Below are 44969 nucleotides of genomic sequence, written 5' to 3' on the forward strand. Positions count from 1 at the left end.
TGTCGGGCGAGGTCAGCATCTCGGAGTTCGCCAACTGGCGCGACTTGTCCTTCATGATGGCGATACCCTGCTTGGCGCAGATGTCGAGCGAGCTGTCATCGACGTCGCCACGGATAGGGATAGACCCCTTGCGTTCACTGAAGGCCACTTGCGCCGCTGGCGACGTCATGGTGGTGGCCAGCAGTTTCTGCGCCTTGATCACGTCGGCATTCGTCGATTTCGGGAACACGAAAGCGTCACCGGCGACGATGTACGGCGACTTCGGACCGAAGCCCGGGAAGCAGCCGAACTCCTTGCCAGCCGTCTGCTTCGCGGCCGAGAATTCACCCTTGGCCCAGTCGCCCATGATTTGCACGCCAGCCTTGCCGGTGATGACCATGGCGGTGGCGTCATTCCAGTTGCGGCCAGGCGCGCCCGGATCGATGAAGCCGCGCAGTTTCTTGAAGGCGACCAGCACCTGCTTGAAGGCGTCGGACTTGACGGCTGCCTGGTCGCGGTCGCGGTAGACTTTCAGGTACAGCTCGGAGCCGCCCACCATCGCGAAGATGGCGTCGAAGGTGATTTTTTCCTGCCATACCTGGCCGCCGAAGGCCAGCGGCACCACGCCGGCCGCTTTCAGCTTGGCCAGGTCGGCCAGGAATTCATCCCAGGTCTTCGGTTCGTCGGCGATGCCGGCTTTCTTGAAGGCGGCCTTGGAATAGAAGAACCAGGCCGGCATGTGGATGCTGACGGGCGCCGCATAAAAATGGCCCTTGACCTTGATGGCGTTGATGATGGATGGCGGCATGATCTGTTCCCAGTTGCCCTTGATCGCCACGTCATCGATATTATTGAGCAAACCCTGGTCGACGATGTCGCGGAACTGCTGCGAGGTATTGAACTGCGCCGCCACGGGCGCGTTGCCGCCCACGATGCGGTTGATGGTGGTGGCGCGCGACTGGTCGGCGCCGGCGATGGCCTGGTCGATCCACTGGCCACCGGCCTTGTTATAGGCATCGGCAAACTGGCGGATGGCCGCCGATTCACCGCCCGAGGTCCACCAGTGGATCACGGTGGCTTTCAGGGGCGCGGGATTTTGCGCCAGTGCCGGCGCCATGAGAGCAGCCTGGGCTGCCAGGGCCAGCGCGATTGCGCCGGCAGTTTTATTGGTTTTATTCATGTTGTCTCCTGTGAGCGTCCAGCGCTCTTTTTATGGGAATGAATCGGCTATGCCTATACCTAAAACTTTACCAGATGAAACGTCCTTCAAACATCAACGATACTCACACTCTTCAAGGCTGTGCATTACGGCGGGCAAGGAAATCACGCACCAGAAAGGCGCTCTGCTTCCAGGTACGCTTTTGCGTCGCATAATCAATATGAATGATGCCGAAACGGCGCTCGTAACCGAAAGCCCATTCGAAGTTATCCAGCAGCGACCAGATGAAATAACCGCGGATGTCCACGCCTGCCTTGACCGCTGCGTCTACCCCTGCCAGGTGGCGGTTCAAAAAGGAGATGCGGCGCGGGTCAGCCACCTTGCCATCGACCACTTCATCGTCGGCTGCCGTACCGTTTTCCGTGATGTAGATCGGTGGCAGGTTGGCGTATTCGTGATGGAAACCGACCAGCAAGTCGTACAAGCCTTGCGGATAGACTTCCCAGCCCATCTGCGTGCGCTCCACGCCTTCCAGATCCACTTCCAGATAACCATGCGCGCCATCGCTGACCACATTCGTGCGGAAATAGTAGTTGATGCCGAGGAAGTCCATCGGTGCACCGATGATGTCCATGTCGCCTTCCAGTATCAGCGGCTTGGCGCCCGGCCACAAGCTCCACAAGGCTTCCGGATAACTTTTCTTGAGCAGCGGATCGAAAATCCAGTTGTTGTGCTGCAGCTCGAACAGCTCGGCCGCACGCTTGTCGGCGGCGCTGCTGCCGGTGGTCGTGCCACGGCCCACGTTGGCTACCAGGCCCACTTGCGCACCCGGATCGTTGCGGCGCAGATGTACCAGCGCCAGGCCGTGGCCCAGCAACAGATGGTGCATGGCTTGCGTAGCGTAGCGCACGTCTGCCCTGCCCGGCGCATGGTGGCCACCGCCGTAACCGTGGAAAGCCGAGCACCATGGTTCGTTCAAGGTGGCCCAGGCATCAACCAGGCCGGACAGTTCGCGGCTCATCAGGTCTGCATAGTCGGCAAAACGGTAAGCCGTTTCACGGTTGAGCCAGCCGCCACGGTCTTCCAGGTGTTGCGGCAAGTCCCAGTGATACAGGGTGACAAAGGTCTTCAAGCCTTTTTGCTTGAGGCGCTGCAACAGTTTCTTGTAGAAGGCGATGCCGACCGCGTTCGGCTGGCCTTGCTCATACATCACGCGGGGCCAGGCGATCGACAGGCGGTAGCCGTCGACATTCAGGGCGACGATGTTCTCGACATCCTCTTCCCAGCGGTGATAGTGGTCGCAGGCGAACTCGCCCGTGTCACCGGCCAGCACCTTGCCTGGGGTGGCAGAGAAAGTATCCCAGATCGATGGCAAACGGCCATCTTCATGCACGGCGCCTTCGATCTGGTAAGCCGCGGTGGCGACGCCCAGCAAAAAGTCTTTCTTCCACAACACCGAATCGGCCGGTGGCGAAAATTCTGTTTCCAGTGCGGCGGATACGGGCGGGATAACGGATACGGCAGCTTGATTCACACAATCTCCTTCACTTCGGATGGGAGTGGAAGCGCTTCCACAATGTGTAGTAATACTACCAGTGAAGAATTTTCAATGTCAACGCAATTTTTTGCGTAAATTGACGAAGGATGGCCCGGAAAGCCGCTTGTGCTGCGGTGCGGCAAAAAAAACGGCACAGGGGAAAGCTCCGCTGTGCCGCGCCATGGGCTTGCTTGCAAGCCCCATATTTGCTGGTATTTACTTCTTGTCCGTCGGCGGTACTGGCGGCACGAATGGGAAGGTGCCGAACAGATTCTTGCTCTGGCTCTGCATTTGTTCTTGCATCTGCACAAACAGACTTTTGCTCTGGTCGATGTAGTTATTCATCATGCCCTGCATCATCGGACCTTGCACGTTCATGAATTGTGTCCACATTTCAGGGCTAAAAGGCTTGCCGTCGAAACTACCGGCCGAGGTGCCCGTGAATTTATGCTGGATATCGGTGAACGCCTGCACGTTCTTTTCCAGGTAAGAACCCATCATGCCCTGCATGGCGTGGCCATAGTAGCGGATGATTTGCGACAGCACGCTGCTGGAGAACATTGGCGCGCCGTTGGCCTCTTCTTCCAGGATGATCTGCAGCAAAATACTGCGCGTCAGGTCTTCGCTGGACTTGGCATCGACGACCGTGAATTCTTCATTGTCCAACACCAGCTGCTTGACGTCCGTCAAGGTGATGTAGGAACTGGTTTGGGTATCGTACAAACGACGGTTAGGGTATTTTTTAATCAGGCGGTCTATACTTTTTTTAGCACTACTCATCACAAAGTCCCACTTATTGCGCCGCAACGCATACTGAGTTAATCCGAAAAAAAAGCGAACGTGGGGTCCGCTTTCGCACCTGCCTACTTTTTGCATTATAGAGTGGAAAACGGCCACTTTGCACATTCGTGGCAAAGATTCCCACATTTATTGCAACGCAACTAGAAGTAGATTCCTGACAAGACCAGAGATTACCCTGATCTTGCCTTGCAACACACTTACAACACCCAACAAAACCGTAGCGAGCGGAAGTAAGTTGTGGCTGAGAAGCGGAGCTGTGCGCATGCACAGTGAGCATCGCAGGCCGCAAATCACGACGCGCAGTAGGTTTTGTTAGGTGTCCTTAATCTGCCCTGACTTTAACATACCTCCCGGGTGCCGCTTCGATCGCCTTGTAGCGCTTGCCACCAGGTTTGGCTGGCGCCTTGATTTCAGCGCCGCCATGTTCGGCCAGGAAGGCGGCCCACTCTGGCCACCAGCTGCCTGCATGCTCGGTCGCGCCGTCCATCCACTGCTCTGCGCTCAAGGGTTTGGCCTTGGCCGCACGCGGCTGATCGTTGCTCCAGTAGCTGCGCTTTTTCTTCGAGGCCGGATTGATCACGCCGGCGATATGGCCCGAGGCGCCGAGGATAAACCGGTTGGCTTTCGGCTTCTTGGGATTGAGCAGCGCCGTCGACGCATAGGCCGAACCCCAGGGCACGATATGGTCTTCGCGCGAGCCGTAAATAAAGGCCGGTGCATCGATGCTGCTCAAATCGATTTTTTCACCGGCCACCGTCAGCTTGCCCGGCACTTTCAGGCTGTTTTCCAGATAGGTGTGGCGCAGATACCAGCAAAACATGGGGCCCGGCAAACTGGTGCCATCGCCGTTCCAGTACAGCAGATCGAAGGCGACCGGCTCCTTGCCCTTCAGATAATTCGACTGCACATAGTTCCACACCAGGTCGTTCGGCCGCAGGCTGGAAAAAGTACTGCCCAGGTCGCGCCCCGACATCAGCCCGCCCTTGGCCAGGGCCTGCTCGCGCAGCGCCACTTGCGGCTCGTCGATGAAGACCTCGAGCGCGCCCGTATCGCAAAAGTCGAGGAAGGTGGTCAGCAGGGTCAGGCTGGATGCGGGATTCTGTCCACGCGCCTTCAGCACGGCCAGCGCGGTCGAGACGATGGTGCCGCCCACGCAAAAGCCGAACAGATTCAATTTATCCTGCCCCGAAATCTCTTGCGTGACGCGGATCGCTTCGATCACGCCCTGTTCCACGTAATCGTCCCAGGTGACGTGCTGCATGCTCATGTCCGGATTGCGCCACGAGACCAGGAACACGCTATTGCCCTGCTCTACCGCATAGCGCACCAGCGAGTTTTCAGGCTGCAAGTCGAGGATGTAGAATTTATTGATGCACGGCGGCACCATCAGCAGCGGCCGCGCATGCACGGTGGCCGTGCTTGGCGTGTACTGAATCAGCTGGAACAAGGCGTTTTCAAACACCACCGTGCCCGGCGTGGTGGCCACGTTGCGGCCCACTTCGAAGGCAGATTCGTCGGACTGCGAAATGCGGCCCTTCTGCATATCGGTCAGCATATTCGTCAAGCCCTTGGCCAGGCTCTCGCCCTTGGTCTCGATCAGGGTTTGCTGGGCGTCGGGATTGGTTGCCAGAAAATTGGCCGGCGACATGGCGTCGACAATTTGCTGCACCGCAAAGCGGATTTTTTGTTTCTGGTGTGGCGATGCTTCCACCGCTTCGGCCATGGCGGCCAGGAATTCGGCGTTCAACAGATATGCAGCCGCATTAAAAGCCGACAAGGGACTGGCATGCCAGGCTGGCGCGGCAAAGCGGCGGTCTTTCAATTCAGGCGTCTTGCCGCCCATGAAATCGCCCCACAAGCCCGTCAGCTTGGCCATGTAGTCATTTTTCAATTGCTCGATGACTTCCGGCTTGATGCTGGCGCCGGTGTCTTGCAAGATACCGGCAATCGGATTAGCCGCCGGTTGCGGTACCATGTTGAACCAGGTCTTCCATTGGTTCGGATCGCTGATCTGCGCCATCCACTCCTGGGTCATGACTTGGGGATCGGGCATATTCATTGTGTAAATCCATTCCATTAAAGAATTAAGATGTCGTCACTCTCTACTGTATCCAGCCTGGACTGGCCTGGCTAAAACCTATGATGCTGATCGTTGCTATTGCATGGATTTACGTGGTGGGGCTGATGGCCCTCACCGAACCGTCCTTTGTTGCCGGACTGATGACGTTCCTCCTCTACTGTCTTATTCCTTTGTCTATCCTATTCTATCTGACAGGCTCAAAAAGACGCAAACGGCGAGCCGAACGGCGAGCCGAACGCAAAGCCACCGCAGCTTCTGCAGACGATAAAGCAAAAACGGCAGACACATAAGCGTCTGCCGTCAAGATTATTTGCGCCAGATCAAACTGGCCTGTCGTCCGGTGACGCCATCGCGCCGGTAGGAATAAAACTGCGCCGCATCGCTGACAGTGCAATATTCACCGCCCGCCACCTGGCTCACACCATCGCGCCGCAGCATGTGGCGCGCCAGCGTATAGATGTCCGCCAGGTATTTGCCCGGCTTGCCAGCGATGGCGGCAAAGGCGTCCGACAAGGCCTGCCTTTCCTCTTCATCGTGCGCGCCATCGCGAAACGCCTGCAACACATCAGCTCCCACTTCAAACGCACCGGGACCGATGGCCGGCCCCAGCCAGGCCAGGATTTCGCTGGCGCCACGCGCGCGCATGTCTTGCACCGTGCGCTGCAAGACGCCATTGGCCAGGCCGCGCCAGCCCGCGTGCGACGCGCCCACCACCAGGCCATCATGCGAACAGAACAGCACAGGCAGGCAATCGGCCGTCATGACCGTGCACACCACGCCAGGCTGGGTGGCCACGCTGGCGTCGGCGTCCGGCACGCAGCCAGCCAAGGCAGCCGCATCGGCCACGGCCACGCCGTGCACTTGCGACAGCCAGGCTGGCTCCGATGGCAATATGGACGCCAGCCGTGCGCGGTTTTGCGCCACATGCAACGGATCGTCGCCCACATGGATACCCAGATTCAAGCCGCCAGCGCCCTGCCCGTCACCATACGCCCCCAGGCTGACACCGCCAGCGCGCACGGTCGACAATGCGCCCACGCTCGCTGGCAGGCCCGGCCAGTCGGGAAGCAAGTAAGGCAAAGCCACGGCGGCGTTCATCAGGCCAGTTCCGGCTCGGGAATGCCGGCCTGGGCGATCAGTTCGGCAAAGTCGTCAGCCAGCGGCACCAGCCATTCGCAGTTCTCGCGCGTGCCCGGATGCACCAGGCCCAGGCGGCGCGCCTGCAGCGCCTGGCGTGGGAAGACGGACACCAGGTGCGGCTTGCCATACACGTAGTCACCCACCAGCGCAAACCCCAGGTGCTGCATGTGCACGCGGATCTGGTGCGTGCGGCCTGTTTCCAGGCGGCATTGCATCAGGCTCACGGGACGACGGTCGAGTTCACCGCTGCCTATCAATTCATAATGCGTGATGGCCGGCTTGGCCGTGAAGTTTTCCGACACGGCCATCTTCACGCGGTCACGCGGGTGGCGCGCGATGGAAGCATCGATAGTGCCCGCCACTTTGGGCGTACCCCATACCAGCGCGAAATATTCACGCTTGACGGTACGCGCCTGCAACTGGCGCACCAGGTCTGTTTGCGAGGCCAGCGTCTTGCCGACTACCATCAGGCCGCTGGTGTCTTTATCCAGGCGGTGCACGATGCCGGCGCGCGGCACGCCAGCCAGCTGCGGGCAGTGGTGCAGCAGGCCGTTGAGCAGGGTTCCGGACCAGTTGCCGGGACCCGGATGCACGACCAGGCCGGCCGGTTTATTGATCACGATGATGTGTTCATCTTCGTGCACGATGTTCAATTCCATCGCTTCCGGTTTAAAAGCCTCGTCTTCCGGCGCACTTTGCGGCAGAATGACGATCTTTTCATCGCCATAGGCGGTCATATTGCGTTTCGCAACTTTACCGTCCACGGTGACGAAACCGGCTTCCAGCCACAATTGCAAGCGGCTGCGCGAATACTGCGGCACCAGCTTGGAAATGACCTTGTCGAGGCGATGGCCACAGGCGTCCGGGGCCAGTTCCAGGTGTATCGGCGCCAGGTCATCGAACAGCTCGTCGCCGTCAAATGCCTCGTCGGCATCGTGTGCATCTGTGTGCACAACGACGTCGTTGAGGTCGGAGTCAGATAGGGGGGCAGCCAAATTCGGCTTAGAAGTTAATATCACAGCATTCCCATCGGCTATAATCAGCCTATTGTAAAATCTTGGTTAAAACCTTCTTGCAAAACGTCATGCAAAAAAAATTATCGTTGGTAGTCGCTTCAGTCGTTCTGCTCGGCATGTCCGCTTGCAGCTTGTTGCCAGAAAAAGTGGATGAGACCAAAAACTGGTCCGTTACGAAATTATACTCGGAGGCCCGTGAAGAAATGAGCGGGCAGCACTATGAGACTGCCATTGGCCTGTTTCAGAAGCTGGAGGCTAACTATCCTTTCGGCAACTATGCCTTGCAGGCACAGATGGAGATCGCTTACGCGTATTATAAGTCGGGAGACCAGGCTCAGGCACTGGCTGCTGTCGAACGCTTCATCAAGTTGCACCCGAACCACGCCAATGTCGACTATATGTACTACCTGCGGGGCTTGATCAGCTTTAACGATCAACTGAGCTTCCTGAACTTCCTGTACGAACAAGATCCGACCGAACGCGATCCGAAGGCCACGCGCGAAGCGTTTGCTGCTTTCAAGCAACTGGTGGATAAGTTCCCGAACAGCAAGTACACGCCCGATGCACTGGCGCGCATGCACTATCTGGTCGATGCGATGGCGAAATATGAAGTCCATGTGGCGCGCTACTACTACCGCCGTGGCGCCTACCTGGCTGCGGCCAACCGCGCACAAGGCACTATCAGCGACTTCGCCGCCTCGCCGGCCATCGAAGAAGCGCTGTTCATCATGTACCGCTCGTACGACAAGCTGGGCATGACCGACCTGCGCGACGACGCCCTGCGCGTGCTGACCAAGAACTACCCGCAAACCGCCTTCCTCAGCCCTGAAGGGGTGAACAAGGAACGCCGCTGGTGGAAATTCTGGCAATAAAATAAAAAACCGGAGCTTGCTCCGGTTTTTTACTTATTTGAGCACTTAATCAGCCACTTTGCGCCGGAACACCCAGCTCTTGTCATTCGACGCTTCCGGCACGAAACCATAACCATCGACATCGAACTGTTTCAATTGTTCGGGGTCGCGGAGGGCGTTGACGGTGGCGTAGCGGGCCAGCATGCCGCGCGCACGCTTGGCGTAGAACGAGATGATCTTGTACTTGCCGTTCTTCCAGTCTTCGAACACGGGAGAAATGACAGGCATATCGAGCTGGCGCGGCTTGACGGATTTGAAATATTCTTCCGAGGCCAGGTTGACCAGCACCTTGGCGCCCTGCTCCTGCGCCGTGCGGTTCAGGGCATGGGTGATGGTGTCGCCCCAGAAGGCATACAAATCCTTGCCGCGCGCGGTGGACAGACGCGTACCCATTTCCAGCCGGTGCGGGTGGATCAGGTCCAGCGGGCGCAGCAAGCCGTACAGGCCAGACAGGATGCGCACGCGCGATTGCGCGTAATCAAGTTGCGTTGGCTGCAAGCTGCGCGCCTCGAAACCGGCGTACACATCGCCATTGAAAGCCATGATGGCCTGGCGCGCATCGGACGGCTGCGGCGTCCAGGACGCGTAGCGGGCCACATTGAGGGCGGACAAGGCATCGGAAATGCCCATCAGGCTGCCGACCTCGGCTGGTGAAAACTGGCGCATGCGCTCGATCAGTTGCGCAGAATGGTCGAGAAAATCGGGGGTGCTGTGCAACTGGGTTGTTGGCGGCGTCTCCAGGTCGAGACTCTTGGCGGGCGAAAGCACGATCAACATAAATTATCACTACAGAATAGAATTGCCCACATGATACCTGCTCCACAAAAACTCGTGCTCGACACCAACGTTTGCCTAGACCTGTTCGTCTTCCAGGACCCGCGCTGGGCCGGCTTGCTGGCCGCCATGGAAAACGGGACCGTGCAAGCCATCACGCGCGAAGATTGCCGCGCCGAATACCTGGTGGTATTGCATTACAAACACTTACCGCTCGATGAAGCCAGCCGCGCCGTCGCTGCCGCCCGCTTTGACGCCCTGATCACGGTGGTGGCGCCGGCCGTCTCCGGCGTGCGCCTGCCCGTCTGTACCGACAAGGATGACCAGAAATTCCTGGAACTGGCGCGCGACGCCAACGCCGACATCCTGATCACCAAGGATAAAGCCTTGCTGAAACTGGCCCGCAGGACGGCTAAGGCCGGCATGTTCCAGATCATGCTGCCAGAGAAGTGGATACCTGCCGCGCCACCCGAAACCGTTGCGCCTGCGCTAGAATAAAGCCACAACTTACACCATCGCCTGATTGCCCATGAATAGCACGCCTTACTCCAGCCCGACCCCTGCCCTGCAAACGCGCTTGCCCGCCGTGGGCACCACCGTGTTTACGCGCATGTCGGCCCTGGCGGCCCAGCACGGCGCCGTCAACCTGGGCCAGGGCTTTCCTGATTTCGGCTGCGCGCCAGCGCTGATCGAACGGGTGAGCGAGGCCATGCATGCCGGCCATAACCAGTATCCACCGATGACGGGCGTCGCGCCCCTGCGCGAGGCTATCGCGGCCAAGATCGCCAGCCTGTACGGCCATCAATATGATGCCGCCACGGAAATCACCGTCACGGCCGGCGCCACGCAGGCGCTGACCACGGCGATTCTGTGCTGCGTCCACCCTGGCGATGAAGTGATCGTGATCGAACCGGCTTACGACAGCTATTTGCCGGCAATAACGTTGGCAGGCGGCCTGCCGGTGCTGGTGGCGATGGAAGTGGACGAACTCGGCTATAGCGTGCCGTGGCACAAGCTGGCCGCTGCCGTCACGCCAAAAACGCGTTTGATCATCATCAATACGCCGCACAACCCGACCGGCACCATCCTGCGCGCCTCCGACGTGGCGGCGCTGGCCGACATCGTGCGCGGCACGCAGATATTGATCTTGTCGGACGAAGTCTATGAACACATGGTGTATGACGGCCAGCAGCACGCATCGCTGAGCCGCCACCCGGAACTGGCGGCGCGCAGCTTCATCGTTTCCAGCTTCGGCAAAACTTATCATGTGACGGGCTGGAAAGTCGGTTATGTGGCCGCGCCCGCCAGCTTGTCGGCAGAATTTCGCAAGGTGCACCAGTACAATGTGTTCACCGTCAACACGCCGATGCAGCATGGTCTAGCGGCATATATGGCCGAGCCGCAGCCGTATCTGGAGCTGCCCGCCTTTTACCAGCGCAAGCGCGACCTGTTCCGCGACGGCCTGGCGGGCAGCCGCTTTACCTTGCTGCCGGCAGATGGCACGTATTTCCAGTGCGTGCGTTATGACGCCATTTCACAGCAGAGCGAAGCGCAGTTCGCCGAATGGCTGACCAGCGAGATCAAGGTGGCGGCGATACCGGTGTCGGCATTTTATGCGCAGGGCAAGGAGTCGGGCATCGTGCGCTTCTGCTTTGCCAAACAGGATGAGACCCTGCGCCTGGCGCTATCACGCCTGGCAGCAATATAAAGCTTTCCGCAGCTAGCTGCAGGACAGCAGATGGAGACTAGCATGGCACAACGTCGTATCGGCTTGGCCGACCTGGTTCCGGGCGAACCCCTGGCCTGGGATTTGTATCTGGCGGACCACAGCGCCGGCCCGCAATTGCGCAAGGGACAGATCATCAGCGATGGTGCGCAACTGGCGCGCTTGCTGCAGATGGGCTTGTACACGGGCGCGCCCGAGCAAGCTTCCGTGTTACACCTGCTCAATGAAAGCGCGCAGCGGCTGGACCGTTTGCTGCAAGACTTGCGCAAAGAGGGGAACGCCGAGCGCGACGTGCGCGCCATCGCCCGCGAGCTGCTGCGTGCGCTGAGCCTCGATGCCGATATCGCCCTGGCCAGTATCTTGCTGAACCAGATCGCCGGCCGCTATTGCGTGCGCCACTGCATCGAAACGGCGCTGCTGGCCATGCTGGTGGGCCAGGCCATGGGCAAGCCAAACGACGAATTGCTGCGCATAGGCGCCGCCGCGCTGACCATGAACGTGGGCATGTTGTACCACCATGACAGTTTCCAGGACAAGCGCGGCCCTTTGACCGACGATGAAATGCGCATCGTGCGCCTGCACCCCGTAGAAAGCGCGGAACTGCTGCGCTGTGCCGGTGTCGAAGATGAAGAGTGGCTCAGTTGCGTGCTCTTGCACCACGAAAACGACGACGGCAGCGGTTATCCGCTAGGACGCAGCGGCGATGAAATCTTGCAGAACGCCAAGCTGATCGGCCTGGCCGACCGCTATTGCGCGCGCGTCTCGGCCCGCAATTACCGGCGTTCCATCCTGCCCGACCAGGCGCTGCAGCAGTTATTCCTCGACCAGGACCTGGCCATCGATCCTGTGCTGGCAGAGCAATTCGTGAGCATCCTGGGCAAATATCCGCCCGGCACCCTGGTGCGCCTGCGCAATGGCGAACTGGGAGTGGTCACGCAAAGAGGCGCCGCCTACGTCCACCCGCTGAGCAACCAGCAAGGCGCTCCCCTGCCCGCCGCCGAACTGCCGCTGATACTACCGCGCAATACCGGCGACAGTCAGTACGCCATCATCGCCTCGCTGCACGAAGACGACGCCCACATGCACTTCAGCATGCGCCATGTGTGGGGGGATGAGGCACGGCTGTAGACGCTTTTACACACACCAGGCTTTCATTGTTGAGCAACCTCCTGGCATGTTGATCCGCAAAATCGAGCAAGGCATCTCCCGCGATACGGTAACGCACCCATTCATCTTGCGCGCTGGCGCCGATGCTGCGATAAAACTGGATCGCAGGCTCGTTCCAGTCGAGTACGCTCCACTCAAAGCGGCCGCAAGCGGTATCGCGCGCCAGGCAAGCCAGATGACCGAGCATGCATTTCCCTGCACCGGCACCGCGATATTCAGGCGAAATATACAAGTCTTCCAGGTATAGGCCCTTGCGGCCCAGCCAGGTTGAATAGCTGAAGAAATACACGGCATAGCCGACTGTTTTGTCACCGATGCTGCAAATGAGCGCACGGGCAGTGGCGTCGGCGGCAAACAGGCTGTCTTCGATATCGGCCAGGGTCGCCACGACTTCGTGCTCGGCCTTCTCGAAAATGGCCAGTTCTGTGATGAAGCCCAAGATAAGCGCTGCGTCCGCTCGTACCGCATCGCGGATTTGAATAGTCACGATAAAACTCCTGATGATGAATTGTCGACACGCCAGAGGTAGCGTGACGAGAAGCATGATAAAGGCAGACAGGTGCTGCATCCAGTGCATTTATTTCACGATATAATGCACACTATGCATCCCGACCTGCGCCGCCTTGATCTGAACCTCTTGCCTGTCTTTGACGCGCTTTACCGGCTGCGCTCGGTCACTGCCGCGTCCCATGAACTGTCCATGAGTGCGTCCGCCTTCAGTCACGCACTTGCCCGCTTGCGTGTTTCACTGAACGATGAATTATTCGTGCGCCAGGGCCAGCGCATGCAGGCGACCGTGCGTGCGGAACAACTGGCAGCGCCGGTGGCCGGCGCCCTGAAAGTGCTGCAAGACAGTCTCAGCGCAAACCACGGCTTTGCGCCTGCATCGAGCCACCGGACTTTCGTTTTCTCTGCTACCGATTACACCATCCTTGCCGTGCTGCCCAAACTTATTGCACGTCTGCAAGTCATCGCGCCATATGTGCATGTCCGGCTGGTCTATTCCAATAGAAAAGTGTCCATCGAGGAACTGGCGGCTGGCCGCATCGACTTTGCATTGGGCTATACCGAAGAACGCGACGCCTTGCCGGAAGGCGTGGAGGATTTCGACTGGTTCACAGACGACTATGTGGTCATCGCCAGCCGGCATCATCCGCGCATACGCGGGCAGCTGACACTGGACAATTACCTGCAGGAACGCCATGCCGTCGTCACGCCATGGAATGAAACGCGCGGCATGATCGATCATGTGCTCGATGGGCTGTCGCTCAAACGCGAGGTCAGCGTGCACCTGCCGACCGTGCTGGCCGCGCCCTTCATCATTGCTGAAAGCGAACTGATTTTAACGATGCCGCGCCGGGCTGCTGAAATATTGCGCGCAGCGGCCCCATTCAGCATGTACGAGGCGCCGTTTGCCATCCCGCGCTACGCTGTCAAAGTGTATTGCCACAAAAATTATCTGCGCACCGATGCACATGCATGGATGCGCCAGGAACTGCTGGCGATCTTGCAGCCAGGAACTGTGTAAGCCTTGTAGCAGTCTCTCGGTGGCTATCATCCCATGGCTCCATGGATGGGCTAATAAACGGCATCTGATGCCCTGTTGCTGGCGTTCATGCCTGGGTCGCGTGATGATATGTCCGCCAAATCAAGCATGATGCGAAACTGGTTTTTCCCCAAGTCCACGGCATCTAAGGCATAAGCTTCCGCAACTTTTTGGCTTGCAGCGCACCGCTTATGGAAGTCAGAAATAACAATAATTTATTGAAGGTTACTTAGTATCTGCAACAAAGTTTTGACTTTTTTGGTCTGCCGCACTTTCGTGGCATGGAAGCAAGGCCAAGAAAAAGCACAGTCGGATAGTGAGATTCTTCATTGATCAACTGCAGGCGATAAGAGCTATCCGGTACGCGCTTTTCTCGACGCCCTTGGCAGTGAGGAAAGCGCGCCATGATGCAGGCTGTTTCCTGCGCGGCCAGGCACTGCAAACAATATTCCTTGAGAGGGCCTGGCTCGCTTCGCGGCCCGAAGATGCTACGCAGTGGACTTCAGCATATGGTGATAATGCGCAATTGCAGGCAGCCTGCCCCATTCAATTTCTTAGGCCATCATTGCTGAGGTAGAGGGACGATACTGACGCCATTCGGTGGCGAGGCAAGCTCACTGATGGCCACATCTACGGGATGAGTCACTGTCATCTCGCCATTTTTTCTAATGCTGATGCTATCGCGAAAGCCTGTCGGCATAGCAAGATCGATCAGCTTTACTCCTCGCAAGAAAATATTGATGCTATCCATGGGGCAGTTAAATCCCACTTGGACCAGCACCTCTGGATCGAGCAGACGCAGTCCGACTGTCGTCTTGCTCAGGTCCAGGTCTGGCTGTTTAGTCCTGTTCAAGAAAACCGTTTTTTGGGCAGGTGTAACGATGAGCTGGTACTGGCCCGCTTCACAACTGGCCGTGTAAATAGTGGCAGCCCCCGTAGCCTGCGGCAGATGGGATGCAGTAACAAGACGCAGACGCTGCGACTGTGCAGATGCCGGAGAGGCAAACATCATGGAGGTCAATAAAGCACTGGCAAGCAAAATTTTCATATGCATGGTGACAATAAAAGTGGAATAGTAATAAGCAACTCCTGTCGAGCGCAAGTTATCAGGAAATTGTATTTATCCCTGCCCGCTGGAGCTACCGCGCCTGCCGCACAAGCTGAAGAAACCTCGGTTACGCTGGCAATTGTAGCTCCAGTAATAATGCTCTAAAGTATTTCTTTGGCATGATTGATGGAGTATTTCGGTATCTCCACCGTCAAATTTTCAGCACCGGCGCGCGCCTGGCAAGACAAGCGCGATAGCGGCTGCAAGCCCCAGGCCTGGTCGAGCATGTCCTCTTCGTAATCGCCGAAGGGGCTCAAGGAGGCGTAGCCCTCGCGTACGACAACGTGGCAGGTGGAACAGGCGCCGACCTGTCCGCAGGCATGTTCAATATCAATCCCGTGGCGATGCAATGCATCGCAGATACTGGTGGTTTCGGGCACTTCAAACACGGCGCCGGCAGGAGCCAGCTGAGGATGGGGCAATACTGTGATTTTTGGCATACGGGAATCTCCTTGAGTGCAGCGACTGTGGAGCTTCCCGTACTGAGAAGGTCAAGCTATTTATTGCTTCAGGAACCACACCGGTTCCAGGCTGACCCCGTTCATTTCCCAGGAATCATGCCTATCGTGCCCAGCCACGTCTCCACCAGCGCAGGCCACTGCGTGATGGGGAATTTGCTAGGGCGCAAGCCAAACGCATGGCCGCCCTGGGCGTACAGGTGCATCTCCACCGGTATATCCGCCTGCTTCAGGGCCGCGTAATACAGCAGGGAAAACTCGACCGTATCGACCAGGTCATCCTGCGCATGCAGCAAAAAGGTCGGCGGCGTTTGAGAACTGACGTGTATGGTCGGGTTCAATCTTGAAAGGTCGGCCCGATAGTTGACCGACATATGGCCCGGATACAGCGCTACGGCAAAGTCGGGACGGCAGCTTTCCTCGTCCGCCTTGTCGACGGGCCGATAGATGCGTTTGGCATGCGTGCTGATGGCCGCCACCAGATGGCCACCGGCAGAAAAACCCAGCACCCCGACCTTGTGCGGGTCGATGCCCCAGCCGGCGGCATGCTGGCGAACCAGGCCCAGGGTACGCTGCGCATCTTGCAACGCCGTGTGTACCTTGGGAATGACGCGAACGTTACGGACAGGGTCCCAGTGCGGGCCCGATCCGGGCACGCGGTATTTCAACAGCACGCAGGTGACACCAATCGAAGTCAGCCAGTCGCACACTTCCGTGCCTTCCAGGTCGATGGCCAGGCTCCGATAACCGCCGCCCGGAAACACGATTACGGCAGCGCCCGTGTTATTTACCGTGGGCGAATACACCGTCATGGTCGGCCGCGTGACATTATCCACTTCCTGCCAGGGCCGCCCGGCGACCAGCTTGTCGTCCCGCAAAGTCAGCTCGCTTTCCGGCCCCGTGGCAGGTTTCGCGTCGGGAATCACGCCTGGCCAGATCGGCAATTGCTGGTGTCCATCGGCAGGCTGCCATGCGGCGGCATGCACATTCATGCAGGCAAAAACCGCGACAAAAGCAAGTGTGTATCTCAAGAAATATTCTTTCAAAAATCAGGCCAGTATCTCGCGAACCGCATGGCAAACACGTTCCACGTCCTCTTTCTGCATACCGCAATGCAAGGGCAAGGTCACGGTCTGGCGGCCGATGCGTTCCGCGTTGGGGAACTGCCCTTCCCTGTAGCCCAGTTGGCGCCCCAGGGTAGTCAGGTGGGACGACTCGTACGACAGGCCGGTGGCGATGCCCCGTTCGCGTAGTGCCGCGCGGAAATCCTGGCGAGTGATGCCGAACTGCTCAAACGGCAGCAGCACGCAGAACATATTCCAGCTTTGGCCAGCAATACCGCGCGGTGGCAGTACGGCGTAGTCTATCTGTGGAAACACCTCAAAGTAATGGTCAGCCAGCATGCGCCGGTGCGCGAGGAAGCCCGGCAACTGCCTGAGCTGCACCAGGCCGATGGCAGCCGACACATCCGACATATTGTATTTGCCGCTGGCCTCGCGCACATCGCGTGAGTCATCCGGCAGGCGCTCGATGCCGTGAAAACGCAGCACATCGATGCGCTTGGCCGTGGCGTCATCGGGCAGCACCAGCGCGCCGCCTTCGATGGTGGTCATATTCTTGTTGGGGTGAAAGGAAAAAGTGGCAATATCGCCAAAGCTGCCGACAGGCTGCCCTTTCCACTCGGAACCCTGCACCAGCGCCGCGTCTTCGATCACGCGCAAGCCATGGCGGCGCGCCAGCGCATACAGCGCATCCATATCAACCAGGCCGCCAGGAAAATGCGTGGGCACGATGGCCCTGGTACGCGGCGTGATGGCGGCGGCGACTTGTTCCAGGTCCATCGCCCGCGTGATCAAATCGCAATCGACGAAGACAGGATGGGCGCCCACCTTGACGATCATATTCATGGTCGAGAAAAAACTTTGCGTCGACGTGATGACCTCATCGCCCTGCCCCACGCCGCAGGCCAGCAAGGCCAGCTCCATGGCGCCCGTGGCCGACGTCAGGCTGCGCGTAGGCCGGCCGCCGAACGTCTGCGACAGGGCATGTTCGAATTCCTGTACGCGCGGACCGCTGGCAATCCAGCCGCTGCGCATGGTGTCCGCCATGGCGGCGATGGCTTCTTCGGAAATACTGGGTTGGGAGAAATGAAGAACTGGCACAGATAATCCTTCTTGCTGATCGATAGGTTGATTATTAACGATGCTGCATTGATACAGTATGCACTGTCATTCTGCAATCCAGGGTGCTCTTTCGGGACAGCAAGCCTTGATCATTCGTTCAACAGTTTGAGTGCAAGAGGAATCGCCTCTGCAGACAAGACATAGCGTGCGTATGGCACGCCGTTGATCGGAGGCAGGTCGCAATCGCGCTCGAAACCGATAGCGGTATATAGCGAAAGTGCATCTGCCATAATGGGACTGGTATGCAATCCCACGATAGCTGCACCCGCACGGCTCGCGCGCTGCAGGCAGGCGGCCACCAACCGCTTGCCTATTCCCTGTCCGCGCTGCTCAGGGGCAACAACAAGCATGCGGATAACGGACCACTGATCCGGAAAAATAGGGTCCCGGGGCCGCCCCGGACCAACGTGGCCTATCCCGCCTACCACAATGCCCCCGCGTTTAGCGACGATCACATCAGCATTGCCAGCCAGGTCGGACATACGCGCCACCCCCTCCTGGAACCCGTTCCAATCTTCATAATGCAGTTCATACTGGGCAAATGCAGCCAAGGCAAGCTGATTCAAGTCTTCGCGGTCCGACGGCATGTAGTCCTGTATCACGATAGGCATTTCCACCATTTCTAGTCCTTTAATGTTGAGATATCGGCTGGATATTTTTTACTGATCGTCATATTTCCATACCACCTCAGCCACTTCGGGCTCTACTGCACAAAGAACACTGACACAAGCGTTGCCTGTAATCACTAGCCATTCTCGACGAGGACGCTCATATCCTTGTAGCACGCTTTCCTCCGCTGCCCAGCCTCCATCGATGACCTCCAAAAGATGGCTGCCACGGGGGAAGTCGTTGGAGATCCAGTATCGCGCCAACTCCGCTTCATCCAGCAAGCGGAAGCCGCTTACACTGCAAAAGCTTAACTGTATGCCCGTTACGTGACGAGCCTCGCTCTGGGAACAGGCAAGCACGATGACAAGTCCACCATGGGTATAGTTAAGGGATTCAATATCAGAGTTTTCTGGAATACTATTTTCCGGAAGATAAGCCCGGGCTTGAAGGGATATATTCGTCATTTACATTGCTCATTTTCAATTTAGTGAGCTGAATTGGAGATTGTCGGCTAGAGCTACTATTTCCACATACAAGATGCACCGCGTACCACCGTCCTAATCGCGCTTCCGCTTAACCAGCAATACTAGGCCGCGAGTGCAGCAGTAGCCAAATCTGCGCAAGACTGAAAGCTCGGTTCCATCCAGTGGGCAGAAGCATTGGCCACTTCCAACACTGCCTCAACGAGAACAGCCTCCTGCACGCCGAGTCCTGATATTGCTAGCGTCTCATGGAATTAAAAGCTTATTTCGCTGTACCCACCAACTGCACCAGCTTGCGCTCGACAAACGCCTGGAGTTGCGGCGACAGCGTCTGCAAGCCCTTGGCTCGCTCGTACGCCTGGCGCGCCTGGACGGGACGGTTGTCCGCTTGCAGCGCAATCCCCAGGCCCATCCACCAGACGCTGTTGTCGGGTGCGCTTTGCAGGGCCAGTTCGTATTGTTCGGCGGCATCGTGGTAGCGCTGTTGGCGCTGCAGCACGCCGGCCAGAAAGGCACGGTATTCGCCGTTGTCGGCTGCGTACGGCAAGCTGCGCATCAGGGTGTCGAGCGCGGCACCAGCGCTTTTATCGAGTTGCAGCCTGGCCAGCATCATCGCTTGCGCCGGCTGTTTCGGGTCCAGGCCCAGGCTCAGCTGCAGCTGGCGCACGGCCTCGTCGGGGCGCTGCGCATCGAGCAGCAAACGGATCAGGGTTTCGCGCGCGCCCTGGTGGCGCGGGTCCAGCTGCAAGGTTTGCTGCAAACCCGCGATGGCCTCGGCCACCCTGCCATCCTGCAAATAGCCGAGCGCGCGGCGGTACTCGTTTTCCACGCGCTGCTGCGGCGTGACCTGCTTGCCTTCGACGAATTTTTCGCTGATGACGGCAGGCACTGCGACTTTAGTCACGGGCGGCACAGCCTTTTGAGCGGGCTTGGCCGTGATACGGTGCACTTCTTCCGGGCGATCCTGGACTGGCGCTGGTTCGGGCGCGATCACCGGCGCGACTGGCTCAGGAACAGGAGCTGGAATTACCACCGCAGCAACGACAGGCGCAGGCACAGGCGCCGCCACGCTGGCCACATTGACCAGCATAGGCGGCACGGGCGGACGCTTCAGGTAGAGCCAGCCCAGGGCGATGGCGACGGCCGTCAAACCGGCCGCGCCGCCGAAGATCAGCGCGCGTGGCAGGCCGCGCTCGCGTTCGGGAACCGAACGGATGCCTTCGGCGTCGCCACGCCCGTCAAGCGGGCCGCGGGCGTCAAGGTCTTGCAACATCTTGTTAATCAAGCTCATCTACAGACTCATTTCAATAATATCCAGGCCACGGCGGTGCCCACGGTCAACACAACAGCGCCAGCCAGCCACGGCCACCAGCGCCGGCCGGCCGCCACCGTGTCGCTGGCAGCGAGCGCCACATGGCGGCGGCTCACTTGCTGCTTGCCTTCGCCATACGCCAGCATCAGCGCCTTGTGCGACATGATGTTGACCAGGCGCGGGATGCCGCCACTGGCTGCATACAGGCGCGCCAGAGCACCACGGCTGAACAGGCGCGCGCCCGAGAAACCGGCCACGCGCAAACGGTGCGCCACGTAAAAATCCAGGTCGTCGCGCGAGAGCGGTCCCAGGTGGTAATGAAAGGTGATGCGCTGCGCCAGCTGGCGGATTTCAGGCAGGGCCAGCTTGGCGTCCAGTTCAGGCTGGCCAAACAGCACGATTTGCAGCAGCTTGCGCTTTTCCGTTTCCAGGTTGGTCAGCAGGCGCAGCGCTTCCAGGCTGTCGACGGGGATCGCTTGCGCTTCATCCAGGCACAGCAGTACGCGCTTGCCCTGCGCCGCCAGGTTCAGCAGGCGCAAGTTGATGCCTTTCAGTAGCTGATGCTGGTCTGCATCTTTTTCCAGCAATACATCGAGATCGTCGGCCAGGGCCAGGATCAGCGAACGCGGCGGCAGGTTCGGATTCGGAATATAAGCGGTGACAAAATCGTCGCCCAGGGATTGCATGAACTTGCGGCAAAGAAAAGTCTTGCCGGTCCCCACTTCGCCCGTGATCTTGATGAAGCCTTCGCCATTGCGCGCCGCCACCAGCAAGGTGTTCAAGGCCTTTTGCGATTGCGGGCCATTGAAAAAGAAGCTGGTATCGGGCGTGAGGCCGAATGGCGGTTCGCGCAAGCCGAAATGGGCCTGATACATCTAGCGCCGCTCCATTGGCCGGCGCGGATCGAGCGCCTCGATACGCTTGCCCGAATCGATCAGGTCTTCATTCCAGCTATTGGCGCCATCGACGATGGTGGGCTTGATCAGCACCACCAGTTCGCGCTTCTGTATCACCTGCCCCGTGTTGCGGAACAGCGCGCCCAGCAAGGGAATATCGCCCGCGCCCGGCACTTGCGAGCGATCCGAGGTGGTCGATTGGCGCATCAGGCCGCCGATGGCGACGATGCGGCCATCCTGGCTGCGCACCATGCTATCCATTTCCGAGGTGCTCGAGGCAGCCAGCGGCAATTTCAGCGAACCGGCGCTGCCCAGGTCAACTTCCTTGTTGACGGTGCTGACCTGGCTGACGGACGGGTGCACGTGCAGGATGATATTGCCTTCGGCATCGATCTGCGGCGTGACGTCCAGCACCACGCCGGAAAAGAAGGGCTGCAAGGTCACGTTGGGGCTGGTGGTCGCGCCGCTGGCCGTGGTGTTGGTGGTAGTCGACACGCCCGTCACATAAAACTCGTCCGTGCCGATCTTCAGCACGGCTTTCTGGTTGTTCATGGTGGCGATACGCGGACTCGACAGCACGTGCACGGAACCTTGCGATTCCAGGAAGGAAATCATGGCGGCAAAATTGGCCGTCTGGAAAGCCAGACCAAACATGGAACCGGCCGAAGTGGCCGCCGAGCTCAGGCCAAAGCCGCTGCTGGCCGTCAAGCCATTCGCATTCGTCATGCTGGGTGGCTGGCCGCCATTGAAAGGCAAAGGCGCCAGGCTGCTGCCCGGCTGGATGAAGCCGGTCGAAATGCGGTTGGTGTGGCCGCTCTTGATCGAGGCAAACGAGGCCCAGTTGATGCCGGTCTGGGTGTTGTCGTTGAGCTCCACTTCCAGGATCTTGGCTTCCAGGATCACCTGGCGGTCGACCGACAACTGCGTCGCCTTCAAATACAGGTCCACATTGCGCAGTTCGTCGGGCATGGCGCGGATCACGATCACGCCCGATTGCGGGCTCAGCACCACCTGGCGCCCGCCTTCCGTGCTGCCCACGATGGCTTCCAGCGCCGTTTTCAGCTCGGGCCAGAAATCAGCCGTCGAGGTGGTGGTCAGATTGCTGCTGTCTTGCCCCGGCCCCAGGCCCGGAGCACCACTTTGCTGGTTCTGCCCATTATTCTGAACCGGGTTCTGGCCATTGCCGCCATTGCCGCCCGACACCGTAGCGCCCACCGAAGCCACCGAAGTGGACGACACGCGCAGGTTGGAACTGCCCTTGCGCGAGCCGGTCAGGTAATTGATGTGGAACAAGCGCGTCTGCATGCTCAAAGGCTTGATGAAGATTTGCGTGCCTTCGACCTTGTAGTCGTAGCCATACAGTTCGCGCACGGCGTCCAATGCCTGGAACAGGGTCACGTCCTTCAGGTTGGCGGAAATCGTGCCGCCGATATCGGGATGGACCAGCATGTTGTAGCGCGTGCCAGCCACGATGGACGTGAAGAACTGGCGGGCCGGCACATTATTGAAGGCCACGTTGAAGCGTTCATCGAGCGCTTCGCGCGCCTTCGGCAATTGCTGGGCCAGGGTAGCCACGGGCGGCAGCAGCGCCGCCTCGACCGCATCCGACTGGGCGGCAGCAGAAGTCGTCGCCGCAGCGCCCTTCACGGCGTCGGTGATGGCGTTGTAGGTATCGCGCTTGACGGGGGCGACATTGCAGGCCGCCAGGCCCATGCTGACGCCGATCACGGCCGCCACCTTGCTGATCTTGAACATGCTTGCCTTGTATGTAATATGCATCGCCACTTCGTCTACTCCTGCTTGCGGCCCGCGCTTGCGCCGGGCTTGTTTTCAATCTTGGGGGCCGGATAGAGCTTGAAGGTTTCCAGCGATTTTCCGCGCCGCAGCACCACCGCCGTATCCTGGATCTCCACCACCACCGCGTCGCCCACCTTGCCACCCTGGCGCACGATCTGGCCATCGATCACGGCTACCCGGCGCCCGCCCGGCTTGTTCGAGATCAGCACCGATTGCAATTGCGGCCGGGCCGGCTTGGGCGGCGGCGCCTCGCTGGCGGCCGGCGTCCACAGGGCTGCCGGCGGACGCGTTGGATCGTCGATCGCCTGCGCGTGCGCAAGCTGCACACAGCCCAAGACCAGGCAGGCTGGCAACACGGAACGCAACATCATAAAGCCATCCATTTATCATCCATGCTCAGGGTGTACACCGTCAGGCTCAAGGTGGCGGCCGGATAGCTGCTGGCGTCCAGATGCGCCTTGCCCCAGAACACCTGGGTTGGCATGGTCTGCAATGCCTGCATGTAATTAACCATCTCGCCATAACTGCCCTGCAGCACCACTTCCACGCCATGCCGATGCAGCACGGCGGCAGGTGCAGAAGCTGCAGGAGTCGCAGGAGTCGCCGGAACCGGCGCGCCAGCTGCAGCCACGGGCGGCGGCGCTCCCACGGTATCGGCAGGCAAGGTCGTCAGCGACACCAGACGCAGCTGCGCATGCTGGCGCAGCAGGCTTTCCAGCAGTGACACCATGCGTTCAGGCGCCACCAGGCCATGTTGTATCTGCCGCAAGCCAACACTGAGGTTGGTATTTTCTTTCAGCAAGCTTTCCAGCCGGGCCCGCGCCGCCTGGTCGGGATCGATGCTGTGGGCCGTCACGGTGAGCGCGATTTCCTGGTCGACCGTACTGATCATGGTCTGCGTTTGCGACATACTGGCGCCCAGCCGGGCATGGCTGGCCAGCAGGGGCGTCAGCAGCCAGAAATAAAACAGGAAGATCAGCACCGCAGCAGCGGCCAGGAAGACCATGGAGCGCTCGCGCAGGCTGAGGGCGTCGAAGGTGACCGCCCATTTTTTCAGTTTTGCCCGCATCAGCGCTGCCCTCCCGTTTGTGGCGTCGATGCTGCAGTGACATCGGCACGCGTCGATTGCAGGCTGAAGACTACATAAGGCGCCGGTTTGACACCTTTGCCGTCAGCCGTGACAGGCGCACCTGGCGCTACGCCATCGGGTGGCCCGATATCGAGGCTGGCAAAAGTTTTGCCCTTGAACACGTCCTGCTGGCCCAGGCGGCTGATATAGGCTGGCAACAGCGAAGCATGCAGGGCGCGTCCTTCCAGGCTGATGTCATTGCCGGCGCCAGCGATATGCAGACCAGTCAGCCACACGCCTTCCACCCTGGCCTGCGCCAGCGCGCGGAAGTAGCTGGCATAACCCTGCGCATTGCCCAGCTCGCCACGTCCCAATATGCCCGTCGCATCCTGCAGCAATTTCTGCTGCGCCTCGGCCGCGGCCAGTTGCTGCGCCACCTCAGGATCTTTATGGCGCGGCGGAAAATCGCGCAGCGCCTTGTCGCGGCGCGCTTCGCGCTGCGCCAAATCAGCCTTGACGGCGCTTTCCTGGTGTTCCAGTTCCGCCACCTTGCGCTGGCCATACAGACTCAGCGCTGCCAGGCCGACCAACAGCAAGCCCAGGCACTGCGTGGCGGTGCGCGCCGATATCTGGTGTTTTTGCCGCTCGAATTTGGGGTTGAACAGATTGATCTGCTGGCTCATGGACCCTTCCCTTCTGCATGGCCAGCGTTGCGGCTTTCCTCGCGCAGGGCCGTGCCCAGCGCCAGGAAGTAGCGTGCCTGCATGGCTGGATCGCGCAATTCGGCAACTTCGCTGAAGTCAAAGATGGTGTCCAGGTCGAGCCGCTCCACCGGCATGTAGAGATTGTCCGCCAGATAGCCGTGCAGACCATCGGCGCCGGCCGCCATCAGCATCAGGCGCGACAGGGAAATAAAGTGGAACTGGCGGTCGAAATGGTCGAAGGAGCGCTGCAATTCCAGGGTGATGCGGTCGTAATACTGGCTGGCCTGCTCCGACTGCAGCTGCGCCAGTTTCACGTCGATGCGGCGTGCCTGGTACAGCTCGCCATTAAAGCTCATCGTCAGCAAGCCGCCGTCGCCGTCAAAGAACAGCATGGCCAGGCCGCGCCCCGGCGTTTCCAGCAAGGTGGCGATATTGCGCTGGGCCATTTCGGGAATATCGATCACGGACAAAGGCAGCTTGCACTCGCCATACAGCGCCTGGCGGCGCGACACGGCGGCGTTGCGCGCCGCCACGGCAAATACATTGCTGCCGCGCTGGGTGGCGTTCGCATCGCCGGGAATATCGAACACATCGATGGTGGCGTCGGCCAGCGGAAAGTCCAGCATATCTTTCAGCCGCCAGCCCACGGCCGTTTTCAATTCTTCGCGCGGCACGGCCGGCGCTTCCACCGACAGCAACTGGTACTCGCCAGCGGCCAGCACAGTCGTGCAGCGATAGGACGCAGCCTGCAAATCCCTGGCCAGTTTATCGAGCACCTCTGCAGCTGCAGGACGCACGGCCGGCTGGAATCCCACGCGTTTGACCAGCGGTTTGCCTTGCTGCTCACCCTGCCTTTGGCGCACGACCACGGCGGCGCTCACGCCTTCGCTACCAAATGCCGTCGCCAGCCATCCTTCTTGTTTTTTTACTCTAGCGAATAAACCCATGCGACCTGTCCAGTGTAAGTGCTTGCGCGGTCTTGCTGCGCAGATAATGCATCACGCCAATTTTAATTCATGAAACCAATTTTGTTGTATAAAAACAATAAATTAGCGCGCTTTTTCATCATTTGTTTAATCTGACAGCACCGCCTGCACACGGCGCTCAAGGTAATCGGCGTTATTGCCCGGATTCGGACAGCCACTGCCTCCCGGCTGGTTGCAGGCCGTGGCGGTAATTTGCCAGCTGCGCAAGGTGCCGGGACTGGTGGTCAGCCGGCATTGCACGCTGACAGTAAAGGTAGACAAGGAACTGCCAGCTGGCAAGGCAAACGCGGTATCGGAAAAACAGCTGCCGTCCGTGCGCACGCGCAACTGCTGGTACAAGCCCCATTCCAGGCCGGTGCGGGCCGCCTGCGTGACGCGCGTACCTTGCACATCCAGGGCCGAACCGGTCTGCTGGAAGGTGCTGATATTGACCATGGCAGCGGCCAGGCCGGCCAGCACCACCAGCAGAAAGATGGCGGTGACCAGGCTGAAGCCGCGCTGGCGGGTGCCGGAAAAATGCTGCAGGGTGCTCATGGAGTATTGGCCACTTGTACTTGCTGCAGCAGGCTCACCGTGCCCGTATTGCTGTTGGCAGCACCCAGCTTGAGCGTGATGCCGACCAGGCCGCGCTGCACATTGGCCAGCTGCGCATAGCTGAAGCTGCAATCGGCGCCCTGCCCTGCCAGCAAGGCGGTCACCGGGGCAGCCGCCAGCGGCGCCGCACTGGCGTCGACTGGCTGCGCAGCCTGGATGGCGTAAGCAGAATAACGGGTCAGCGTCCCCGTCACGGCATTGCAGACATAGGTGACGGGCGTCGACACCACTTGAAACCGGTGCGATGGCGATGGCAGCGGCGGCTGTTGTGTAACGAAAGGATTGTTGGCGAGCGTAATGCTGTTGCCATTCACGCCAGTCACGCTGGCGCGGTTGCAGCCGGCCGCGCAGTTATACGCATTGGCCGGTTCATAGCCTGGCCCCAGGTTGTAGACGACAATCGAGTCGCCCACCTGGATTTGCTGGCGCGCGCCCAGCGCATCGACAGGCGCCGCGCCCACCAGGGTAAAGCGGTTCGGATTGGGGTAAGTGGCGGTCGCATCAAAGCCCAGCACATCGCCCTGGCCGGGCGCATCGTCGTCGCTCAGGTAACGGCCACCGGAACGTGTCAGCAGCAATTCCAGATAGCGCCCGTCGGCCGACACGCGCACGCTATTGGGCAAGGCCAGGCGCACATCGCGCGTGATGCGGCGCGTGGCAATATCGGCGGTATCGGCCAGGTTGGCGCGCGCCGTGGCGTCGATATACCCCTGCACGGGCACGCGGATGAAAACGGCGACCATGCCGCCGATAATACCAGTGATAACGATCACGATCACCAGCTCCACCAGGGTGAAGCCGCGTGCGCGGTGCAGAGCAGGAGTCGTCATCATGGGATGCTGTTCGGTGCGTAGCGCGTGCGGTAGCCGTCCAGCACCACTTGCTGCTTGCCCTGGAAGGCGACAGCGACCTGGATGCGCAATGCCTCGCTGGCGGCGATGCCATTCAGGGCTGCCTGCTGTATCGTGACGGTGGCGTTATAGCCGGCAGGGAAAGGATTGCCTGCCGCATCCGTGGTGTAGGGATTAGCTTGCTGATAATCAGTCACTTGCATATACGGCCGCGTACCTGGCGCTGCTGGCCCCGTGGTGCAGTCAGCCGTACTCTTGGCCGTCGCCGCGGCAGGATCATCGACGGCGCAAAAGGTAAAGCGCGCGCCTTCGATTTCTTCGAGCAAACCTTCGGCCAGCGCCAGCGCCTGCTTGCGCAACTGCGGATCGGCACTATTGCGCGTCGTCAAACTCATCACGCCCAGGATGGCAGCGGACGCCACGCCGATAATAATGATGAACACCACCAGCTCGATCAGGGTCACGCCGCGCTGGCGGCGAAGATACAGCAACTCAGAGGTAGACATAACCGGTCTCCCCTACAATCTGGATACTGCGCGTGCTGCCGTCGCCCTGGATAGTCACGGCCAGGCGGGCGGGAAAGGTGGAAGCGGCAGGAAACACGTCGCCCAAGGCATACGGTTTGCCCAGCGCATCGAAATAAAAGCCTGTTGTATTGGCCGGTACGGTGGCCATGCTGACGGTGGCGGGTTTTCCTTCGCACAGCCAGTTGCTTTGCTGATTGCAGGCGGCCAGGGTTTCCTTGTTGCCGCTATTGCTGCCTGCTGGCGGCACTACCCGGTTGGCGGCAGTACAGCCAGCATCGAAACACAGGGCCACGCTAACGCCATCGAGGCGCACGAACACGGGCCGGTTCTGCGCCACGGCCAGCTTTTGTCCGTAACGCACGATATTCATGGCTTGATCGGTATAACTGCGCGCATCATAGGCCTCGCGCTGAAAAAAACGGGCACCGGCAAACGCGGCCAGTATGCCGGCCAGCACCAGTACCGCCACCAGTTCGATCAAGGTAAAGCCGCGCACCCTGGCATGCCGCTTGCCAGGGCGCTCGGAGTGCTTCGTCAGGATCAAAGGTGCTTGCAATGGCTGGCCCGTAAAAAAGCCCAACTGGCTGACGCCTGCGGTTGGGCTGGTAAGACGCAAGGGCGGCCGCTGCATGCCGGCGCGCCCCTGCAAATGGCGCGACAATTATTTACAGTTCGCGGCAGTGGCGTTGTTCTGCACGTTGGCTGGCGTCACCACCGCGCCATTGACGGTAGCGGCCGTGTACACCACGGAGCAGCCGGTGCGGGTTGCGTCTGGCGTGACGGTCAGGGTGGTAGCCGTGGAAGCGATCGTGTAATCCGTTGAAATCAGGCCGGCGGCAGCCTGGATGCCGGTCGCGGTCGACGCCGCGTAGCCGTTCGCGCCATCGATGTTGACGCCTTCCATCTGTACTGCCGGCGTATCGACGGAGCCTTTCACCAGCCATTGCGCGTGGTACAGCGCGGAACCAGCCTTGAGGGAGCCCGACGCGGCGCTCATCTTGGCGACGCGCGCATCGGTCGACATGTCGACAAATTTAGGAATTGCCGTTGCCGCCAGGATACCCAGGATAACGATCACGACCACCAGTTCAATCAGGGTAAAACCTGCCTGGGCGCCACTTTTAAAACTGCGTACCGACTTGTTCATGCTTGGTCTCCAAAATCAAAAAAATACAACATAAAAACGTTCAATTCTTTGCCGGGCCGGTGACTGGCAGTGTCACGGCATCCGGCCCACTCGCAGGCGCGATGTCAGGCACGCTGGCCAGTTGGCCGGCGTCAGCGCCAATATTGGGCAAGAGTACCTTAAATTTCATTACATCAACTCTTATCGGTGAAAAAATATTACCAGTCCTTAACAAAAAGCCCAGTTTTTGATCGCTTCTATCAAAAAACCAATTTCCACTCGGCAACTTCTCCACGTCAGGCGCCAATAACTCGCCCAAGTCATTCGGCGGCCGCTGTTCCAGCCAGTCCAGCGGATTTTGCCGCTGCAAGCCAGGTAGCTGCGACTGCTTGCCCTGCAGATACAAATGCAGCGCCTGCACCCGCAAGCTGGTGCGCAATACGCCCAGCATCTGCGCCACGGCCGCGCGCTGCGCCTGTTCCTGGTAATAGGCAAGCCGGCTAAGCAAAACTGTCGCCAGCAGGCCCAGCACGATGGCCACTACGGCCAGCTCGAACAGGGTAAAACCACGCTGGCGGGCTTTGCTGATCATCAATGCATGGCCGCGCGGCCCAGGTCCCAGACCGGCAGGAAAACACCGAGCGCCAATACCAGCACCATGGCGCCCAGGAAGACGATCAATATCGGCTCGATCTGCGACGACAGGGTTTTCAATTCATAATCGACTTCGCGTTCATACATTTCCGCAATCTCGTCCATCAAGTCATCGAGCGAGCCTGATTCCTCGCCCACGGCAATCATTTGCAGCACCACCGGCGTGAACACATTGGCCGCCACCGAAGTGCGCAAAATGCTCTCGCCGCGCTCGACGCCATCGCGCATTTGCTCCACGCGCGAACTGAGGTAGGTATTGTCGACGGTTTGCGCCACCACCGTCAACGCTTGCACAATAGGCACGCCACTACTACTTGACAAAGCAAAACTACGTGCAAAACGGGCCATCGTGCCCTTCAGGATGATCTTGCCGGCAACCGGGATACGCAGCTTGCTGCGGTCCCATTGATAACGGCCATCCGCCGTGCCCAGCCATGCCCGCCAGCCAAAGAAACCGCCCACGCCCAGCAGCGCCAGCATCGGCCAGTAGGCAACGGTAAAGCGCGACGTGCCAATCAGAATGCGCGTCATCAGCGGCAATTCGGCATGAAAACTGGCAAACACTTTCTCGAACTGGGGAATGACAAACATATTCACCACCACCATGGCGCCGAGCATGGCGAACACCACGAAGCTGGGGTAGCGCGTCGCCGATTTCACGCGCGCGCGCATGTCGCGGTCAAATTCCAGGTGGTCGAACAGGCGCAAAAAGACTTCGTCCAGGCGCCCTGTCATTTCTCCCACGCGCACCATCGACAGGTAAAACGGTGTAAAGATGGTGGGATGGCGCGCCATGGCAGCCGAAAGTTCGCGGCCGGCGTCCAGCGATTCGCGGATATCCTTGATCACGCGCCCGAATGCGGGGCTGATGGCGGACTCTTGCAAACCGGCCAGTCCGCGCATGATGGGCACGCCCGCTTTCAGCAAGGTGTACAGCTGGCGGCTGAACAACTGCACGTCCATCGGCGTGACTTTTTTTTCAAGCAGCCTGGCCCACCAGCCGAGCCCGCTGGCGCCCGCGCCCGTTACGGTTTGCGTGGTGACACTGATGTCCACCGGCGTGATGCCGCCAGCCATCAACTGGTCGGCCACGGCATTGCTGTCGGCCCCTTCCATCACGCCCGTCAGCAATTCACCGCTGCTATTGCGGGCCTTGTACGCAAAAAACGCCACGTCAATCCTCGGTCTGGTTGCTGATACGCATGGCTTCGCTGACCGTCGTGCGGCCGGCAACCACCAGTTGCACCGCGTGGCGGCGCAAGGTTTCGCCCGCCATCTGCGCCGCCGCCACCTTCATGAAGTGGGAAGGATCGGCATGGTTGGCAGCGTCCGCCACGGCGCGCGTGATTTCCAGCAATTCATACACGCCGGTGCGGCCCCGGTAACCCATGCCATTGCAATGCGAACAGCCCTTGCCGTGGAAATACTGGTTGCGCTCGACCAGCTCGCCCAACTCCATGCGCAGCCATTCATATTCATTGGCCGTCGGCGCATACGGCGTGCTGCAGCTTTCGCAAATCACGCGCACCAGGCGCTGCGCCAGCACCGCTTGCAGCGAACTGCCGACCATGTAACGGGGCACGCCCATGTCCATCAGGCGCAGCGGCGTGCTGATGGCGTCGTTGGTATGCAGGGTCGACAGTACCAAGTGACCCGTCATGGCCGCGCGCAAACCGATCTGCGCCGTTTCCTGGTCGCGCATCTCGCCCACCAGCACGATGTCCGGATCTTGCCGCAAGGCCGAGCGCAGCACGCGGGCGAAGTTCAGTTCGATCTTGTCATTGACTTGCACCTGGTTAATACCGGGCAAGCGGTACTCGACCGGGTCTTCCACCGTGATCAGCTTTTTTTCCACCGAGTTCAGTTCGGACAAGGCGCAATACAAGGTGGTCGTCTTGCCGCTACCGGTCGGCCCCGTCACCAGCACCAGGCCGTTCGGGCGGTGCACGATGGCGCGAAATTTCTCCACCAGCGCCGGCGGCATGCCGATGGCGTCCAGGCGCAGCGACGTGCCGCCCTGGTTCAGCAGCCGCATCACCACCGATTCGCCATATTGCGTGGGCATGGTGGAAATACGCACGTCGATACGCTGGTTTTTCACGCGGATGGCGAAACGGCCATCTTGCGGCATGCGCTTTTCGGAAATATCGAGGTCCGACATCAGTTTCAGCCGCAGCGCCAGCGAACTGGCGATCTTGCTGTCGGCCTCCGTCTGCAGATGCAGCACGCCGTCGATGCGGAAGCGGATCTGCAGCCGGCCTTCCTGCGGTTCGATATGGATGTCGGACGCGCGCACCTGGGTGGCGTCCTCGAACACCGATTGCAGCAGCTTGACGATGGGCGCTTCTTCCAGGCCCGGATTGGCGGCCAGTGCGCCGAAATCGACCGAGACATCGCCCAGGTCTTGTTCCAGCTCGCGCGTCAGGGTGGAAATATCTTCCGTGCGGCGGTAAATGCGGTCAATCGCCTGCAGCACTTCCGTCTCGTTGACCACGGCCAGCTCGATATGGCGTTTGACCAGGCGCGCGATTTCGTCATAAGCGAACAAATCGGTCGGGTCGGACATGCCGACCAGCAAGCCTTCGCGCCGGTCTTCCAGTATCAGCGCGCGAAAACGGCGGGCCTGGGTTTCCGGCAGCAAACGCACCAGCTCGGGATTGATGTTGAAGAATTTCAGATTGATGTAGGGAATGTCCAGCTGACGCGCCAAAGCGCCCGAAATCTGCTCTTCGGTCACATAGCCATGCTCGACAAACACCCGTCCCAGCTTGCGGCCCGAACGCTTCTGTTCCGTCAACGCCAGGCCCAATTGCTCTTCCGTCAGCAGTTTCTGCTGCACCAAAATTTCACCGAGACGGACTTTCTCAGGCCTTGCCATGCTTACTCCTCAACAGGTTCGACGGACATCAACGCCAGCGGCGCGCTGCGGTATTTTATTCCAGAACGTGTTGTTTCTTAAAGAAAATACATTCCAAAGCTTGATTTCCGCCTATGCAGCCACAGTATCAGGAAACACTTGCCCGATGCCAGTGGCCGTGGCAATAATGGCAGTCGTTCAACACACTTCGCTTACCTTCCGCCATGAGCGACTACGCCATCCGCTACCATCAGGTACACAAACAGCTGGCCGGCATGACGGTGCTGCGCGGCGTCGACCTGGCGATACGCCCCGGTGAATTATTCGGGCTGGTGGGCGTCAATGGCGCAGGCAAGACCACCCTGCTCAAATGCCTGTTCGACTTTTGCACGCCGGACGCAGGCAGCATCGCCATCTTCGGCCAGCCCCATCATCAGAGCGCTGCGCGCCAGCCGCTATCTTTCCTGCCCGAACGTTTCCAAGCGCCCTATTTCCTGACGGGCCGCGACTTCTTGCGCTATTTGCTGAGCCTGCACCGCGTGCAGTATGACGACACTGCCGTGCGCCATGGCATGGCCGCGCTGGACCTGGCGCCCGAAGTGCTGGGCCGGCCCGCGCGCGATTATTCCAAGGGCATGATGCAAAAGCTGGGCCTGCTTGCCTGCCTGCTGTCGGGCAAGCGGCAACTGGTACTCGATGAACCGATGAGCGGCCTGGACCCGAAAGCGCGCGCCCTGTTCAAGCAGGCGCTGCTGGACATGCGGACGCAAGGCCGTGGCGCCTTGCTGACCTCGCATGCGCTGGCCGACGTGGAAGAACTGTGCGACCGCATGGCGATTCTGCATGAAGGGCGCATCGTGTTTACCGGCACGCCGCTGGAATGCCGCCATCGCCATGGCGGTGGCCCGCAAGCCAGCCTGGAACTGGCCTTTTTGAACTGCATTGCCACAGAAAATATTGCTGTGCAACACCCCGCATATCCATAGGGAAATCAAGCTTATTGATGAGGCAAGCCATGACCGTGGCGACGGGCAACTTTATTTCAGTCGATGCCTGCTTTTGCCTGCACACACGATTGCTTTTAGGCCATCATGCTGTTTAAAATTGCTAAAGCACAACATGACATCAAGGGCGATATCTTCATGAGCAAACACCCTATTCCTGTGCTGTCCCCTGTCGCTCTCGCCTGCTGCGCCATGCTCGCTGGCTGTGCGGCGCAGCAAACGCCCTTGTCGCCTGGCCATATCAATGAAACGCCCCGCCCTGCCGGCGCAATACCCGAGACGGTACAGCAAAGCGCCGTGCTGGCCCCACCCGTGGCCGCGCCCAAGGTCGAGACCTACAGCGTGACGGTGCACAGAGTGCCCGTGCAATCGCTGCTGTTTGCGCTGGCGCGCGACGCCGGCATGAATATCGATATCCACCCGCAAATCGAAGGGCTGGTCACGCTCAATGCCTTGAACCAGACCTTGCCCCAATTGCTGACGCGCATTTCACGACAAGTGGACATGCGTTATGAAATCGATGGCAAGAACCTGACCGTGCTGCCGGACGACGCTGTCTGGCGCAATTACAAGATCGATTACGTCAACATGGCGCGCAGCACCAACAGCAGCGTCAACATCGCCACGCAGATTTCCACGGCGGGTGGCGGCGCCAGCAGCAATAACAATGTCGGTGGCGGCAACAACACCGGCAACAGCAGCAGCCCGGTGGTGGGCGGCAATGGCAACAATAATTCGACCACTCTGGTAGTGAATCGTTCAGAAAACAATTTCTGGTACAGCCTGGAGCGCAATATCCGCGACCTCTTGCGCGACACCACGCTCAACGACCCGCTGACAGACCCGTTGGCCCTGTTGAACCAGCAATTGGCCAGCGTGCCGGTCCAGCCGCAAAACAACAACCCGAACGCCACGCAAACCGGCAACAATGCAGCGCCGGAAAACAGCCTCAATCCGCCGGCCGGCCAGGCTGCGCGCAGCCAGCCTGGGCCAGGAGGCGGCATACCGCTCGATGCGAATGGTTTGCCGTTATTAAAACTGGCCAACAAGGGCAAGCCTTCCTCGGTGGTGGTCAATGTGGAAGGCGGGCTGATCGCCGTGCGCGCCACGGGGCGCCAGCATGAAAAAGTGGCTGAATTCATCGACATCGTGCAGCACAGCGTCAAGCGCCAGGTGCTGATCGAGGCCACCATCATCGAAGTTCGCCTCAGCAATGAATACCAGCAAGGCATCAACTGGTCGCGCCTGACGGGCAGCTTGCGTATCAACCAGGGCCAAGTGGGCACGGCCAGCTTGCCGTCCGGCATCGTGCCCAACTCCACGCCCGGCATCTTCCTGCTCAATTATGCCAAGGACAGTTTTGCCACCACCATCCAGCTGCTGGAATCGTTCGGCAAGGTCAAAGTGCTGTCCAGCCCGAAAATCAGCGTGATGAACAACCAGACGGCGATGCTGAAAGTGGTCGACAATAACGTCTTCTTCACCATCAAGGTCACGCCAGCCGTGATCAGCTCCACCGGCAGCATCACCACCCCGGCCACGTATGAATCGAAACTGGAAACGGTGCCGGTCGGTTTTGTCATGAGCGTCACGCCGCAAATTTCCGACAGCGATGAAGTCACGCTCAATGTGCGCCCCACCATCACCCGCATCGTTGGCTACGTGCAAGATCCGAACCCGGCCCTGGCCACCGCCAGCGTAGTCAGCCGCGTGCCGGTGATACAGGCGCGGGAGCTGGAATCGATCATGAAGGTGGCCAGCGGGCAAATTGCCGTGATGGGCGGCTTGATGCAGGATTCGGTCGACAATGCCAAGGATGGCGTGCCTGGCCTGTCCAACCTGCCGCTGGTGGGTAATCTGTTCACTTACCGCAATGAAGCGAGCAGCAAGACCGAGCTGGTGATCTTCATGCGTCCGGTCGTCGTCAAGGACGCCAGCATCGAAGGCGATTACCGCGATTACCGCTACCTGCTGCCTGGCCAGGTTCCGCTCAATCGCCAGCCTTACTCGGATGGACCGCCGCAGGCGCGCCTGCAGGGAGACCCGCCATGAGCTTGCTGATGCAGGCGCTCAAGAAAGCCGAGCGCGCCAAACAGAACAGCCTGCAAGAAGAAGAGCTGGAAAAGCCTTCCGAAGCCTACGACCAGGTGCTGGAACTGGCGCCGGCCGATAGCGCACTGCCATCGCAACCGCATTCGCCGCCGCCCTCGTTTGATGCTGGCGACACGCTGAGCCTGGAACCGATGGCGTCCAGCGCGCCTCCGCCACAGCCGGAACCAGGTGCAGAGCCGCGTGCGGAAAAGCGCGCAGAAACGCCACCACCCAAGCCGCGACCCAAGCACGCCAGCAGGACCAGCGCGCCACCGCGCAGCGCCATCAGCATCGATCCGGCCACCGTGCGCCTGGCCGTGTTGCTGGGCATCCTGCTGCTGGTGGTTGCCGTGATGGGCTATTGGTACTGGCGCGCCAGCAGCAGCCCCGGCGCGGGCGCCAATCTGCCCGGCGTGGCGATGCCGCTGACGGACGCCCCCGGCGCCAGCAATGCCGGCCCGGCGACTCCCATCGTGGTACTGGCACCATCAGCTCCCGAACACGAACCGTTGCCGGTAATCCACCACGAAGAACGGCCTGTTGTGCACGTCGAGCCAGCGCCGCCTGCACCGGCACCGCCAACGGTGGCCCCGCCCGACACCAGCAATATCAAGGTGGTGCGCACGGATACCGCCCCGCGCATCAATCCTGGCCTGCAGCAAGCCTACCAGGCCTTGAACGATGGCCAGCTGGCCAGCGCCCGCCAGCAATATGAAGCCGTGCTGCGCCAGGAGACCAGCAACCGCGACGCCCTGCTGGGCCTGGCGTCGGTCGCCCTGCGCGAACAGCAAGGTGCACAGGCGGCCGCACTCTACGTGCGCTTGCTGGAAATCAATCCCGACGATGGCGTGGCCCTGGCTGGCCTGATCAGCTTGCGCCAGGGTGATGTGGTGCAAAGCGAGTCGAAATTGAAATCTATCCTGGCCCGTTCGCCCGACAGCGGCCCGGTGCTGTTTGCACTGGGCAATGTCTACGCCAAGCAGCGCCGCTGGCCCGAAGCGCAGCAGCAATTCTTCCGCGCCTACAGCGCCGTGCCCAACAACCCCGATTATGCGTTCAATCTGGCCGTGGGCCTGGACCAGCTGAACCAGCCGAAAATGGCCGCCAGCTACTACGCGCGCGCGCTGGCCCTGGCGCAAGCAGGACCAGCGGCGTTTGACCAGGCGGCAGCACAGGCGCGGCTGCGCGCACTGGGTATGCCCAGCAACGATGCAGCCAACGGCATCGTGATTACCAGACAGGAATAAACGTTTCATGGCAGAACAGGCAAAACTTCCGCTGGGCAAGTTGCTGATCCAGAAAGGCGTGATCAGCGAAGACCAGTTGCGCATCGTGCTGATCGAGCAAAAGCGTAGCGGCGAACCGCTGGGCAAGCTCTTGATCAGCCTGGGTTTCGTGACGGAAGCCACCGTGCGCGAGGCGCTCAGCGAAAACCTCAGGCAGCAAAGCGCCGACCTGGCGAATCTGGTGGTGGACGCCATCGCCCTGAAACTGATCCCCAAGGACGTGGCCAAGCGCTACCGCGTGTTTCCCATCGTGTATGAACGGCAAACGGATAATCTGATACTGGCGATGGCCGACACCAGCAATATCGTGGCGCTGGACCAGATCAGCGCCATGCTGGTGAAAGGCATCACGATTTCCACCTTGCTGGTGAATGAATCCGATATCACGCGCGCCATCGACCAGTATTACGGTTTCGAATTGTCGATCGATGGCATCCTGCATGAAATCGAAACGGGCGAGGTTAATTACCAGAGCATGGCTTCGCCATCGGACGAGTACAGCCAGCCCATGGTGCGCCTGATCGATGCGCTGCTGGCCGATGCCGTGCAGAATGGCGCGTCCGACATCCATTTCGAGCCGGAACAGTCCTTCCTGCGCATCCGCTACCGCATCGACGGCATCTTGCGGCAAATCCGCAGCCTGCATAAATCATACTGGCCCGCCATGGCCGTGCGGCTGAAAGTGATTTCGAACATGAATATCGCCGAAGCGCGCGCGCCGCAAGATGGCCGCATCACAATCAAATTTTCGGGCCGGCAAATTGACTTTCGTGCTTCGGCGCAACCCACCGTGCATGGCGAAAATTTTGTCTTGCGCGTGCTGGACCGGCAAACGGGCATCGTCCCGCTCGATGCACTGGGCCTGGCCGAGACGGAACTGACCCTGCTCAAACTGATGATCGCGCGCCCCGATGGCGTGATCCTCGTCACGGGGCCGACCGGCAGCGGCAAGACCACCACCCTGTATTCCATCATCAACCATATCAACACGGAAAGCGTCAACATCATGACCCTGGAAGACCCGGTTGAGTATCCGATGAATATGATACGGCAGACCTCCGTCAATGAATCGGTCAAGCTGGGCTTTGCCGACGGCATACGCTCGATGATGCGGCAAGACCCGGACGTGATACTGGTCGGCGAGATCCGCGACCGCGAAACGGCCGAAATGGCGTTTGCCGCCGCCATGACGGGCCACCAGGTGTATTCCACCCTGCATACGAATTCGGCCATCGGTTCGCTGTCGCGCCTGCTGGACATCGGCATCTTGCCCGACATCATGGCTGGCAACATCATCGGCATCGTGGCCCAGCGCCTGGTGCGCAAACTGTGTCCGCATTGCAAGGAAACCCAGGTGGCCGACAGCGTCGAAAGGCGCTTGCTGGGACTGCATCCCGACGATGGCCCCGTCGATATCTGCCGCGCCGTCGGCTGCGAACGCTGCGCCCACCAGGGCTACAAGGGGCGCCTGGCCATCATGGAATTGCTGAAAATGACGCCCGAACTCGATGAAATGACAGCCCGGCGGGCCAGCACGCGCGAACTGAAGAATGCAGCCCGCGCAGCCGGTTTCCACGCCCTGGTCGACGATGGCATGCGCCGCGTGCGCGAAGGCTTGACGACCCTGGAAGAAGTGGCGCGCGTGGTCGACTTGACGGACAGGCTGGCCTGATGCCGCAATATGTCTACCGCGCCATGGACGCTGGCGGCGCCCTGATTCCCGGCAGCATGGAGGCGGCCAACGTGCCCGACCTGGAAGCGCGGTTGCACCGCATGCAGCTGGACTTGATCGACTGCAAGATCACGGGCCAATACCTGGCGGTGTTCGGCAAGCGCGTCATCCACCGCCGCGACCTGATCAACTTTTGCTTCCATATGGAACAATTGACGGGCGCAGGCGTGCCCATTTTGGACGGCTTGAACGATTTACGGATCAGCACCGATCACCCGCGTTTGCGCGAAGTGGTGACGGACTTGATCGAAAGCATAGAAGGCGGCTTGCCCTTGTCGGGCGCCATGGCCCAGCATGGCGACATTTTCGACGCCACGTTTACCAGCCTGATCCTGGCCGGCGAGCAAAGCGGCAAGATCGCCGAGGTGTTCAAGAACCTGTCGGAAAGTTTAAAGTGGCAGGATGAACTGGCGTCGCAAACGCGCAAGATCGTCATGTATCCGATCATCGTGGCCATCGTCGTCTGCGCGGTGACGTTTTTCCTGATGATCTACCTGGTGCCGCAGCTCACTGCCTTTATCCGCAATATGGGCGGTGAATTGCCGCTGCACACGCGCGTGCTAATCTTTGTGTCGAATGTGTTCATCGACTATTGGTATCTACTGCTGGCCCTGCCCATCGCGCTGTTGCTCGCTGCGCGGGCCTGGATCAAGCGCAGCAATGCGGCCCGCTATGCTTTCGATGGCTTGAAACTGCGGGTATGGCTGATCGGCCCGGTGCTGCATAAAATCATCCTGGCCCGCTTCGCCACCTTTTTTGCGCTGATGTATGCCTCGGGCATCACCATCCTCGACTGCATACGCTTGTCCGAAGGCATCGCCGGCAACCAGGTAGTGGCGGCCGGCCTGCGCCGCGCCGCCCAGCTGATCAGCGAAGGCCAGGGCGTGACCAACGCCTTCCAGCACACGGGCATCTTTCCGCCGCTGGTGATCCGCATGCTGAAAGTGGGTGAAGCAACCGGCTCGCTGGATACGGCCTTGCGCAATGTCAGCTATTTCTACAACCGCGAAGTGAAGGAATTGATCGAAAAGGTGCAAGCGATGATAGAACCGGCCATGACGGTGATCCTGGGCTTGCTGCTGGGCTGGATCATGCTGTCGGTGCTGGGGCCCATTTACGACACGATCAGCACGATCAAAACGTGAAGGCCGACACGATCATGTCCCGCAAACAACTCTTTTATCTCAGCAGCGATATCCTGACCGCCTACGACTGGCGCAACGGCGCCTTGGGCGCAGGCCATGCTTTTCCAGCAAGTGCGGCCGGGCTGGACGCCTTTGCCGCCTGGCTGGAAGATCCGAGCGAGCAACGGCTGCGGGTGCCCGCCTATTTGCTGACGGACTTGATCGAAGAAGACTTTCAACACCAGCTGCTGCCCCATGTGCGCGGCAAGGCTGGGCGCGCGCTGCTGGCGCGGCGCCTGGGCCAGTTGTACCGCGACACGCCCTACCGTGGCAGCACCTTGCTGGGCCGGGAAACGACAGGCCGCCGCGATGACCAGCTGCTGTTCTTTGCGCTGACCAATCCTGCATTGCTGCAGCCGTGGACGGACGTGCTGGACCAGTTGTCGATACCGCTGGCCGGCATCTATGCCACCAGTCTGCTGAGCATTGCGCTGGTGAATAAACTGGCGCTAAACCACGAACACCTGCTGCTGGTGACGCAGCAATCGGGCGGCTTGCGGCAAAGTTATTATGAGCAAGGGCAGTTGCGCTTTTCACGCCAGACGCCGGCCATTGCACTCGATGGCGTGGCCGTCAATATCGCGCTGGAAACGGAAAAGACCCGGCAATTCCTGACCAGCACGCGCATGCTGGCACGCGGCGACGTCTTGCATACCGTGATTTTGGCGCCCGCCGCCCAGCTTGCCAGGCTGGAACTACTGTGTGACAACGGTATCGAAGTGGTCTATCACTTCATCGACCTGCAGCTCGCCAGCGAGCGCGTGGGGTTGACAACGGCGCCGCTGCTGGCCGATGCATTGCTGCTGAGCTTGCTGGGCAAGCGGCCGCCGGCCAGCCATTATCCACCCGGCCCGCTGGCCCGCCACCGCCATGTGCAGCGTTCCCGCACGGCCCTGTATGGCGCCAGCATCGCGCTGGGTACGGTGGTCGTCGTATGGACTGCGGGCTATCTGCTGGGCGGCATGCAAGACGGCGCCGAGATCACGCGGCTGCAGCAGGAAACGGCCTCGTACCAGAATCGCTACCGCCAGCTCATGTCCGGCATGCCGCCGGCGCCGGCCAGGACGCAAACCATGAAAACGGCCGTCACGCTGGAACGCATGATCAACAGCCAGGCGCCGGAACCGGGCCGCCTGCTGAGCATGCTCAGCGCGGCGCTCGATGGGGCGCCGCAAGTGCGGCTGAACCAGCTGCACTGGAATGCAGGGCCGCCGCCTGTCCGCACCGCATCGGGTGCACAAACCGCACCGCAAGGCCAGGCGGCGCCAGCCATCGCCAGCACGCTGGCCGGCATTCCGGCGGCGCCTGCGCAAGCCTTGCGCCTGGAAGCCGATGTGGAGATGCCGCGCAACGATTACCGCAGCGCACTGTCCGCCATCACGGCCTTTGCACAAACACTGGCGCGCCAGCCGGGTTTGCGCGTGGAAATCGAGGAAGCGCCGCTGGACTTGCGGCCCGGTGTCGCCCTGAGCGGAAAAAGCGCCACACCGGCGCCCGACAGCCATGCCCGCTTCACGGTCTTGCTGGTGTGGCAGCCATGAACGGCCCCGTCAAATCGCCACCCTTGCCCGGCATGAAAAAAGCCGTCGTCGCCGCACGCCCCGCGCCGTGGTGGCTGGCCGAACTGCATAGGCTAAGGCCCGCGCTGCTGTGCGCCGCCTTGACGGTAGCCGCAAGCGTGCTGCTGCTCGGCTTTAGCCACCACTACGCCGAAGACCGGGCCGATGCGCGCGAACTTGCGAAACAAGCGCGCAACAAGGCGGCCGCCCTGTTCAATCATGTGGAAACAGAAAAACGCGATATCCGCGCCTATGAACCGCAGTTTCTTGCGCTACGCCAACGAGGACTGATAGGCGAGGAAAACCGGCTGGCCTGGATAGAGACCATCCGCCACAGCCAGGAAGAACGCAAGCTGCTGACCATCAGCTATGACATCAGCGCCCGGCAAGTGCTGAAAGCGCCGCCAACGCTGGCCATGGGGACGCTACAGTTACGGGGCACGCCCATGCGCCTGCAGATGGACTTGCTGCACGAAATGGATGTGCTCAATTTGCTCGCCGACTTGCGCCAGTCCGGCTATTTTGCCGTGCACGATTGCAGCATCAAGCGCAATACTTCAGCCGCTACCTTGAGCGCCGAGTGCGGCTTGTTGTGGCTGACGTTGGGCAATACCGGCACGGAGCGCCCATGAAACAATTGCTTTTCCTCTTGCTGGTCACCATGTCTGCTCAGGCGCAGGAAGCCAAACTGGGGCGGCTGTTTTCCTCGCCCGAACAGCGGGCCCAGCTTGACGCGCAGCGCTATGGGGCGCCGCCCGCCGATAAGGCCGCCCCGGCACCGCCGCCAGAACCGCCGCCACCGGTGGAACTCAATGGCGTGGTACAGCGCAGCAGCGGCCACTCCACCATCTGGCTCAATCAAACGCCGCACAACGATACCAAGGGCACGCTGCGCCTGTCGAACGGCCAGCAACTGCGCTTGAAACCGGGCCAGCGCTACGATCCGGCCAGCAACACCATCAGGGAAGTCACCGAGGTACAGCCATGAAGCCGCAGCATCAAGCGGGCTTCAGCCTGATCGAGATCGCCATCGTGCTCGTCATCGTCGGCTTGATGATAGGCGGCCTGGTCACGCCATTAACGGTGCAACTGGAACAGCGCAAGGTGGCGGAAACGCAAAAGGCGCTCGACGACGCGCGCGAAGCGTTGACGGGCTTTGCCGTGCGCTATGGCTATCTGCCCTGCCCCGCCATTTCTGCCATGAATGGCCTGGAAGACCGCAATGGCGGCCGCTGTACGGAAGAAAAACGGGCCGGCTTCCTGCCATGGACCACCTTGGGACTGGGCAAGAGCGACAGTTGGAACAATCTGTTCCGCTATAGCGTCACGCCCGCCTTCAGCGACAGCGAACAGCAATTCGGCCTGGGCACGCCGCGCGACATCAGCGTCGCCACGCGCGACGGCGGCCCGCTGACACAGGCCACCGCCCTCAACGACATTCCCGCCGTCATCATGTCCCATGGCAAGAACGGCTTTGGCGCCACCAGCGCGCAAGGCCAGCGCCGGGTGGGACTAGCCGTTGCGGGCAATCTCGACGAGCGCAACAACATTGCCAGCGACACACTTTTCATCAGCCGCGCCGGCAGCACCGGCTTGCAGGCCGGTGGCAGCTTCGACGACATGGTGGTGTGGCTGTCGCCCAATATCCTGTTCAACCGCATGGTCACGGCGCAAAGGCTGCCGCGCTGATGGCCCTGTTCATTATTGCCCGCTACACACTACTCGAAGCGCTGCGCAGTCGGCTGCTGTGGCTGTTCCTGCTGGCCGCCTGCGCCGCGCTGGGACTGTCCGGCTTTTTGCAGCAGCTGGCCCTGACGGAAAGCCGCGCCGTGCAGGCGGCGCTGCTGGCGGCCGTGCTGCGCCTGGCCAGCGTTTTTTTACTGGCGGCGTTTGTGATCACCAGCATGGCCCGCGAAGCGGCCGACAAGGGTAGCGAACTGCTGCTGGCCCTGCCCATGCCGCGCGCCAGCTATTTGCTGGGCAAGCTGGGCGGCTATGCGGCGCTGGCGGCCGTGCCGGCGCTGCTGTCCGGCGCCTTGACAACCCTGTTTGCGCCGCCGTCACAAAGCGCGCTGTGGGCGGTTTCCCTGCTGGGCGAACTGTGGATCGTCGCCGCCTTCAGCCTGCTGTGCGCCGCCAGCCTGCAGCACGCCTTGCCGGCGCTGGCGGCCTGCAGCGGTTTTTATGTGCTGGCACGCAGCGTGGGCAGCTTGCAACTGCTGGCCCACAGCCCGGGCGGCGGGCCGTCGTGGACGCGCCAGGCCATGGCCAGCGCCATCGATGGCCTGGCTTTGCTGCTGCCCCGCCTGGACAACTTCACGCGCACGGACTGGCTGCTGTACGCCACCGGCGACTGGCATGCGCTGGGGACGGTGGCCGCGCAAACGGCCATTTACGTGACCTTGCTGGCTGCCTGCGCGCTATGCGACTTTTACCGCAGGAACATCTGATGGCCAACAAGCTGCGTCCTGTGTCGAGCGTGCCCCATTTTGCATGGCTGCTATTGGCTTGCGCCCTGCTGCTGCAACTGGCCTGGCGCTGGAGCCAGAACAACGAGGCAGTCCGGGCGCAGCCGCTGCCGGCTCCGCCGCCCTTGGCCGCCGCACGCCTGGCCAGCCTGGGCGACCCGCTGGCCATGGCCAGGGGCTGGCTGCTGTACCTGCAGGCGTTTGAAGACCAGCCAGGCGTCAGTCTGCCCTGGCGCAGCCTCGATTACGATCACCTGGCCGGCTGGCTGGAGAACGGGCTGGCGCTCGACCCCCGCAGCCAGTATGCGCTGGTGGCCGCCAGCGAAGTCTACGCAGGCGTGTCCGACCCGCTGCGCACGCGGCGCATGCTCGATTTTGTCGCCCGCAGTTTTAACGACGATCCCGCCCGCCGCTGGCCCGCCATGACGCAAGCGGCACTGGTCGCCAAACACCAGTTGCACGATCTGCCGCTGGCCCTGGCCTATGCGCGCCAGTTGCGCCTGCAGACGGCCGGTCTGCAAGTACCAGCGTGGGTACGCGAAATGGAAGCCTTTATCCTGGAAGACATGGACCAGCTGGAAAGCGCGCAAATCGTGCTCGGCGGCCTGATCCAGGATGGCCAGATCACCGACCCGCACGAACTGGCCTTCCTCGCGCGCCGGCTCGATACCTTGGCAAGAAAGTTATCAAAAAATGTACAATAGCCTGCCACTGGCAGCTTCTTCGAAAGGAATCGCCATGTCTCACCACCGCCAATCCGGCTTCACCCTGGTTGAAATCGCCATCGTGCTCGTCATCATCGGCTTGCTGCTGGGCGGCGTGCTGAAAGGCCAGGGCTTGATCGACAGCGCCAAGGTGAAAAACATCATCCAGCAATCGAATTCGCTGACAGCCGCCGTGAACGCCTACCAGGACAAATTCCGCGCCCTGCCCGGCGACGATATCCAGGCCACCCTGCACGTACCGAACGCGGCAGGCAATGGCAATGGCGACGGCCAGATCGGCGACGGCCAGCCGCGCGAATTCACCTTGGCGCCCCAGCACCTGGCGCTGGGCGGTTTTATTACCGGCTCGTTCAACGGCACCAGCCAGTTCATGACCAGCGCCCAGGGCGGCGCCGTCTACCTGTACAACGACGAAGTGGGCGGCCGCGCCGGCAACGGCATCCGCTTCGACAACCTGCCCGAAGGTTATGCCGAACAAATCGACAGCAAGCTCGACGACGGCATCGCCACCACCGGCTCCGTGCGCGCCACCCAGCCGTATGGCAATACAGGCGCCATCATCCCCCGCACGGCCGTGTTTTTCTAATTCGCGCTACTGCATGGATATCCTCGGAGGAACATTGTCCCGGTTAGATATCCATGAAAACGGGACTGGCGCAAACTGACCCTGACTTCGTGACTTCGGGCGTTCATATTCGCTAAACGTTTTTATAATTAGGTGGAGATTTATATTTATCAAATTCTTTTTCTTTTTCAGAGTCAAGTTGTTCATCTAAGGAAGCGCTGATCAATTCGCTTTCCTAGCGAAATTGACGCGCCAAATGGTCGAACAGTAAGTCGATCAAGCGTATTTTCGGTCGATTTGACGCGA

Annotated in this window: 47 protein-coding genes (1 of these 47 only partly in view); 18 read left to right on the top strand and 29 right to left on the bottom strand. The window is 60.3% G+C overall.

Features of this window, described 5'->3' with window-relative positions:
- The 4 genes from HDE72_RS20075 to phaC form a co-directional block, all read right to left on the bottom strand.
- Window positions 1-1096 carry the 5' portion of an ABC transporter substrate-binding protein gene (locus tag HDE72_RS20075; protein ID WP_183744597.1) on the bottom strand. It extends 98 nt beyond the left edge of the window, so the window shows 1096 of its 1194 coding nt (coding positions 1-1096); it begins with the start codon at window positions 1094-1096; the stop codon falls past the left edge of the window.
- 175 nt (window positions 1097-1271) lie between these two features.
- On the bottom strand, window positions 1272-2672 hold the full coding sequence (locus tag HDE72_RS20080) for a GH1 family beta-glucosidase (protein WP_183744398.1): 1401 nt from the start codon (window positions 2670-2672) through the stop codon (window positions 1272-1274).
- Between the two features lie 219 nt (window positions 2673-2891).
- Complete coding sequence (phaR, locus tag HDE72_RS20085) at window positions 2892-3455, bottom strand: polyhydroxyalkanoate synthesis repressor PhaR (protein WP_183744401.1); 564 nt, start codon at window positions 3453-3455, stop codon at window positions 2892-2894.
- 343 nt (window positions 3456-3798) lie between these two features.
- Window positions 3799-5535: a class I poly(R)-hydroxyalkanoic acid synthase gene (phaC, locus tag HDE72_RS20090; protein ID WP_183744404.1), complete on the bottom strand. Its 1737-nt coding sequence runs from the start codon at window positions 5533-5535 to the stop codon at window positions 3799-3801.
- An 80-nt stretch (window positions 5536-5615) separates the two neighbouring features.
- On the opposite strand from phaC, the gene HDE72_RS20095 reads away from it, so the two are divergent.
- A complete protein-coding gene (locus HDE72_RS20095) occupies window positions 5616-5846 on the top strand; it encodes a hypothetical protein (protein ID WP_311735258.1) in 231 nt (76 codons plus the stop codon).
- Between the two features lie 16 nt (window positions 5847-5862).
- Here the strand turns inward: HDE72_RS20095 and pgeF are convergent, their stop codons facing one another.
- Window positions 5863-6654, bottom strand: coding sequence for a peptidoglycan editing factor PgeF (pgeF, locus tag HDE72_RS20100; protein ID WP_183744407.1), 792 nt, complete (start codon window positions 6652-6654; stop codon window positions 5863-5865).
- Window positions 6654-7691, bottom strand: a complete 1038-nt coding sequence (locus HDE72_RS20105; protein ID WP_183744410.1) for an RluA family pseudouridine synthase — start codon at window positions 7689-7691, stop codon at window positions 6654-6656. The genes pgeF and HDE72_RS20105 overlap by 1 nt, the downstream gene beginning before the upstream one ends.
- Window positions 7692-7780: 89 nt before the next feature.
- On the opposite strand from HDE72_RS20105, the gene HDE72_RS20110 reads away from it, so the two are divergent.
- A complete protein-coding gene (locus tag HDE72_RS20110; RefSeq protein WP_183744413.1) occupies window positions 7781-8584 on the top strand; it encodes an outer membrane protein assembly factor BamD in 804 nt (267 codons plus the stop codon).
- A 45-nt stretch (window positions 8585-8629) separates the two neighbouring features.
- On the opposite strand, the gene yaaA is transcribed toward HDE72_RS20110, so the two are convergent.
- A complete protein-coding gene (gene yaaA / locus HDE72_RS20115; RefSeq protein ID WP_183744416.1) occupies window positions 8630-9400 on the bottom strand; it encodes a peroxide stress protein YaaA in 771 nt (256 codons plus the stop codon).
- 30 nt (window positions 9401-9430) lie between these two features.
- On the opposite strand from yaaA, the gene HDE72_RS20120 reads away from it, so the two are divergent.
- From HDE72_RS20120 to HDE72_RS20130, 3 genes are read left to right on the top strand one after another with little or no spacing between them, the layout of a single operon-like run.
- Window positions 9431-9895, top strand: coding sequence for a putative toxin-antitoxin system toxin component, PIN family (locus tag HDE72_RS20120; protein WP_183744419.1), 465 nt, complete (start codon window positions 9431-9433; stop codon window positions 9893-9895).
- Window positions 9896-9926: 31 nt separating this feature from the next.
- A complete protein-coding gene (locus HDE72_RS20125; protein WP_183744422.1) occupies window positions 9927-11105 on the top strand; it encodes a pyridoxal phosphate-dependent aminotransferase in 1179 nt (392 codons plus the stop codon).
- Between the two features lie 42 nt (window positions 11106-11147).
- Window positions 11148-12251: an HD-GYP domain-containing protein gene (locus HDE72_RS20130; RefSeq protein WP_183744425.1), complete on the top strand. Its 1104-nt coding sequence runs from the start codon at window positions 11148-11150 to the stop codon at window positions 12249-12251.
- Here HDE72_RS20130 and HDE72_RS20135 read toward each other — a convergent pair.
- The gene (locus tag HDE72_RS20135) at window positions 12211-12777 is read right to left on the bottom strand and encodes a GNAT family N-acetyltransferase (RefSeq protein ID WP_183744603.1); all 567 of its coding nucleotides are present in this window, start codon (window positions 12775-12777) and stop codon (window positions 12211-12213) included. The genes HDE72_RS20130 and HDE72_RS20135 overlap by 41 nt on opposite strands.
- A 114-nt stretch (window positions 12778-12891) precedes the next feature.
- On the opposite strand from HDE72_RS20135, the gene HDE72_RS20140 reads away from it, so the two are divergent.
- On the top strand, window positions 12892-13818 hold the full coding sequence (locus tag HDE72_RS20140) for a LysR family transcriptional regulator (protein WP_183744606.1): 927 nt from the start codon (window positions 12892-12894) through the stop codon (window positions 13816-13818).
- Window positions 13819-14398: 580 nt separating this feature from the next.
- On the opposite strand, the gene HDE72_RS20145 is transcribed toward HDE72_RS20140, so the two are convergent.
- From HDE72_RS20145 to HDE72_RS20245, 21 genes are all read right to left on the bottom strand, one after another.
- Window positions 14399-14938 carry a hypothetical protein gene (locus tag HDE72_RS20145; RefSeq protein WP_221291332.1) on the bottom strand — a complete coding sequence of 180 codons (540 nt, stop codon included), beginning with the start codon at window positions 14936-14938 and terminating at the stop codon, window positions 14399-14401.
- Window positions 14939-15045: 107 nt separating this feature from the next.
- Entirely contained in the window at window positions 15046-15384 is a 339-nt protein-coding gene (gene fdx, locus HDE72_RS20150; protein ID WP_183744431.1) for an ISC system 2Fe-2S type ferredoxin, read from the bottom strand.
- Between the two features lie 101 nt (window positions 15385-15485).
- Window positions 15486-16433, bottom strand: coding sequence for an alpha/beta hydrolase (locus tag HDE72_RS20155; RefSeq protein ID WP_260176820.1), 948 nt, complete (start codon window positions 16431-16433; stop codon window positions 15486-15488).
- An 18-nt stretch (window positions 16434-16451) separates the two neighbouring features.
- On the bottom strand, window positions 16452-17564 hold the full coding sequence (locus HDE72_RS20160; RefSeq protein WP_183744434.1) for a DegT/DnrJ/EryC1/StrS family aminotransferase: 1113 nt from the start codon (window positions 17562-17564) through the stop codon (window positions 16452-16454).
- A 110-nt stretch (window positions 17565-17674) separates the two neighbouring features.
- The gene (locus HDE72_RS20165) at window positions 17675-18205 is read right to left on the bottom strand and encodes a GNAT family N-acetyltransferase (RefSeq protein WP_260176821.1); all 531 of its coding nucleotides are present in this window, start codon (window positions 18203-18205) and stop codon (window positions 17675-17677) included.
- A gap of 39 nt (window positions 18206-18244) precedes the next feature.
- Window positions 18245-18658, bottom strand: coding sequence for a hypothetical protein (locus HDE72_RS20170; RefSeq protein ID WP_183744437.1), 414 nt, complete (start codon window positions 18656-18658; stop codon window positions 18245-18247).
- A gap of 280 nt (window positions 18659-18938) precedes the next feature.
- The gene (locus tag HDE72_RS20175; protein WP_183744440.1) at window positions 18939-19967 is read right to left on the bottom strand and encodes a tetratricopeptide repeat protein; all 1029 of its coding nucleotides are present in this window, start codon (window positions 19965-19967) and stop codon (window positions 18939-18941) included.
- Window positions 19968-19975: 8 nt separating this feature from the next.
- Entirely contained in the window at window positions 19976-20863 is an 888-nt protein-coding gene (locus HDE72_RS20180) for an ExeA family protein (protein WP_183744443.1), read from the bottom strand.
- Window positions 20864-22663, bottom strand: a complete 1800-nt coding sequence (gene mshL / locus HDE72_RS20185; protein WP_260176822.1) for a pilus (MSHA type) biogenesis protein MshL — start codon at window positions 22661-22663, stop codon at window positions 20864-20866.
- An 11-nt stretch (window positions 22664-22674) separates the two neighbouring features.
- A complete protein-coding gene (locus HDE72_RS20190; RefSeq protein ID WP_183744446.1) occupies window positions 22675-23052 on the bottom strand; it encodes an MSHA biogenesis protein MshK in 378 nt (125 codons plus the stop codon).
- Window positions 23049-23750: a type II secretion system protein GspM gene (gene gspM / locus HDE72_RS20195; RefSeq protein ID WP_183744462.1), complete on the bottom strand. Its 702-nt coding sequence runs from the start codon at window positions 23748-23750 to the stop codon at window positions 23049-23051. Before gspM ends, HDE72_RS20190 begins: the two co-directional genes overlap by 4 nt.
- Window positions 23750-24433, bottom strand: a complete 684-nt coding sequence (locus HDE72_RS20200) for a PilN domain-containing protein (protein WP_183744465.1) — start codon at window positions 24431-24433, stop codon at window positions 23750-23752. Before HDE72_RS20200 ends, gspM begins: the two co-directional genes overlap by 1 nt.
- Window positions 24430-25401: a type IV pilus biogenesis protein PilM gene (locus tag HDE72_RS20205; RefSeq protein ID WP_183744468.1), complete on the bottom strand. Its 972-nt coding sequence runs from the start codon at window positions 25399-25401 to the stop codon at window positions 24430-24432. The genes HDE72_RS20200 and HDE72_RS20205 overlap by 4 nt, the downstream gene beginning before the upstream one ends.
- Window positions 25402-25527: 126 nt before the next feature.
- Window positions 25528-25974, bottom strand: coding sequence for an agglutinin biogenesis protein MshP (locus HDE72_RS20210; RefSeq protein WP_183744472.1), 447 nt, complete (start codon window positions 25972-25974; stop codon window positions 25528-25530).
- The gene (locus HDE72_RS20215; protein ID WP_260176823.1) at window positions 25971-26867 is read right to left on the bottom strand and encodes a prepilin-type N-terminal cleavage/methylation domain-containing protein; all 897 of its coding nucleotides are present in this window, start codon (window positions 26865-26867) and stop codon (window positions 25971-25973) included. The genes HDE72_RS20210 and HDE72_RS20215 overlap by 4 nt, the downstream gene beginning before the upstream one ends.
- Window positions 26864-27391 (bottom strand): type II secretion system protein, encoded by a 528-nt coding sequence (locus HDE72_RS20220; protein WP_183744475.1) that lies wholly within the window; start codon window positions 27389-27391, stop codon window positions 26864-26866. The genes HDE72_RS20215 and HDE72_RS20220 overlap by 4 nt, the downstream gene beginning before the upstream one ends.
- The gene (locus HDE72_RS20225) at window positions 27378-28028 is read right to left on the bottom strand and encodes a pilus assembly FimT family protein (RefSeq protein ID WP_260176824.1); all 651 of its coding nucleotides are present in this window, start codon (window positions 28026-28028) and stop codon (window positions 27378-27380) included. Before HDE72_RS20225 ends, HDE72_RS20220 begins: the two co-directional genes overlap by 14 nt.
- Window positions 28029-28073: 45 nt before the next feature.
- Complete coding sequence (locus HDE72_RS28020) at window positions 28074-28559, bottom strand: pilin (protein ID WP_183744478.1); 486 nt, start codon at window positions 28557-28559, stop codon at window positions 28074-28076.
- Window positions 28560-28599: 40 nt separating this feature from the next.
- A complete protein-coding gene (locus tag HDE72_RS20235) occupies window positions 28600-29130 on the bottom strand; it encodes a type II secretion system protein (protein WP_183744481.1) in 531 nt (176 codons plus the stop codon).
- On the bottom strand, window positions 29130-30365 hold the full coding sequence (locus HDE72_RS20240) for a type II secretion system F family protein (protein ID WP_183744484.1): 1236 nt from the start codon (window positions 30363-30365) through the stop codon (window positions 29130-29132). Before HDE72_RS20240 ends, HDE72_RS20235 begins: the two co-directional genes overlap by 1 nt.
- A gap of 1 nt (window position 30366) precedes the next feature.
- Window positions 30367-32070 carry a GspE/PulE family protein gene (locus HDE72_RS20245; protein ID WP_183744503.1) on the bottom strand — a complete coding sequence of 568 codons (1704 nt, stop codon included), beginning with the start codon at window positions 32068-32070 and terminating at the stop codon, window positions 30367-30369.
- 203 nt (window positions 32071-32273) lie between these two features.
- Between HDE72_RS20245 and HDE72_RS20250 the strand changes: the two genes are divergently transcribed.
- From HDE72_RS20250 to HDE72_RS20305, 12 genes are all read left to right on the top strand, one after another.
- A complete protein-coding gene (locus HDE72_RS20250) occupies window positions 32274-33035 on the top strand; it encodes an ABC transporter ATP-binding protein (protein WP_183744507.1) in 762 nt (253 codons plus the stop codon).
- 156 nt (window positions 33036-33191) lie between these two features.
- A complete protein-coding gene (mshL, locus tag HDE72_RS20255; protein WP_183744510.1) occupies window positions 33192-35105 on the top strand; it encodes a pilus (MSHA type) biogenesis protein MshL in 1914 nt (637 codons plus the stop codon).
- On the top strand, window positions 35102-36391 hold the full coding sequence (locus HDE72_RS20260; RefSeq protein ID WP_221291333.1) for a tetratricopeptide repeat protein: 1290 nt from the start codon (window positions 35102-35104) through the stop codon (window positions 36389-36391). Before mshL (HDE72_RS20255) ends, HDE72_RS20260 begins: the two co-directional genes overlap by 4 nt.
- A gap of 7 nt (window positions 36392-36398) precedes the next feature.
- Window positions 36399-38102: a GspE/PulE family protein gene (locus tag HDE72_RS20265; RefSeq protein WP_183744526.1), complete on the top strand. Its 1704-nt coding sequence runs from the start codon at window positions 36399-36401 to the stop codon at window positions 38100-38102.
- Window positions 38102-39307 (top strand): type II secretion system F family protein, encoded by a 1206-nt coding sequence (locus tag HDE72_RS20270; protein WP_183744528.1) that lies wholly within the window; start codon window positions 38102-38104, stop codon window positions 39305-39307. Before HDE72_RS20265 ends, HDE72_RS20270 begins: the two co-directional genes overlap by 1 nt.
- A 14-nt stretch (window positions 39308-39321) precedes the next feature.
- Complete coding sequence (locus HDE72_RS20275; protein WP_183744532.1) at window positions 39322-40887, top strand: hypothetical protein; 1566 nt, start codon at window positions 39322-39324, stop codon at window positions 40885-40887.
- Window positions 40884-41537 (top strand): hypothetical protein, encoded by a 654-nt coding sequence (locus tag HDE72_RS20280; protein WP_260176825.1) that lies wholly within the window; start codon window positions 40884-40886, stop codon window positions 41535-41537. Before HDE72_RS20275 ends, HDE72_RS20280 begins: the two co-directional genes overlap by 4 nt.
- A complete protein-coding gene (locus tag HDE72_RS20285; protein WP_183744535.1) occupies window positions 41534-41893 on the top strand; it encodes a hypothetical protein in 360 nt (119 codons plus the stop codon). Before HDE72_RS20280 ends, HDE72_RS20285 begins: the two co-directional genes overlap by 4 nt.
- The gene (locus HDE72_RS20290) at window positions 41890-42594 is read left to right on the top strand and encodes a prepilin-type N-terminal cleavage/methylation domain-containing protein (RefSeq protein ID WP_183744538.1); all 705 of its coding nucleotides are present in this window, start codon (window positions 41890-41892) and stop codon (window positions 42592-42594) included. The genes HDE72_RS20285 and HDE72_RS20290 overlap by 4 nt, the downstream gene beginning before the upstream one ends.
- Window positions 42594-43355 (top strand): ABC transporter permease subunit, encoded by a 762-nt coding sequence (locus tag HDE72_RS20295; protein WP_183744541.1) that lies wholly within the window; start codon window positions 42594-42596, stop codon window positions 43353-43355. Before HDE72_RS20290 ends, HDE72_RS20295 begins: the two co-directional genes overlap by 1 nt.
- Window positions 43355-44077, top strand: coding sequence for a hypothetical protein (locus HDE72_RS20300; protein ID WP_183744544.1), 723 nt, complete (start codon window positions 43355-43357; stop codon window positions 44075-44077). Before HDE72_RS20295 ends, HDE72_RS20300 begins: the two co-directional genes overlap by 1 nt.
- Before the next feature lie 34 nt (window positions 44078-44111).
- A complete protein-coding gene (locus HDE72_RS20305) occupies window positions 44112-44684 on the top strand; it encodes a prepilin-type N-terminal cleavage/methylation domain-containing protein (RefSeq protein WP_183744547.1) in 573 nt (190 codons plus the stop codon).
- Window positions 44685-44969 lie beyond the last annotated feature (285 nt).

It is taken from the genome of Janthinobacterium saanense (assembly GCF_014200675.1).
Taxonomy (GTDB): domain Bacteria; phylum Pseudomonadota; class Gammaproteobacteria; order Burkholderiales; family Burkholderiaceae_D; genus Janthinobacterium.

Bases quoted from the DNA above. Each gene is read 5' to 3' on its own strand.
- phaR (WP_183744401.1), bottom strand. From the start codon at position 3,455: ATGAGTAGTGCTAAAAAAAGTATAGACCGCCTGATTAAAAAATACCCT.
- phaC (WP_183744404.1), bottom strand. From the start codon at position 5,535: ATGAATATGCCCGATCCCCAAGTCATGACCCAGGAGTGGATGGCGCAG.
- HDE72_RS20095 (WP_311735258.1), top strand. From the start codon at position 5,616: ATGATGCTGATCGTTGCTATTGCATGGATTTACGTGGTGGGGCTGATG.
- pgeF (WP_183744407.1), bottom strand. From the start codon at position 6,654: ATGAACGCCGCCGTGGCTTTGCCTTACTTGCTTCCCGACTGGCCGGGC.
- HDE72_RS20110 (WP_183744413.1), top strand. From the start codon at position 7,781: ATGCAAAAAAAATTATCGTTGGTAGTCGCTTCAGTCGTTCTGCTCGGC.
- yaaA (WP_183744416.1), bottom strand. From the start codon at position 9,400: ATGTTGATCGTGCTTTCGCCCGCCAAGAGTCTCGACCTGGAGACGCCG.
- HDE72_RS20120 (WP_183744419.1), top strand. From the start codon at position 9,431: ATGATACCTGCTCCACAAAAACTCGTGCTCGACACCAACGTTTGCCTA.
- HDE72_RS20125 (WP_183744422.1), top strand. From the start codon at position 9,927: ATGAATAGCACGCCTTACTCCAGCCCGACCCCTGCCCTGCAAACGCGC.
- HDE72_RS20130 (WP_183744425.1), top strand. From the start codon at position 11,148: ATGGCACAACGTCGTATCGGCTTGGCCGACCTGGTTCCGGGCGAACCC.
- HDE72_RS20140 (WP_183744606.1), top strand. From the start codon at position 12,892: ATGCATCCCGACCTGCGCCGCCTTGATCTGAACCTCTTGCCTGTCTTT.
- fdx (WP_183744431.1), bottom strand. From the start codon at position 15,384: ATGCCAAAAATCACAGTATTGCCCCATCCTCAGCTGGCTCCTGCCGGC.
- HDE72_RS20165 (WP_260176821.1), bottom strand. From the start codon at position 18,205: ATGGTGGAAATGCCTATCGTGATACAGGACTACATGCCGTCGGACCGC.
- HDE72_RS20170 (WP_183744437.1), bottom strand. From the start codon at position 18,658: ATGACGAATATATCCCTTCAAGCCCGGGCTTATCTTCCGGAAAATAGT.
- HDE72_RS20175 (WP_183744440.1), bottom strand. From the start codon at position 19,967: ATGAGCTTGATTAACAAGATGTTGCAAGACCTTGACGCCCGCGGCCCG.
- HDE72_RS20180 (WP_183744443.1), bottom strand. From the start codon at position 20,863: ATGTATCAGGCCCATTTCGGCTTGCGCGAACCGCCATTCGGCCTCACG.
- mshL (WP_260176822.1), bottom strand. From the start codon at position 22,663: ATGCATATTACATACAAGGCAAGCATGTTCAAGATCAGCAAGGTGGCG.
- HDE72_RS20190 (WP_183744446.1), bottom strand. From the start codon at position 23,052: ATGATGTTGCGTTCCGTGTTGCCAGCCTGCCTGGTCTTGGGCTGTGTG.
- gspM (WP_183744462.1), bottom strand. From the start codon at position 23,750: ATGCGGGCAAAACTGAAAAAATGGGCGGTCACCTTCGACGCCCTCAGC.
- HDE72_RS20200 (WP_183744465.1), bottom strand. From the start codon at position 24,433: ATGAGCCAGCAGATCAATCTGTTCAACCCCAAATTCGAGCGGCAAAAA.
- HDE72_RS20205 (WP_183744468.1), bottom strand. From the start codon at position 25,401: ATGGGTTTATTCGCTAGAGTAAAAAAACAAGAAGGATGGCTGGCGACG.
- HDE72_RS20210 (WP_183744472.1), bottom strand. From the start codon at position 25,974: ATGAGCACCCTGCAGCATTTTTCCGGCACCCGCCAGCGCGGCTTCAGC.
- HDE72_RS20215 (WP_260176823.1), bottom strand. From the start codon at position 26,867: ATGATGACGACTCCTGCTCTGCACCGCGCACGCGGCTTCACCCTGGTG.
- HDE72_RS20220 (WP_183744475.1), bottom strand. From the start codon at position 27,391: ATGTCTACCTCTGAGTTGCTGTATCTTCGCCGCCAGCGCGGCGTGACC.
- HDE72_RS28020 (WP_183744478.1), bottom strand. From the start codon at position 28,559: ATGAACAAGTCGGTACGCAGTTTTAAAAGTGGCGCCCAGGCAGGTTTT.
- HDE72_RS20235 (WP_183744481.1), bottom strand. From the start codon at position 29,130: ATGATCAGCAAAGCCCGCCAGCGTGGTTTTACCCTGTTCGAGCTGGCC.
- HDE72_RS20245 (WP_183744503.1), bottom strand. From the start codon at position 32,070: ATGGCAAGGCCTGAGAAAGTCCGTCTCGGTGAAATTTTGGTGCAGCAG.
- HDE72_RS20250 (WP_183744507.1), top strand. From the start codon at position 32,274: ATGAGCGACTACGCCATCCGCTACCATCAGGTACACAAACAGCTGGCC.
- mshL (WP_183744510.1), top strand. From the start codon at position 33,192: ATGAGCAAACACCCTATTCCTGTGCTGTCCCCTGTCGCTCTCGCCTGC.
- HDE72_RS20260 (WP_221291333.1), top strand. From the start codon at position 35,102: ATGAGCTTGCTGATGCAGGCGCTCAAGAAAGCCGAGCGCGCCAAACAG.
- HDE72_RS20265 (WP_183744526.1), top strand. From the start codon at position 36,399: ATGGCAGAACAGGCAAAACTTCCGCTGGGCAAGTTGCTGATCCAGAAA.
- HDE72_RS20270 (WP_183744528.1), top strand. From the start codon at position 38,102: ATGCCGCAATATGTCTACCGCGCCATGGACGCTGGCGGCGCCCTGATT.
- HDE72_RS20275 (WP_183744532.1), top strand. From the start codon at position 39,322: ATGTCCCGCAAACAACTCTTTTATCTCAGCAGCGATATCCTGACCGCC.
- HDE72_RS20280 (WP_260176825.1), top strand. From the start codon at position 40,884: ATGAACGGCCCCGTCAAATCGCCACCCTTGCCCGGCATGAAAAAAGCC.
- HDE72_RS20285 (WP_183744535.1), top strand. From the start codon at position 41,534: ATGAAACAATTGCTTTTCCTCTTGCTGGTCACCATGTCTGCTCAGGCG.
- HDE72_RS20290 (WP_183744538.1), top strand. From the start codon at position 41,890: ATGAAGCCGCAGCATCAAGCGGGCTTCAGCCTGATCGAGATCGCCATC.
- HDE72_RS20295 (WP_183744541.1), top strand. From the start codon at position 42,594: ATGGCCCTGTTCATTATTGCCCGCTACACACTACTCGAAGCGCTGCGC.
- HDE72_RS20300 (WP_183744544.1), top strand. From the start codon at position 43,355: ATGGCCAACAAGCTGCGTCCTGTGTCGAGCGTGCCCCATTTTGCATGG.
- HDE72_RS20305 (WP_183744547.1), top strand. From the start codon at position 44,112: ATGTCTCACCACCGCCAATCCGGCTTCACCCTGGTTGAAATCGCCATC.